Raw genomic sequence first — 56,592 nt, forward strand, 5'->3', positions numbered from 1 at the left:
TGCGGGTGGACGGGGCGTGGGGGGCTGCGGACCGGGACGTGTCCTTCACGGTGGGTGATGCGCATGTGTCCACCGCGGACACTGACACCCATGAGATGACGGTGCGGGTCAACGGGCAGGTGGCCAGGGTGATCCCGATCTCGGCGGGTCGGGAGGACTCCGATCCGGCGTTCGTGACGCGCTCGGGGGTGCACCTGGTGCTGGAGAAGCACGCGGACTACCTGATGGACGGTCGTACGGTGGGGCAGGACTACGCCACGCAGGTGAAGTGGGCCACGCGGATCGCGAACTCGGGGGAGTTCGTGCACGGGGCGCCGTGGTCGGTGGCCTCTCAGGGGGTGCGCAACGTCTCGCACGGGTGCTTGAACGTCTCGGATGCGAACGCGAAGTGGTTCTTCGACCTGGCTCAGCGCGGTGATGTGGTGGAGGTGACCGGGACGGATCGGGCGATGGAGCTGACGAACGGGTTGGGGGACTGGGTGCTGAGCTGGGAGCAGTGGACCGCGCCCCAGACCTGACCCCTCAGACCGGTCGTGCGCCGGGCCTCGCGTCCAGCTGCTCGCCGCGCCCCCCGCGGCGCGCGCAGTCGGCGCACTCGACGAAGCGCACCGTGGGCGTCGCCCGGGTGTCGACGTGCCGCAGGTGCCGCTGACCCGCCGGGATCGGCAGCTTGCAGCGCGCGCAGGTGAGGGGCACCACGCTGACGCGCACCTGCGAGTGGATGCCCCCGGTCACCCCTCCATCATCGGCCATCGCCGTGCGCGCCCACGGCGCGACGCGTCCACGCACAGCCCCGGCCGCGCGGCGACTCCTCCGGCGTCCTCTCCGCTGGCACTCGCGCACCCCAGTGCTCCTCCAGAGGGGCGCGCGACCGCACTGGGGTGCGTGAGTGCGGGAAGGGGAGGGGGCCTTCGGCGTGCGGAGCGGGCGGCGCTCAGCAGGATGGGACGGTGCGTGCCGTCGTCTACGAGCGGGCCGGTGGCCCGGAGGTGCTCCGGCTGGTCGAGCGCGAGGTCCCCGACCCCGGACCCGGCGAGGTCAGGCTCCGGGTCGCCTTCTCCGGCGTGAACCCGACCGACTGGAAGGTCCGCTCCACCACGGACCCGGCAGCGGGCTGGCAGGTGCCGGACCAGGACGGTTCCGGAGTGGTCGACGCGGTCGGCCAGGGGGTCGACGCGGCCCTCGTGGGACGCCGGGTCTGGGTGTGGGAGGCCGCCTTCGGCCGTCCCTGGGGGACGGCCGCGGAGCTGGTGCTCGTCCCCGCCGCCCAGGTGGTGCCCCTGCCCGACCACGCGTCCTTCGAGCTGGGGGCGGCGCTCGGCATCCCGTTCCTCACGGCGCACCGCTGCCTCACGCTCGGGGAGTCGGCGCCCGCGCGGGTGGCGCCCGGCGCGTTCGAGGGCCGCACCGTGCTCGTGCAGGGCGGAGCCGGGGCCGTCGGCAACGCCGCCGTCCAGCTGGCCGCGTGGGCCGGCGCCCGCGTGCTGGCCACGGTCTCCGGCCCGGAGAAGGCGCAGCTGGCCGCGGCCGCCGGCGCCCACGACGTCGTGGACTACCGCCGCGAGGACGTCGCCGCGCGCGTGCGCCAGGTGGCGCCGCACGGGGTCGACGTCGTCGTCGAGGTCTCCGGGGCCAACGCGGCCCTCGACGCCGCCGTCCTCGCGCAGCACGGGACCGTCGCGCTGTACGCGGGGGCGCCGGGGGAGGAGGTCACCGTGCCGCTGCGGGACCAGATGGCGCTCAACGCCCAGTGGCACTTCGTGCTCGTGTACACCGCACCGCGGGCCGCGAAGGCCGCCGCGGTGGAGGACGTGGGGGCCGCCGTCGAGGCCGGCGGCGTGCGCGTCGGCCGCGAGGCGGGACTGCCGCTCACCGTGCTGCCGCTGGCCGAGACCGCCCGGGCGCACCTCGCGGTCGAGCGCGGTGCCGTGGGCAAGGTCCTCGTCGACGCGACCGCGTGACGGTGGGGGACCCGGGTCGGCGCAGCGCGGTGTCCCTGCGCGACCGGGTGGTCGCCGTCCGGTCACGACCACCCGGCGGGCCCGATCAGCCGGTTTCACCGAGCGGACGAGGGGTACTCATCCCAGGGTCGGAGTCGAGACGAGGCCGAGACGAGAGGGCGGTCAGCGTGCCGGTCAGCATCGAAGTGCCTGCCAGCACCGTGCGGTGCGTCCGCGTGCGGCACGAGCCGCAGGAGGTGTCCTCCGTGCGGCGCGCCCTGCACGACGACCTCCTGCGCGACCCGCGCACCAGCCCGGTCGCCGACGACGTCGCCGTCGTCACGAGCGAGCTGGTCGGCAACGCGGTCCGGCACGGCAGCCCCCTGGACGGCGGCCTCATCGTGCGCTGGCGCCTGTCGGGGGACGAGGTCGCCGTGGAGGTGGTGGACGGCGGCGGGGGCGACGGTCCCCCGCGCGAGGTGGCCGCGCACGACGCCGACCCGATGGACACCTGCGGTCGGGGGCTGCACATCGTCGAGGAGATCTCACGCCGGTGGGGCACCTCGGTGGACACCGCGGGCCGCCGGACCGTCTGGGCCCTCGTGCCCTTCGCGCCCGGCTCCCGGCCGGCAGCTGCCGTCTAGCAGCCCGTGGGCGCCTGAGCAGGCTCGGTACCGTGCGGGGGTGACGTCCCTGCGCCTGCTCTACCTGGGCCCTCCCGGCACCTTCACCGAGGTGGCCGCGGGGCGCGCCCCCGGCGCTTCCGGGGCCGAGCGGGTGCCCGTCGCCAGCGTCGACGCCGCCCTGAACGGCGTGCGCGAGGGGGAGGCCGACCTCGCCGTCGTCCCCATCGAGAACTCCGTCGAGGGCGGTGTCACGTCCACCCTGGACGCGCTCGGAGCGGGCCGGCCGCTGTCCATCCGCGCCGAGGTGCTGGTGCCCGTGTCCTTCGTGCTGGCCGTCCGCCCGGGGACCGCCCTGGTGGACGTGCGGCGCGTGGGCAGCCACCCGCACGCCCTGGCGCAGTGCCGCGGCTGGCTGGCGCGGCAGCTCCCGCGGGCCGTCACCGTCCCCGCGCTGTCCACGGCCGCGTCGGCGCAGGTGCTGGCCGGCGCCTCCGGGGACGCCCCCTACGACGCCGCCCTGTGCGCCGAGCCCGCGGCGCTGGCCGCAGGCCTGGAGGTGCTCGAGCGCGACGTGGCCGACAACGCCGGGGCCGTCACCCGGTTCGTCGTGGTCGGGCGGCCGGCCGCTCCCCCGCCCCCCACGGGGTCGGACAAGACGACCGTGGTGGCCTCTCTCGCGCAGGACAGGTCGGGGGCGCTGCTGGAGCTGCTGGAGCAGTTCGCCACCCGCGGCATCAACCTCACCCGCATCGAGTCGCGCCCGCAGGGCACCGAGCTGGGCCGGTACACCTTCTCGATCGACTGCGAGGGCCACGTGGCGGACCCGCGCGTCTCGGAGGCGCTCATGGGCCTGCACCGGGTGTGCCCGCAGGTCCGCTACCTGGGCTCCTACCCGCGCGCCGACGGCCTGGCCCCGGTGCCCCCGGCCGGCACCGCCGACCGCGACTTCACCGCGGCCCGGGAGTGGCTGACGCAGCTGCTGGACAGCGGCGAGGCCAGCGCCTGAGGGCGCCTGACGGGGAACTGACGGTGAACTGACCGGGGACTGAGGGGCCGGCGACCGGCCGGTCAGCGGCTCCCCGGCCACGCCAGGCGCGCCCGGGCGCCGATCGGGCGGCGCGGTGCCCGGTTGGAGACCCGCACCACCAGGGCCTCCTCGTCGACGCGGATGCGCATGGCCTGGACCTCGCCGATCGGGTCCCCGTCGATCTGCGCCTCCTGGGGCTGCTCGGCCTCCAGGTCGATGCGCTGGCCCCGCCAGTGCGCCAGGCGCTGGTCGCCCCAGGTGCGGCGGGTGATGACCCGTCCCGCGACGTCGAGCCAGCCGACCACGCCGCGCGGGCCGATGGCGAGCACGTCCAGGTAGCCGTCATCCACCTCGGCGTCGGGCATGAGGGCGAGCCCGCCCTGCACGCGGCCCACGTTGCCGACCACGGCGGTCCGCACCCGGCGCCGGTGCGGGACGCCGTCCACGGTGATGTCCATGCGCACGCGGTCGCCGTTGAAGCGCTGCAGCCCGGAGACGAAGTACGCGGCCGGACCGACCTTGGCCTTGAGGGCCTCCGGGGCGTTCGCCATGATCTCGGCGTCGAAGCCCATCCCGGCCATCACGAGGAAGCACTCCTCGGTCTCCGGCTGGTCCGCCCCGGGCCGCTCCAGGGAGATCCACCCCACGTCGATGCGCCGGTCGATGCCGGAGAGCACCACCCGCATCGCGGCCTCGACGTCGTCCGGGGCGATCTCCGCGGCGCGCGAGGTGACGACGTCGAGGTTGCGGGCCAGCAGGTTCCCGGTGCCGGCGGGCACCAGCCCCAGCGGGGTCCCCGTGCCCGCCAGCACGGCGGCGACGCGGCGCACCGTGCCGTCACCCCCGAAGGCCACGACGACGTCGGCTCCGGCGGCCAGCGCACGGCGCGCCTGGCTGGTGCCCGGGTCCTCCGCGGTGGTCTCCAGCCACAGCGGCTCACGCCACTCGAGGTCGCGGCAGGCCCTGTCGAGGGCGGTGCGCACCCCGCCGACGTCACCCACCTTGGTGGGGTTGACGACCACGGCGGCCAGCGGGCGCCGGTCCGGCGCGGTGCGCTCGAGCGCGGCGGCGCGCTGGGCGATCCGCTCCGCGATGCTGCGGCGCAGCTGCACCGCGACCGTCGTCGCGACGACCGCGAGGACGAGGGCCACCACGGCGACGACCAGGGAGATCAGCTCGGTGGTCGTCACGCCGGGAACGTTATCGGCGCGAGGCGGACGGTGAGAGGTCGAGCCAGCGCGACTAGTCTTGACGGGGTGATCGACGTGCGCCTCCTGCGCGATGACCCGGAGGCGGTGCGCGCCAGCCAGCGCGCCCGCGGAGCTGACGAGGGCGTCGTGGACGCCGTGCTGGCGGCCGACACCGCCCGCCGGGCGGCGATGACGACCTCCGAGGGCCTGCGCGCCGAGCAGAAGGCGTTCGGCAAGCAGGTCGCGCAGGCGAAGGGCGAGGAGAAGGCGGCGCTGCTCGGGCGCGCCAAGGAGCTCGCGGAGCAGGCCAGGGCCGCGGCCGCCGAGGCCGACGCACAGGGCGCCGAGTTCGACCGGCTCATCCGCAGCCTCGCGAACGTCATCGAGGGTGCGCCTCCCGGCGGGGAGGACGACTACGTCGTCCTGCGCGAGGTGGGAACCCCGCCGGCGCTCGAGGCGCCGAAGGACCACCTCGAGCTGGGCGAGCTGCTGGGCGCGATCGACGTGGAGCGCGGCGCGAAGGTCTCGGGCTCGCGCTTCTACTTCCTCACCGGCGTGGGCGCCCGGCTGGAGCTGGCGCTGCTCAACCTCGCCGTGGACCGCGCCGTCGCCAACGGCTTCAGCCCGATGATCACGCCCACGCTGGTCAAGCCCGAGGTCATGGCCGGCACCGGCTTCCTCGGTGAGCACGCCGACGAGGTCTACCGCCTCGCCGCCGACGACCTCTACCTCGTGGGCACCTCGGAGGTGGCCCTGGCCGGCTACCACGCCGACGAGATCCTCGACCTGTCGGCGGGGCCGAAGCGGTACGCCGGCTGGTCGGCCTGCTACCGGCGCGAGGCCGGCAGCCACGGGCGCGACACCCGCGGCATCATCCGCGTCCACCAGTTCCACAAGGTGGAGATGTTCAGCTTCTGCCGCCTCGAGGACGCCGCCGCCGAGCACGAGCGGCTGCTGGGCTGGGAGGAGGAGGTGCTCCAGGCCGTCGAGGTGCCCTACCGCGTCATCGACGTGGCCGCCGGGGACCTCGGCACCAGCGCCGCCCGCAAGTTCGACTGCGAGGGCTGGGTGCCCTCCCAGGGCCGCTACCGGGAGCTCACCTCGACGTCGAACTGCACCACGTTCCAGGCGCGGCGCCTGTCGGTGCGCGAGCGCACCGACGGCGAGGGGGGAGCGACGCGTCCCGTGGCCACCCTCAACGGCACGCTCGCCACGACGCGCTGGCTGGTGGCGATCCTCGAGAACCACCAGCAGCCGGACGGCTCCGTGGTGGTCCCGGCGGCACTGCGCCCGTTCATGGGCGGCCTCGAGGTGCTCGAGCCCGTCCGCTGAGGGCACCCGCCCGGTCGTCACCGGGCGGGAGGGCGCTGCCTGGCTAGCCTGACGGGGGTGGACCGCACCCCGCTGGACGCCGACGCCGCAGCTGCCGCCCTGCAGCGCCTCCCCGACTGGCGGGCCCGGCTGGGCGCCCTGCGCACGGCCTTCCGCGCGCCGTCGCCGGCGGCCGCCCTGCAGCTGGTGGCCGCGGTCGGCGCGCTCGCCGAGGAGCTCGACCACCACCCCAGCCTCGACTGGCGCTACGACCTGGTCTTCGTCAGCTGGACCACGCACAGCGCCGGCTGGCGGGTGACGGCGTTCGACGCGGCCGCGGCCGAGCGCACCTCCGTGCTGGCAGCGGAGCTGGGGGCCGTCGCCGAGCCGGCGCTGCCGCGCACCCTCGAGCTGGCCCTCGACACCCCGGACCCGGACGTCGTCCGCGGGGTCTGGGCGGCGGCGCTGGGGTACGTGCAGCGCCCCGGGGACGACGACGGCCTCTACGACCCGCACGACCGCGGACCGGCCGTGTGGTTCCAGCGCACCGAGACGCCCGCGCCCAGCCGGTGGCACCTCGACGTCAGCGTGGCGGCGGAGGTGGCCGACGAGGTGGTGGCGGCCGCCGCCGCCGAGGGTGCCGAGGTCGACACCGCGGCGGCACCCTCGTTCACCGTGCTGACCGACCCCTGCGGTGACCGGGTGTGCATCTGCACGCCCCTGGGCCGGGACCACCCCACCTGGTGATCGACGCCGTGGCGGCCGGGTAGCGTCGGTCGGGTGTTCGGCTCAGCAGGCCCTGGAGACGACGTCGCCCCCATCAGCCACCGCACCCGCACCTGGGTGAGACCCGAGCACCTCAACGCCAACGGCACCACGTCCGCCGGCAGCATCCTGCGCTGGGTGGACGAGGAGGCCGCGATCTACGCGATCCTCCAGCTGGGCAGCCACCGCGTGGTCACCAAGCTCATCTCCTCGGCCGCCTTCCTGGCGCCCGCCCAGCTCGGCGACCTCGTGGAGCTGGGGCTGCGCGTGGTGCGCTTCGGGCGGACGTCGCTGACGATGCGCGCGGAGGTCCGCAACATGATCACGCGCGAGGAGATCGTCACCATCGACGAGATCGTCTTCGTGAACCTCGGTGAGGACGGGCGGCCCGCCCCGCACGGCTACACCGAGGTGACGTACGCGCGCGACAGGGTCCCGCGGCACCGCACGCCCGCAGCGGGCCTCCCGCAGCCCGACCAGGCCTCCTGACCGCCTCCTGACGACCAGCAGCCCGTGGACCGGCCTGCGTCGGGCGTCCGTGACGGGCGCGAGCACCCCGGGGGCGGTGGCGCTGCACGCGCGGGTCGCTGCAGCCCCGAGGAGGTCAGCGGGTGGCAGCGGCGACGGCGTCGAGAGCGCGCAGCGTGGCCAGCGACTGCGCGAGCGGCCGCACCGGGGTCTCGGTGAGCCCGCCGGCCACGCAGCGCGCCACCTCGGCCGCCTGCCAGAACAGACCGGCGTGCCCGGTCTCGGGCTCGCGGCGCACCACCGGCGCGGGGCGGGCTCCCGACCCGCCCGCCGGGACGACGACGACGTCGCCGGAGGCGTAGAAGGGACCGGGCAGCCGCAGCGTGGCGCGGTCACCGACCACGTGGGCGGCCGTCGGGGTGTCCCCCAGCAGCGTCGTGTGGACCGTCGACAGCGAGGGGCCGCCTTCGTCATGGCCAGCGTGCTGCAGCACGGCGCCCACCTGGCCCAGCACTCCGCTGGGGTGGGGGACGCCGACGGCGGAGGCGGCGGTCACCTCGCCGAGCACCCACGTGGCCAGCGCCAGGGGGTACGTGGCGAGGTCGAGCAGGGGCCCGCCGTGCTGCGCCGGGTCGAAGACGCGGTGGGTGGGGTCGAAGTGCTCTCCGAGGTCGGCGCCGACAGCGGTGACGCGGCCGAGGACGCCGTCGTCCAGGAGCTGGCGGACCACGTCCCAGCGCGGCAGGTACGCGCTCCACAGGGCCTCGGCGCAGAAGACGCCCGCGGCGCGGGCGGCGTCGGCGATCCGCTGGCCCTGGGCGGCGTCGAGGGCGAGCGGTTTCTCCACCAGCACGGGCCTGCCCGCCTCGACGGCGGCCAGCGCTCCGGCGAGGTGGTCGGCGTGGCCGGTGGCCACGTAGACGACGTCCACGCCCGGGTCGGCCACCAGCTCCGCCCAGCTGCCGTGCGCCCTCTCGACACCGAGTCGCCGCGCGGCGTCGCGGGCGCGGTCGCCGCTGCGGGAGCCGAGGGCGGCGACCTCCTGGCGGGTGGCGGTGCGCAGCGCTCCGACGAACCTCTCGACGATCCACCCCGTGCCCATGACGCCCCAGCGCAGCACCGGCGCGGCCATCGGGTCGGGCGTGCGCGGCTCGGGCAGCGCGCCGGGCAGCGCCGGCGAGCTCACCACGACACCTCCACCGAGGTCCACAGGCCCGCGCCGTCGACGGCTGCGCGCATCGAGCGGACCGCGGCGTCGCACACGGCCGCGGCCACGAGCCCGTCCCGCGCGGTGGCGAGGGCGGGTGCCTCCAGGCCGCGCACACCGTCCACCCACGCCTGCAGCTCGCGCCGGTAGGCCTCGGCGAAGCGCGGGCGCCAGTCGGCCGCGAAGGTGCTGGTCCGAGCCAGGTCCGCCGAGCGCGTGGTCAGCGAGGTGGTCTGGGAGGCCTCGGACAGCGCCAGGGCGCCGGTCCGGCCGACCACCTCGCAGCGGACGTCGTAGCCGTAGCGGGCGTTCAGCAGCACTTCCACGGTCGTGAGGACGCCGTCGGCGGTGCGCAGGAGCAGCAGCTGCGGGTCCTGCAGGTCGCCGGAGGCCGTGTCGGTCCCCGTGGAGCGCCCGGGCGCCTGCCAGCACACCGCGGTGACGGGCGAGCCGAGCAGCCACGGCACGGAGTCGGCCTCGTGGACGAAGGACCCAGTGACGAGGCCCTCGCTCGTGGCTCCCGAGCCGGCGGTGACTCCGCGGCTGGTGCCGTGGACGAGCAGGGGCTCCCCGACGGCGCCGCGGTGCAGCGCCTCGCGCAGCTCGACGTGCGCCGGGTCGACCCGGCGCATGAACCCCAGGGTCACCAGGTGGCCCGTGCCGTCCGCGTCGAGGGTGCGCACCACGCCGGCGGCCTCCTCCAGCGAGGGCGCCAGCGGCTTCTCGCACAGCACCGGCTTGCCGGCCGCTGCCGCGGCGAGCACCAGCGCGGCGTGGGTGGCGTCGGCAGAGGCGACGACCACGGCGTCGACGTCCTCCTCGGCGATGAGTGCCGGACCGTCCGGGCTGGTCAGCGCCCCCAGCTCCTCGGCGAGCGCCGCGGCCCGGCCGGGGTCGAGGTCGGTGACCCGGGTCAGCTCCGCACCCGACACCTGGCGCGCCAGCAGGCGCGCGTGGTCGGTGCCCATGACGCCGCAGCCGACCACCCCGACCCGCAGGGCCGGCTTCGTGGCGGCGCTCACGCGACCGGCTCCCAGCTGCCGCTGGCCACCGAGCGGCTCATGGCGTCGAGCGCCCGGGCGCTGGCCACGGCGTCGTCGAGGGTGGCGGGACCCTGCTCGGGGGAGGACGACGGGTCGGCGGCGGCGCGCAGGAAGCGGGCGGCCTCCACCACCTTGAGGTCGTCGTAGCCCATGGCGATGGCGGCGCCGGGCTGGAAGGCCGCGTAGTCGCCGTGACCGGGACCGACGTAGAGCGTCTGCGTCGGAGCGTCCTGGTAGAGCACCGACCCGTCGCCGCTGCGGCCCCCGCTCACGCTCAGCTCGCCCGTGCGGCGGAAGTCCCACCGCAGCACGCCGCGGGTGCCCGCCACCTCGAAGCCGTAGGTGTTCTGCTCGCCCACGGCCACGCGGCTGGCCTCCAGCACTCCGCGGGCTCCGGAGGTGAAGCGCAGCAGCGCCGTCACGGCGTCCTCGTTCTCCACCGCGCCCATCGCGGTGCCCTCGCCCAGCGCGACGCGCTGGTGGCCGGCCGTCGCCCCGGACGGCACGGCGCGCTGCGGGATGAAGACGGCGGTGTCGGCGACCACGGCGCTGATGTCGTCCACCAGGTACCGGGCCAGGTCGACCCCGTGGGAGGCCAGGTCTCCCAGCACCCCGGCGCCACCGCGCTCGCGGGAGTACCGCCAGCTGAGGGCGCCCGCCGGGTCGGCGGCGTAGTCGGACAGCAGCCGCACCCGCACGCTCTCGACGTCACCGACCTCGCCCGCGGCAATCCTCCGGCGCGCCTCCTGCACGGCGGGCGCCCAGCGGTAGTTGAAGCCGACGGCAGCGCGCACGCCGGCGGAGACCACGGCGTCTCGCACCGCAGCGGCGTCGGCGGCGGTCAGGCCCACGGGCTTCTCGATCCAGAGGTGCTTCCCGGCCTCGGCCACCGCAGCGCCGATCTCGCGGTGGAGGAAGTTCGGCGCGGTGACGCTGACCGCCTCCACACGCGGGTCGGTGAGGACCTCGCGCCAGTCGCGCACCGCCGAGGCGAAGCCGTACTGGGCCGCGGCGGCCTCGGCGCGGCCGGGGACCTCGTCGGCCACGGCCACCAGCTCGGGCCGCACGCCCAGGTCCGGGAAGTGGTGGGGCACCCTCGCGTAGGACTGGGCGTGCACCCGCCCCATCCACCCGAAGCCCACCACGGCCACGCCCAGCGGGCGCTGCGCTGCGCTCGTCACCAGCAACTCCTCAGCTCTCGACTTGGACCGGTCCAAGTGCTGGGTGATCGTGCCCCACGGCGGAGGGTGCCGTCAACGGCGGCGGTCGGGCCCTCAGCGGTGCGCTGGCGGGGCTCCTGTCGTCCGCCGCACCACCAGTGACACCGGGGCCAGCACGGTGCGGCGCTCTCGCGAGCGGTCGGCGGTGCGCTCCAGGAGCAGGTCGACGGCAGTGGTGCCCACGGCGGCGCTGCTCGCGTCGACCGTGGTGAGCGCGGTGCCGTCGACCCGTGCCGGTGCGACGTCGTCGAAGCCGACCACGGAGACGTCGTCGGGGACGCCGAGCCCGAGCTGCGCTGCCGCGCGCAGCACGCCGAGCGCCGCGACGTCGGCGGCGGCGAACACCGCTGTGGGACGCGCCCGAGCCGGCCGCCCGAGGAGCTCGAGCGCAGCGAGGTGGCCCGCCTCCTCGGTCATCGGGGTGCGCACCACCTCCCCGTCGGCGCCGGCGGCGGCCACCACCTGGGAGAACCCCTCCTCACGCAGGCGCATCACCGCGCCGGTGGTCCCGGCGAGGTGCGCCAGGCGCCGGTGGCCGAGCGCCAGCAGGTGCTCCGCGACGAGGCGGGCACCGGCGGTGTCGTCCTGCACGCTCACGTCGACGTCGGGCAGGTCGACGTCACGCGCGCCCGCGACGACGGTCGGCAGGCGCCGGGCCGCCTCCAGCACCGCTGGCGTGGGTTCCAGCGAGCCGACGAGCACCAGCCCGTCGAGCCGCAGGTCGACGAAGGTGTGCAGGACGCGTTCGTCGGCGGCGGCGTCCAGGCGGGCGTCGCCCAGCAGCATGGTGGCCCCGGCCTCGTGCAGCCGGGCGTGCACGGCCTCGAGGGCCTCGGCGTACCAGGGGTTGCGCAGGTCGTGGACGAGCACGCCCACCGCACCCGTGCGCCGCGAGCTCAGGTGGCGCGCGGTGGCGCTCGGGCGGAAGCCGAGCTCCTCGACGGCTGCCAGGACCGCGGCGCGCTTCTCCTCGCGCACCAGCGGCGACCCGTTGATCACCAGGGAGACCAGCGACTTCGAGACGCCGGCGCGAGCGGCGACGTCGCGGATCGTCGGCGGCCTGGGCACGACCAGGAAGTGTGCCCGAGGAACCGCCGACGATCCGCGTCCGGTCAGCGCGAGGTGGTCAGGAGCGGCTGCTCTGGACGGTGTCCTTCGCGTCCGCCGCGCGCTGCTGGGTGCTGCGTGCGGCGTCGGTCCCCTCGTCCTTGACGGTGGCCGCAGCGTCCGCCGCGGTCTCCTTGACGGACTGCGCCGCCTGCGCGGCGGGCTCCTTGAGGTTGCCGGCCACCTCCTGCGCGGCGTGCGCCAGCGGCTCGGTGACGGTGCTGGCGTGCTCCTTCACGGCGGCCGCCGCCTGGGCCTCCTTGGACGTGGCGGGCAGCAGCGAGCCGATGAGCCAGCCCGCCCCCAGGGCGATGAGGCCCGCGGCCAGCGGGTTGCCGCGGGTCTTCTGCGCCGCCGCCGCGGGCGCGCCGTGCACGGCGTCCCCCACGCTGGACGCCGCGGAGGAGACGGCCCCGCCCGCGGCCTCGCCGGTGTGGGACGCCGTCCCCATGACGCGGTCCTTCACGCCGCCCACGGCGCTGCTCACCGCGCCCTTGACCTTGTCGGCCTGGCGGTGCGCCACGTTGGAAGGGGCGGCGTAGTCGGTGAGGGCGTTGACGTCCTCGCTCATGCGGGCCCGGGTCGCGTCGATCTGGGCCCGGATGACGGCCGGGTCGTCCGAGGTCGTGACGCCGGTGCTCGGGTCGTAGGACGGGGTGCTCATCGGTGGTTCTCCTCCTCGTGCCCCTTCAGGGCGCTGGGCACCTTCTGCAGGGTGCTGGTGGTGTCGGGAAGGCCGCGCACGGAGCGCAGCTCGGAGCGGCCGCGCGCCGCGAGGACCGCGGCGACGACGGCCCAGACGAGCGCGACGACGAGCGCGGACCAGCCGCGTCCTATGACCTCGCCCAGCCCCCACCACGCCGCGATGGACAGGAACAGCAGGACGAAGTGGCCGGAGACGCCCGCGCCGGCCAGCAGGCCCGCGCCCTTGCCGGCGCGCTTGCCGGACTGGGTCGCCTCGGCCTTGGCCAGGGCGATCTCCTGGCGGACCAGGGTGGACAGGTCCTCGGTGACGGACGAGAACAGCTCGCCGAGGCCCTCGCGCCCACCGGCGCGGTCGTAGGAGGACGACGCCGACGACGACGACGACGCGGGAACGGCGCCCAGGCCCGCCGACGGCCCGAGGTCGGGGGCGTGGCTCATCGCAGGGGCTCGTCCCAGCCGGGGACGGCGCCCTGGGAGGCGCCGGTGCGGCCCCCGGTGGCGGGACGGCCGGTGAGGGGCTCCTCGGTGACGTCGAAGGCCTCCGTGGCCAGGTCCGGTGCGGGCCGCACCGGCGTGGTCGCCGGGAGGGGCGCTCCGGTGGTGGACGCGTAGGTGGTGCCGGACGCCGGGAGGGTCGTCGCGGCGCCGGACGACGCGCTGGGCGCGCCCTGCTCGTGGGCAGCTGCGCCGAGGCCGCGGGTGAGGCGGCCGGCCAGCAGGCCGACACCGGCCGCGATGGCGAGGAACGCGACGGGACGGCGCCGCGCGAAGCCCTCCACCTCGCGCAGCACGTCGGCGGGCTCGCGCTCCTCCAGCCAGGACCCCACGGCACCGACCCGCTGCGAGGCCTGGTGCACGAGGTCCGTGGCCACGCCGCTGCCGGCGCGCCCCTCGGCGAGGCCCTTGAGCTCGTCGGCCAGCGCTCCCAGCCCGGAGGCCGCCTGCCGCTGGCCCGCCGAGGTCTGCTCGGTGAGCTGGCTGCGCGTCTGGTGGAGCAGGTCCTTCGCCTGGCGGCCGGCCTCGGAGGCGACCTGAGAGGCCTGCTCCCCGGCCGTCGCGGCGACGTGCTTGCCCTGCTCGGCGGCCTCGGAGGCCACGCCGGCGGCCTCCGACTTCGCCGTGCCGGTGGTGCTGGACCCGCCAGCGCCCTCGGACGCGCCGCCGACGGCGACGGCGCCGGTGCGGGTGCCGGTGTAGGTGATGGGACCGGTGGTGAGCGGTTCGCGCAGCTCGTCGGCGCGAGGACGGTCGGAAGGAACGGACACGGAGACCTCCTGTGGTGATCAGCGGGGTGGGGACGACGACGCACCGCGCGGCTCCGGACGTGCTGCCCGGAGGGCGGGAGAGGGGCGGCCGGGGGCGGCAGGCGCTGCGCGCCCGTGCGAGGGTCGCGAGCTGCCGCGAGCCGTCAGGGCCGCTCGGGCCGCCTGACGGGCGGTGAGCCGTGGAGCTCGGGACTGGGCAGCGGTCCGGTGCGGAGCGCGTGCGACACGGGGGCCTCCCGGCGGGGTCGTCCACCGGACCGCCGGCGCTCAGTGCTGAACGCGGCCGGTGTGACGGCGGTCACGACCGTCCCACGCTGCCGCGCTGCCCGCCACACGACCTTGGAGCGGCCCCGGTGCCGAGGACCGGGTGGGCGGCCGCGCGAGCGGCGTCAGACGCGGACGGTCGTCCCGGCGCGCGCCGACTCCTCCGCCGCCACGGCCAGCCGCAGGGCGGCGACCCCGGCGCTCGGCGGCGTGAGGACGTCGACCTCGCCGCGCGCCTGGCGCAGCACCTGGTCGAGCTCGGCGCGGAACGCGGCCTCGAAGCGCTCGGTGAAGTCGGCGAGGCCCGTGGCCACCCCGGAGCCCGGTCCGAGGCTCGCGCTGGCGAGGCTGCCGGAGACCTCCAGCCGGACGTCCTGCCCGGCGCCGTTGCCGCGCGCCACCGCGACCGTCGAGACGGCTCCGGAGGCGTGCTCGAGCACGGCCGTGCCGGTGTCGTGGTCTCCCAGGCCCACCAGCTCGGGTTGGGCCAGCACGGCGGCGAAGGCCGTCACCGCGACCACCGGGTCGTCCAGGAGCCAGGGCAGGAGGTCGAGGTCGTGCACGGCCAGGTCGCGCCAGATCCCGCCCGACCCGGGCACGTAGGCGGGGTCCACCGGCGTGCGGTCGGCGTCCACGGCGCGCGCCGTCCTCACGGTGCCGAGCGCGCCGGAGACCACCAGCGCGCGCAGCCGCTGGCTCTCCGGGTCGTACCGGCGGTGGAACGCCACGGCCACGGGCGTCCCGGTGGCCTCGAGCTCGGCGGCGAGGGCCTCCAGCTCGCCGACGTCGAGGGCCAGCGGCTTCTCCACCAGCAGCGGCACCCCGGCGCAGGCGCCGCGGCGGGCCAGGTCGGGGTGGCTCGGGGTGCTGGTGGCGATGACGAGCAGGTCGAGTCCGGCGCGCCCGTCCAGGGCGGCTGCGAGGTCGGTCGAGGTCGCCAGGGCGGAGGGGGCGGCGCCGACGGCCACCACCGCATCTCGGCTCCGGGAGAGCCGCTGCTCGTCGCGCCCGAGCAGGAGCACCTGCTCGACGTCGGCGTGCTGCGCCGCGTTCCGGGCGTGCACGACCCCGACCCGGCCGAGCCCGACCACGCCGACGCGCACAGCCGCCCGCCTCGGTCGCGCCGGCTGTCAGGCCAGCTCGGCGGCCAGCTGGCGGAGGTGGTCGGCGCTCGCCGCCGCGTCGGCCACCGGGCCCTCGCCGTCCTCGGGGAGCAGCTGCAGCACGGTGTCCTGCTCGAGCACGAACCAGCCGTCGTACCCGGCGTCCAGCAGCGAGCGCAGCAGGGAGCGGACGTCCACGTCGCCCTGGCCGAGCGGCCGGTACAGCCCCTCCTGGACCGCCTGGTAGTAGGTCAGCTCGCCCCTCCGCACGCGCTGCGCGGTGGCGGCGTCGACGTCCTTGAGGTGCACGTGGCGGATCCGCTCGGGGTGGCTCTGCGCCAGCGCGACCGGGTCGGTGCCGCCGATGAGCAGGTGGCCGGAGTCGAGGCACAGCCCGACGTCGCAGCCGGCGAGGACGCGGTCGACGTCGCCGCTGGACTCCACGAGCGTGCCGACGTGGGGGTGCAGCACCGCCAGCACGCCCACCTGGGCGGCGGCGTCGCGCAGGCGCACGAGGTTGGTCAGCAGGGTGCTCCACCCGGTCTCGTCGAGCTCCACGCGCTCGTCGTAGCCGGTCAGCCCCGAGTCGGCTGACAGGACGACGACGCCGGCGCCGGCGGCCACGAACGCCTCCAGCTCGCCTCTTAGCCCCGGCAACGGGTCGTGCTGCGGGTCGTGCAGCACCACGGGCACGAAGCCGCCCACGGCCACCAGCCCGTTCTCCCGCAGGACGGCGGCGCGGTCGGCCGGGTCCACCGGGAGGAAGCCCTCCGGGCCGAACTCCGTCGCCGTCAGGCCCACGTGCCGCATCTCGCTCAGCACCCGCTCCACGGGCAGCTGCGCGCCCCAGCCGGGCACCTCGCACACGCCCCAGGTGATGGGGGCGCCAGCGATCTTCAGGTCGGTCACGGTGTCGTCTCCGGGTCTCGTGGGGTGTGCTCGTGGGGTCTGCAGGGAGGAGCCGCTGTCCCGCAGGACGGTGAGGGCGGCGTCACGGGCGCGCACCAGCGCGTCGTCGAGGGGGAGGGCGCGGTGCTCGGCGGACAGCGCCTCCACGCCCCACGGCCCTTCGAAGCCCGCGGCGCGCAGCACGCCCACGAGCCCGGGCAGGTCGAAGGCGCCCTCCCCGCAGTAGCGGCGGTGGTCGCGGGTGTCCTCGAAGAGGCTGCCGACGACGACGGGGTCGGCGTCGTCGAGCTCGACGGCGAAGACCACGGACCTCCCGCCGGCGGCGAGGGAGCAGGACAGCTCCTCCAGCGACGTCCCCGCCCGGAAGACGTGCCAGGCGTCCACCACCAGGCCGAACGCGGGGTGGCCGACCGCGCGGACGAGGTCGGCGCCGGCGGGGATGCTCGCCACCGCTGCCCACGGCACCGGCTCCAGCGCCAGGCGCGTGCCGGAGGCGGCCGCCTCCTCGGCGAGAGCGCGCAGGCGAGGCGCCACGTCGCCGGTGTGCCCGGCCGGTGGCGGCGTGGCCTTGACCAGCCGCGCGCCCAGCGCGCGGGCAGCGGTGAGCAGCAGGTCCCACCTCCGCCGCCAGGCGCCGTCGTCGTCCCACCAGCCGTCGAGCAGCTCCACCTCGACGTGGGCGAGCCCCTCCGAGCGCACGAGGTCCGCGAGGTCGGCCAGGCCGTCGGCGCCAAGCCCGTCGAGGTCGGCGTGCAGGAGCCCCAGCCCCACCCAGCCGGTGGCGGCGACGGCGCGGACGCGGTCGGCCAGGAGCAGGGGGCTGCGCTCGCGGTCTCCCGCCGGCAGCGCGTCACCGGCGGACGTCCAGCAGCTGGCGACCAGCGCCGGGGCGCTCACGGAGCCGTCAGCTGCTCAGGCGGAGAGGTCGACGCGGACGGTGCGGCCCTCGCGGGCCGAGGTGCCCGCGGCGTCGGCGAGCACGAGGGCGGCGCGGCCGTCCTCGAAGCCGGGGCCGGTCAGCTCGCCGCCGCGGACGGCCTCCAGGAAGGACTCCAGCTCGGCGGCGTACGCGCGGGCGTAGCGCTCCAGGAAGAAGTTCTGGAACGGGGCACCGGAGTCACCCGAGGTGCCGGTGGAGGAGCGGACCAGCGTGTCGGTGACGTTGCCGACGCTCAGGGTGCCCAGCGGGCCGGTGGCCTCGAGGCGCTGGTCGTAGCCGGCGGCGCAGTGGCGGGAGTTGGTGATGGTCACCGACTGACCTCGTGACCCGACCAGGGTGGTGACGGCGCCGTCGTAGTCGTCGTGCTTCGCGATGACGTCGGAGAACTGCCGCAGGCCCACGGCGGTGACCGCCACGACGTCGGGGACGAACCAGCGGGCGGTGTCGAAGTCGTGGATGGTCATGTCGCGGAAGATGCCGCCGGAGACCTTGATGTAGTCCTCCGGTGCCGGCGCCGGGTCGCGGCTGATGATCGTCAGCTGCTCCAGCGGGCCGACCTCACCGGCTTGCACGCGGCGGTGCAGCTCGGCGAAGTGCGGGTCGAAGCGGCGGTTGAAGCCGAGCGCCACCGGGACGGACGCGGCGGCGGCGCGCTCTCGCAGACCGTCGACGCGGGCGATGTCCAGGTCGATCGGCTTCTCGCACAGCACCGGCCTGCCGGCGTCGAGGCAGGCGGCGATGAGGTCGACGTGGGTGGAGGTGGGGGAGGCGACCACCACGGCGTCGACGTCCTCGGCGGTGATGGCCTCGAGGGCGTCGGTGGTGGCCCGGCCCGACGCACCGCAGTACCGGGCGACGACGGCTTCCGCCCCGGCGATGAACGGGTCGGCCACCACCTGCAGCACGGCGCCCTCGGAGCGGTGCACGGTGGCCGCGTGCACCTGGCCGATGCGGCCGCTGCCGACGAGGGCGATGCGCACGGGCGTGGCGGGGCTGGTCACCTGAGGGGCTCCTCGTCGTCGAGTCGGTGCGGGGGCGCCTCGGCGCCGGGGCGATGCTAGCGAGTTGTCAGGTCATACCGTCAAGACCCACCCGTTCACGTCCCAGGCGGGGGCGCGGGTCAGACGGCGGATCGGCGCCGCGCGGCCTGCGCGTCGAGGGCCTCCTCGAACCGCGCAGCTCCCCAGCCCTCCGACAGCGCCTGCCACACCAGCTCGGCCTGCGTCTGCGGGGCCAGGCCCCCGATCGGCTGGTCCCGGTCGAGGTTGGTGGGGAAGGCGTAGTCCTCCGCCGAGGCGGCCACGACGTTGCGCAGGGAGCGCTCGCCGACGCCGCCGGCCGCCTGGGCGCTCAGCACGCCGAACAGCGCCTTCGAGGCCGCTGCCCTGTCGACGTCCTCCATCGCCCGGCCGAAGCCCGAGGACACCTGCAGGAGGTTGGCCATGCGCCGCACGTCCGCGCTGCGGTTGGTGCCCGCCGCGTGGAAGAGGGCCGGGTTGAAGAAGGCGGCGTCTCCCTTGGCCAGCGGCAGCTGCACGAAGTGCTCGAGGAAGTACCCGGTGAACTCCGGCTGGTGGAAGGCGACGTAGCCCGCGGGGAACTTCTGCGAGTGCGGCAGGTACAGCGTCGGCCCGGTCTCCACGGGCATGTCCACGTGGGCCACCGCGCCCTGCAGCGTGAGCACGGGGGAGAGCGCGTGCACCTGCGCCGGGTGGGCCAGCGCCTGCGCCTGGTCCATGAACCCCAGGTGGTAGTCGCGGTGCGCGGTCTGCGCCTGGCCGCCCGGGTTGACCACGTTGACCTGCGAGGTCACCTGGTAGCCGCGGCCGAGCCAGGCCTCGCAGACCAGGGCCAGCAGGTCGTTGGCGTAGTACGCGGCGAAGACCTCCGGGGCGCGCACGGCCAGCTTGTCCAGCGCCCCCCACACCCTGTCGTTGGCGCCGGGCTTGGCGAAGTGGTCTCCCGAGGCCGTGCCCGCGGCCTTCTGCTCCTCGATCATCGCGCGGAAGGCGTCGGTGGCGGCCTCCACCACGTCGTGCGTGAAGGCGTCCTTGAACACGACGATGCCGGGCCCGTCCGCCAGAGCCCGGGCCAGCTCGGCCTGGACCTCGCGGCGGCCCTCGCGGGTGGTGGTGCGCTCGCGCAGCCGCGACCCGTAGACCAGCACACCCTGCTCGAGCGCGTCCGCGCACGGGTACTGCTCCAGGGTGGTCTCGGCGAGCCCCCCCTCGACGACCGCGCGGAAGTCCTCGAGGGAGCAGTCCTCGGCGGAGTACCAGCCGGTGGGCAGGTGCGTGCGCGACCGGGACGCCGAGGGGGTCGCGCGCAGCGGGGTGGCGGTCATCGGGGTGCCTCTCGTCGTCGAGCGGGGTGCTGCGCAGGACGCTAGGCGCGCGGTGGCAGGAGCGGAGCCGCGGAACCCCTCAGAAAGCCCTCAGCGGCCGGCATGCTGAGCGGGTGCGCCACCCCTTCCGCGTCCGCGAGATCGCCGCGCAGTCCGGTCTGTCCGAGGCCACGGTCGACAGGGCCCTGCACGGACGCTCGGGGGTGCGCGCCTCCACGGCCCGCCAGGTGGAGCGCGCCGTCGCCGACCTGCAGAGGCAGGCCGACCAGCTCCGCCTCGGCGGCCGCACCTGGGTGCTTGACGTGGTGGTCCAGGCGCCGCTGCGCTTCTCCGTGGAGGTGCGCGCCGCGCTCGAGGCCGAGCTGCCCGGGCTGCGGCCCGCCGTGGTGAGGGCCCGCTTCCACCTGCTCGACGGCGCCGACCCCGCACCCGTCGCGGCGGCGCTGCTGAAGGCTGCCTCCACCGGGTCCGACGGGGTGGTGCTCAAGGCACCGCAGCACCCCGACGTGGTGGCCGCCGTCGGCGGGCTCGCCGAGGCCGACGTGCCCGTGGTCACGCTGGTCACCGACCTGCTGGGCTCGCCCCGCACGGCGTACGTGGGCCTGGACAACCGGGGTGCGGGCCGGACCGCCGCGCACCTCGTCGACCAGTGGCTCGGGCCGCCCTGCACCACCGCGGCGCCGGCGGTGCTCGTGGTGCGCGGCAGCGGTGCTGACCTCGGCGAGGACGAGCGCGCCGCCGGCTTCGCCGAGGTGCTCGGCCCTCGCCGCGTGCTGGAGGTCCGTGACGACGCGACCCGCGCCCGCGCCGTGGTCGACGACCTGCGCGTGACCCTCGCCGACGACGAGTGCGGCGTCGGGGCCGTGTACGCCGTGTACGCCGGTGCCGGGGGCGTCACCGCCGTGCTCGACGCGCTCGCGCGGCACGGGCACGAGCCGCGCGTCGTCGTCGTGCACGACCTCGCCGCCGAGCACCTGGCGCTGCTGCGCTCCGGACGGGTCTCCGCGGTGCTGCACCACGAGCTGCGCACGCACCTGCGCCGGGCGGCGCGGGTGCTGCTGCAGTCCCGCGGCGGCCTGCCCGGCCCGGTGCGCTCCTGGGCGGCCCCGGTGCAGGTGGTGACGCGCTTCAACGTGCCGCTGCGCTGAGCCCTCGTGCGCAGCGGTCAGGCGGCCGGACGCTGCGCGCGGTGCTGCTCGCGCAGGCGCTGCACCTGCGAGATGCCGAGGCCCAGCGCCACCGCGCACACCACCGCCACCGCGACGCCGAGCAGCGGGTGCCCCGAGATGCGCCCGCCGAGGGCTCCGAGCGCCACGTAGATGCCGGCCCACGCGCCGCACGCGAGGGCGTCGGCGGCCATGAAGCGCCCCACCGGGTACCGGGCGATGCCCAGTGCGATGATCACGGGCGCGCGCCCGCCGGGGACGAGGCGTCCCGTCAGCACGGCCTGCGGGGCGTGCGACGCGATGCTCGCCCGGGCTCGGTGCACCGCGGGGGCCAGGCGCCGGGCGCCCAGCCAGGCGCGCTGGGCGGGCGTCACGAAGCGGGCGGCCGCCCCGGCGCCGAGGAGCATGGTGCTGTCACCGAGCACGGAGGCCACGAGGACGACGGCGAAGACGACCACCAGGTCGAGCCACGAGCCCGACGCGAGGGTGGCCGCGGCGCTCACCACCTCGCCGGTGGGGACGAACGGGACCGCCGAGCCGACCAGCACGCCGAGTCCGAGCAGCGCCGTCCGGCCGAGTCCCACGGTGCGGCCAACGCGGTGGGACCCGGCCTGCTTCCCGTTCCTGCCCCCGCCGGTCAGACGCCCGCGGCGGCGCGGGCGCGGGCCAGGGTGTCGGCGGCCACCCGCAGGCGCTCGATGCGGCCGAGCGCGGTGTCCTCGTGCTCGATGTCGACCTTCGTGTCCGGGTCGACCTCGTGCGGGGCGAGCAAGAGCTCCGCCCGGAGGTCGACGCCGTCCGCTCGGTCAGGGCACCGGTCCGCGGGAGGGTGAGGACCTCTCAGTGGTGGACTACGACGACATCACGCTCGCCCGCCTGGGGCATGTCCGGCTGACCTCCGTCAGCCAGGTCCCGGGCGCGCTCGCGGCGGCCGCGGTGAGGACCGCTGTCGAGAGGCTGGACGGCGACCGGGAAGATCCCGTCGACGTCGTAATCGCGCCCCGCCCGGTGGTGCGCGGCTCGACGGGTCGGCTCTGATCACGAGGGAGTGGTGGCGATGAGGCTCGCGGTGTGCGCGGAGATGGTGCTGCTCGACCTGCCCTTCGAGCGGCGCGTGCAGCGCCTGACCGAGCTCGGCTACGGCGTGGTGCTGTGGGACTGGCGCACGAAGGACGTCGACTCGCTGGCCGCCCTGCGCGAGAGCGGCACCTGGTACTCCTCGATGACGGGCTACGCCGAGGGCACCCTCGCCGACGACGCCGGCGCCGAGCGGCTCCTCACCACCGCGCGCGACGCCCTCGGCGTAGCCGAGCGGCTCGGCGTGGAGCGCCTCAACGTGCACGGCACGGGCCTGGACGGTGAGGGTCTTCCCGTCGTCGCCGTCGACGGCGCGGGGGCCACCCCGGCGATGTGGCTGCGCGCCGCGAGGACCCTGGAGGCGCTGGCCGCCCTGGGCGAGGCGCACCAGCAGGTCTTCGTGCTGGAGAACCTCAACACCGCCGTCGACCACCCGGGGGTGCCGTTCGCGAGGGCCGCCGAGACGCTCGCGCTGGTCGAGGCGGTCGCGTCGCCGTGGTTGAAGCTGAACCTCGACCTCTACCACGCGCAGATCGGCGAGGGGAACCTCGTGGACCTGGTGGAGAGGGCGCTGCCGTGGATCGGGGAGGTCCAGGTCGCCGACGTCCCGGGCCGCTGCCAGCCGGGCACCGGCGAGGTGCACTACCCCGCGGTCGCCGCGGCACTGGAACGCCTCGGCTACGAGGGCGTGGTGGCGCTGGAGGCCTTCGCCCGCGGCGACGACGAGGCGGCACTGGAGGACTTCCGCAGCGCCTTCACGCCCTGACGCCAGCCCGACGGGCCGGGGGAGTCCCGACCGCCGGAGACGGGGGCTGAGCGTCAGCGGCTGACGGCGCGCACGCCTCCGACAGGGGTGCGCAGGTGCTCCTCGAGGGACTCGAGGGTGTGTCCCCTGGTCTCAGGGGCGCACCGCAGGACGAAGAGGAGTGACACCACGTTGACGGCCGCGAACAGCAGGAACGTCGTCGTGGAGCCCAGGGCTTCCGTGGTCGGCTCGAAGGCGAAGGAGATCCCGCCGTTGACGACCCAGAGCACGAAGACGGACAGGCCCATCGCGAAGCCGCGGATGGCCAGCGGGAAGATTTCCGACAGCATGAGCCAGACGCCCGTGCCGACGAAGCACTGCACGAAGGCGACGAAGACGAGCATCGCGCCGAGGATCACGAAGCTGCGCCCGGTCGACTGGGGAAGCAGGAACACCAGTGCCAGCGCGACCTGGGAACCGACGACGCCGGCGAAGCCGGTGAGCAGCATCCGTCGACGGCTCACGAAGCCCAGCAGCCAGATGCCGAGCAGCGTCATCGTCACCGACGTGACGCCGATCGCGATGGTGGACACGAGCGCCACCTGGTCGCCGAGACCGGTGTTGGCCAGGATCTGCGTGCCGTAGTAGTTCACCGTGTTGATGCCGGTGGCCTGCTGGACGGCGGCGAGCCCGACGCCGATCCACACCAGACGGCGCATCCACGGGTTCTGGCACAGCACCGAGCGGATCGAGGTGCGGGCGGCGGCGCGGTCCTCCGTGGCGAGGTGGGAGATCTCGCCGAGCTCGCGCTCAGCCTCCGCGGCGCTGCGGCTGCGCAGGAGCACGGCGCGAGCGTCCTCCGTGCGACCGCGCAGGGCCAGCCAGCGCGGCGACTCGGGCAGGGCGGCCATGCCCAGGAGGAGGCCGACGGCAGGGACGGCGGCGACGCCCAGCATGACGCGCCAGTTGCCGGGGTGGTCGACGAGCGCGCCGATGCCCGCGTTGATGGCGAAGGCGAGGAGCTGTCCGGTGACGATCATGAGCTCGTTGATGGTGACGATGCGGGCGCGCTTCTCCGCGGGGGCCATCTCGGCCAGGTAGACCGGGCAGATCACCGCTGCGGCGCCGACGCCCAGGCCGACGACGAAGCGGGACGCGACCAGCACCGCGAACCCGGGGGCCAGAGCACACCCGAGCGCCCCCACGAGGAAGATGGCACCGCAGACCAGCAGGGTGGTGCGCCGACCGATCCGGTCCGCGACGCGACCGGCGGACAACGCACCGAGCGCGGCGCCCGGGAGCAGCAGCACGGTGACCACCGTCGCCGTCTGCACCGTGGTGAGGCCCAGGTCGTCCGGCATGGTCAGCAGCGCGCCGGCGATGACGCCGGTGTCGTAGCCGAACAGCAGACCACCCAGGGTGGCGATGGCGGTCAGGCGCACCAGGAAGGCGCCGTGGCTCGTCGCGGGTCCTCCGCTGGCCCCTCGGGCGGACGTCGTCGTCATGGCGCTCCCTCGCGCGTCGGCTCGGGTGCCTTGCGGGCACCCCGGCGCCACCGGGCCGGCGGACCAGCGGCTGGAGCGACCGTACGTCGACGTATTTGTCAGGTCAATCCATCAAACACCCTCGCATCAGGCGGTCTCAGGCTCGGCCTTCACCACGACCACCGGGCAGGTGGCGTGGAGCAGCACCTGCTGGGCGGTGCTGCCGAGCAGCAGCTTCGAGACCATGGAGCGGGGCCGCAGGCCGATGACGATGCACCGCGCCCTCACCTCCGCGGCCACGTCGAGGAGGGCCTCCGCCGGCTCCGCGCGCGGCTCCTGGCGCACCTCGGCGCGCACACCCGACTCGTCCAGCGTGCGGCGCAGCACCTCGAGGTGCGTGTCCTCGACGAGGGCCGGACCGTCGGTGGCCCCGGCTCCGCGCCCGCTGTCGGTGTTCACCACCACGAGCGGGACGTCGAAGGCCCTGGCCTGCTCGATGCCGGCCAGCACCGCCGCGCGGCCGCTGCTGCTGGGGACGTATCCGACGACGACGGTCATGCGGTGCTCCTCGGTGGGGGTGGTCGGCCTCAGCGGTCGACGAGGGTGGTCTCGAAGGCGTAGCGGGAGGCTCGGTAGACGTGGTCGCCCACTTCGATCACGGAGCCCGCGTCGTCGTAGGCGGTGCGGTGCATGGTCACCAGTGCCGCGCGAGGTCGTTCGTGCAGGAGGCGGGCCTCGGTGGCCGACGCCAGGCGGGCCCCGACGCTCTGGCGAGCCACGCGGAACTGCACGCCGCGGGCCCGCATGACCTCGTAGAGGCCCTCGGCCTCGAGCTGCTCGCGGGTCGGTGCGGTCGCGGCGGGGATGTGGTTGGTGAGGATGGCCAGCGGCTCGCCGTCGGCCGAGCGCAGCCGCCGCACCGTCACGACGTCCGTCCCGGGGGCGATGCCCAGGGCCTCTGCCAGCTCGTGGGTCGCAGGGGTGACGTCGTAGTCGAGCACCTCGGTGGTGGGGGTGCGTCCGCTGCGGGCGAGGTCGTCGTGCAGGCTCGTCAGAGCCATCGACCGGTTGACGTGTGGGTGCACCACCTGGGTGCCCACGCCGCGGCGCCTCACCAGCAGGCCCTTGTCGACCAGCTCCTGCAGCGCCTGCCGCATGGTCGGGCGGGACAGGCCCAGGCGCTCGGCCAGCGCGACCTCGTTCTCCAGGCGCGAGCCCGGGGCCAGCGTGCCGTCCGAGATGGCTCCACGGAGCAGCTCTGCGAGCTGGTGGTAGAGCGGCACGGGGCTCGACCTGTCGATGCCGCGCGCCAGCATCGCGGCGAGGTCCGGCGCGGCGGTGCTGCTCATCGCCGCATCATCGCAGGCCGAGCGCCGTGAGGGCCAGGACCGCGGAGGGTTTGCGCTCCGAAGGACCAGAGGACCGTATGTCAGGACAACACTTGACAGGTGACGGCTGGCGGGAGGAGGGTCGTCATCGGCGGTGCTGCCGGCCAGGAGCCGTTCCGCGCGCCGCCCGCCGCACCCGCCGCAACCCCAGCCGCACGACGACGTGGAGGTCTTGAGTGAGCACGCCCGCCGCCGCCCCCGAGGTGCTGGTCGTCGGACGCTGCGGCGTCGACGTCTACCCCCTCCAGACCGGGGTCGGCCTGGAGGACGTCGAGACGTTCGGCAAGTTCCTCGGTGGCAGCGCCGCCAACGTTGCGGTCGCTGCGGCCCGCCTCGGTCGCCGCCCCGCGCTCCTCTCCGGTGTCGGTGACGACCCCTTCGGCCGCTTCGTTCGCCGGGCGCTGCGCGAGCTGGGCGTCGACGACGCGCTCATCGCCACCGACCCCGCGCACCTGACCCCGGTGACGTTCTGCGAGATCTTCCCGCCGGACCACTTCCCGATCTGGTTCTACCGCCGCCCCACCGCTCCTGACCTCCAGCTCGAGGAGTCCGACCTCGACCTCGACGCCGTCACCGGAGCCGATCTGCTCTGGGTGACGCTGACGGGCCTGTCCGAGGAGCCCAGCCGCTCTGCGCACCACGCGGCGCTGGAGGCGCGCTCCGGCGCCGCGTCGGCGGCCGGTGGTGCCCACACCGTCCTCGACCTCGACTACCGGTCGGACTTCTGGCTCGGCGCTGGTGGTGTCGACGCCGCCCGAGAGCAGGCACAGCGCACTCTTCCGCAGGTCACGGTCGCCGTGGGCAACCGCGAAGAGTGCTGGGTGGCGACGGGCGAGGACGACGCCGACGCGGCCGCCGACGCCCTGCTGGACCTCGGGGTCCAGCTGGCCGTCGTGAAGCAGGGTCCGCGCGGGGTGCTCGGCGCCACCCGCGACGAGCGCGTCGTCGTCCCCGCCACCCCGGTCGACGTCGTCAACGGGCTGGGAGCGGGGGACGCCTTCGGCGGCTCGCTCATCCACGGTCTGCTCGCCCACCTGCCCCTCGCCGAGCTGCTGGCCCGCTGCAACGCCGCCGGAGCCATCGTGGCCTCACGCCTGGAGTGCTCGACGGCCATGCCCACCGCCGGCGAGATCGCCGCTCACGTGTCCGCCCACCGCACCCACCACGCCGAGGAGTCCTCCCGTGCCTGACACCCAGACCCCGGTGCTGCCGGCGCCCAGGGCCAGGACGTACGCCGAGGTCACCGAGCTGCGAGCGCGCCACCCCGAGGCCGTTGCAGCCGCGCTGGCCGACCGCGTGCGCCGGCCCTCCTTCGTGCCGGAGGACGGACGCCTCATGGTGGTCGCGGCGGACCACCCCGCTCGCGGCGCCCTCTCGGCGCGCGGACGCGCCGACGCCATGGCCAGCCGCACCGAGCTGCTCGACAGGCTCCGCACGGCGCTGGCGCGCCCGGGCGTCGACGGGCTGCTCGCCACCGCCGACATCGCTGAGGACCTCTTGCTGCTCGGCGCCCTGGAGGACAAGGTCGTCATCGCATCCATGAACCGCGGCGGGCTGGCCGGCTCGGTGTTCGAGATGGACGACCGCATGACCGCCTACGACGTGCCCGGGATCGTCGAGTCCGGTTTCGACGCCGGCAAGATGCTGCTCCGCATCGACCGCGACGACCCCAGCACGGTGGCCACGATGGAGACGTGCGCCAAGGCGGTCACCGACCTCAACCGCGCCGGCAAGGTCGCCATGGTCGAGCCCTTCGTCAGCTTCCGCGACGGCCGCAAGGTGGTCAACGACCTGTCGCCGGAGGGGGTCATCACCTCCATCCACGTCGGTCAGGGCATCGGTGCGTCCTCGGCCCGCACCTGGATGAAGCTGCCCGTGGTCGACGACATGGAGCGCGTCATGGAGGCCACCACGCTGCCCACCCTGATCCTGGGCGGCGACCCGGTCGCCGCCCCCGACGCGACCTACGAGACCTGGCGCCGCGCCCTGGCGCTGCCTGCGGTGCGGGGCCTCGTCGTCGGCCGCGCCCTGCTGTTCCCCCCCGACGACGACGTCGCCGCAGCCGTCGACACCGCCGTCTCCCTCGTCCGCTGACCCTTCCCAGGAGGACCGTCCCGTGACCACCACCGCACCCGCGCCCGCCGGCCAGAGCGCCGCCAGCGCCAACCCGCTGCCCAGCCTCGACCCGTCGCAGGCGCACCTGCCGACTGCCGTCGCTGCGGCCAGCACGCCCACGGCGCTGTGGAACGACTCCGCCGAGATCGGCGAGCTGAGCAGGTCCATCGCCTGGGGCGCCGTCGGCGCCACGTGCAACCCGGTCATCGCCCTGGCGGCCATCAACGCCGACAGGCCGCGCTGGACCGCCCGCCTGCGCGAGCTCGCCGCCGAGAACCCCACCGCCGGGGAGTCCGCGCTGGGCTGGATGGTCGTCGAGGAGCTCTCGGTCGAGGCCGCGAAGCTGCTCGAGCCCGCCTTCGAGGCGTCGGGGGGTCGCAACGGCCGCCTGTCGATGCAGACCGACCCGCGCCTCCACCGCGACGCCGCCGCCCTGGCCGACCAGGCCGAGCGCTTCTCGGGGCTCGCGAAGAACATCATCGTGAAGATCCCCGCCACCAAGACCGGCATCCAGGCCATGGAGGAGGCCGCCTACCGCGGCGTCTCCCTCAACGCCACCGTCTCGTTCACCGTGCCCCAGGCCATCGCCGTGGCCGAGGCCATCGAGCGGGGCATGGCCCGCCGCGAGGCCGAGGGCCTTCCGATGCCGGAGTTCGGCCACGTCTGCACGATCATGGGCGGCCGACTCGACGACTGGCTGAAGGCGTACGTCGCCAAGCAGCGCATCCTCGTCGACCCGGGCCACCTCGAGTGGGCCGGCGTCGCCGCGCTGAAGAAGGCCCACCACCTCTTCGTGGAGCGGGGCTACCGGGTGCGCATCCTCTCGGCCGCCTTCCGCAACTCCATGCAGTGGAGCGAGCTGCAGGGCGGTGACCTCGTGGTCTCCCCGCCGTTCGACTGGCAGGCGCGCTTCAACGAGAACGACCTCCCGGTGAACCCCCGCGCCATCGACGAGCCGGTCGCCGAGGAGCACCTCGCGGCGCTGCGCACCATCTCGGAGTTCACCAAGGCCTACGAGGTCGACGGCATGACCGTGGAGGAGTTCGAGGAGTACGGCGCCACCCGCAAGACGCTGCGCCAGTTCCTCGAGGCCGACGCCCAGCTGGACGCCATCGTGCGGGACGTGCTGGTAGCCCCGTGACCTCACAGAACGACGACCTGCACCTGCCCGCCGGCGCCTCCGCCGACGGCGTCTGGGACGTCAGCGTCACCCCCGAGGCGGCTGGGTGGGGGTGGACCTCGCTGCGCGCCGCCGACCTGGCCCCCGGCCAGGAGGTCCACCTCGACACCGGTGACGACGAGGTGGTGCTCGTCCCGCTGCGCGGAGGCCTGACCGTCTCCGTCGGGGGCCCGGCGGGACAGGACGACCGGTACGAGCTCGCCGGACGCGCCTCCGTGTTCTCGGGGCCGACGGACGTCCTCTACCTGCCCGCCGGCTCCCAGGCCAGGCTGAGCACCTCACCGGACGGCGACGGCGCCCGCGTCGGTGTGCCCGGCGCCAAGACAGGCGTGCTCCCGGACGGCGTCCGCAAGCCCGTCCGCCACATCGCCGCCGACGAGGTGGCCGTGGAGCTCCGCGGCGCCGGCACGTGCACCCGCGAGGTGCGCAACTTCGCCTCCGCCGACGTCGACGTGGCCAGCAAGCTCGTCGCTGTCGAGGTCATCACCCCGGGCGGCAACTGGTCGAGCTACCCGCCGCACAAGCACGACGAGACCACCGAGCACGAGAGCGAGCTCGAGGAGGTCTACTACTTCGAGGTGGCTCCTGGGCCGTCGGGCGAGCCCGGCGTCGGCTACCACCGGACGTACTCGACGCCTGAGGTCGAGGACCGCCAGGGCAGGGCCATCGACGTGCTGGTCGAGGTCCGCGACCGCGACACGGTGCTCGTGCCCCACGGCTGGCACGGCCCGTGCATGGCCTCCCCGGGCAACCACCTGTACTACCTGAACGCGATGGCGGGACCCGCCGACGGCCGCGCCTGGCGCATCGTCGACGATCCGGACCACGCCTGGGTGCGCTCCACCTGGGCCGACCAGCCCACCGATCCCCGGCTGCCCCTCGGAGACCCCCGATGACCACGACCCGCCTCACGGTCGCCCAGGCGACCGTCAGGTTCCTCGCCCACCAGTTCGTCGAGCGCGACGGCGTGCGCACCAAGCTCTTCGCCGGTGCCCTCGGCATCTTCGGCCACGGCAACGTCGCCGGCCTCGGCCAGGCGCTGCTGCAGGACGAGCTCGAGGCCCTCGAGGCCGGACGGGAGCCCGGACTGCCCTACGTCCTCGGGCGCAACGAGCAGGCGATGGTGCACACCGCCGTCGCCTACGCCCGCGCCAAGGACCGCTTGCAGGCCTGGGCGGTCACCGCCTCGGTGGGCCCCGGGTCCACCAACATGCTCACCGGCGCCGCGCTGGCCACCATCAACCGCCTGCCGGTGCTGCTGCTGCCCGCCGACACCTTCGCCACCCGCTCCGCCGGGCCGCTGCTGCAGGAGCTCGAGCTCCCCGCCTCGGGCGACGTGACCGTCAACGACGCCTTCCGCCCGCTGTCGCGCTACTTCGACAGGGTCTGGCGCCCCGAGCAGCTGCCCGGCGCGCTGCTCGGCGCGATGCGCGTCCTCACCGACCCGGCCGAGACCGGCGCCGTCACGGTCTGCTTCCCGCAGGACGTGCAGGCCGAGGCCCACGACTGGGACGACGACCTCTTCGCCGAGCGCACCTGGCACGTGGGGCGCCCGCTGCCCGAGAAGGCCGCGCTCGCCCGCGCCGTCGAGGTCATCCGGTCGGCCAGGAACCCGCTGCTGGTCGCTGGGGGTGGCGTCCACTACTCCGGCGCCCAGGCAGCCCTGGCCGCCCTCGCCGAGGCCACGGGCATCCCCGTGGGGCAGAGCCAGGCCGGCAAGGGCGCGCTGCCCTTCGACCACCCGCAGTCGGTGGGTGCCATCGGCTCGACCGGGACGACGGCGGCCAACGCGCTGGCCCGCGAGGCCGACGTCGTCATCGGCGTGGGCACCCGCTTCCAGGACTTCACCACCGCCTCGCGCACGGCGTTCCAGAACCCGGACGTGCGGTTCGTGACCCTGAACGTCGCCTCGCTCGACGCCGCGAAGCACTCCGCGGTGTCCGTCGTGGCCGACGCCAGGGAGGGGCTGGAGGCCCTGGCCTCCGGGCTCGACGGGTACGACGTCGGTGACGCCCACCGCGCCCGCACCGCGGAGCTCAAGGCCGCGTGGGACGCGACCGTCGCGTCGGTCTACGCGCGGGACTCCGCAGGGTCGACTGGTGACCTCGACGTCCAGCCCGATCAGAACCAGGTGCTGGGGACCGTCAACGAGCTGTCCGACCCGCGCGACGTCGTGGTGTGCGCCGCCGGCTCCATGCCCGGTGACCTCCACAAGCTGTGGCAGGTGCGCGACGCGAAGGGGTACCACGTCGAGTACGGCTACTCCTGCATGGGCTACGAGGTGGCCGGCGGCATCGGCGTCGCGATGGCGGCGGAGGACGACGCGCGCCACGGCGCCGCACCCCGCGACGTCTTCGTGATGGTCGGTGACGGCTCCTACCTCATGATGGCCACCGAGCTGGTGACCGCCGTCCAGGAGGGCGTCAAGATCATCGTCGTGCTCGTCCAGAACCACGGGTACGCCTCGATCGGCTCCCTGTCGGAGCAGCTAGGCAGCCAGCGGTTCGGCACCCGGTACCGGGCCCGCACGTCCTCCGGCCGCCTCGACGGAGACTTCCTCCCCGTCGACCTGGCCGCCAACGCCGCCAGCCTCGGCATCCACGTGGTGCGCACCAGCACCCGCAAAGAGCTGGAGGCCGCAGTCCTGGACGCCAAGGCGTCCACCGAGTCGACGGTCATCCACGTCGACACCGACCCGTTCGTCGACGCGCCCTCCAGCGAGAGCTGGTGGGACGTGCCGGTCAGCGAGATCTCCGCGCTCGAGAGCACCCAGCGCGCCCGCGGGGTCTACGAGCAGCACAAGGCGCGGCAGCGCCCGTTCCTGAGGCCGTCGGGCCTGAAGCCCTCCGAGAAGAACTGAGGCGAGAGAGAGCCATGAGCGAGACCGTCCAGCACTGGATCGACGGAGCTGCCACCTCCGGCGCCTCCACCCGCACCGCCGACGTGTTCGACCCCGCCACCGGCGAGGTCTCCCGCCAGGTGGTGCTCGCCGAGCCTTCCGACGTCGAGGCCGCGGTCGCCTCGGCCAAGAAGGCGTTCCCGGCCTGGCGTGACACGTCCCTGGCCAAGCGCACCCAGGTGCTCTTCAAGTTCCGGGAGCTGCTCAACGATCGCGCCCCCGAGCTGGCCGCGATCATCACCGCCGAGCACGGCAAGGTCGTCTCCGACGCCGCCGGGGAGGTCGCCCGCGGCCAGGAGGTGGTGGAGTTCGCCTGCGGGATCCCCCACCTGCTCAAGGGCGGCTTCACCGAGAACGCCTCCACCAACGTCGACGTGCACTCGGTCCGCCAGCCCCTGGGCGTGACGGCGGTCATCAGCCCGTTCAACTTCCCCGCGATGGTCCCGATGTGGTTCTTCCCCGTCGCGATCGCCACCGGCAACACCGTGGTCCTCAAGCCCAGCGAGAAGGACCCCAGCGCCTCGCTGTTCATCGCGCAGCTGTGGAAGGAGGCCGGCCTGCCCGACGGCGTCTTCACCGTGCTGCAGGGCGACAAGGTCGCCGTGGACGGGCTGCTGGACCACCCCGACGTCGCCTCGGTCTCCTTCGTGGGATCCACCCCGATCGCCAAGTACGTCTACGAGCGCGGCACCGCGGCCGGCAAGCGCGTGCAGGCGCTGGGCGGGGCCAAGAACCACATGGTGGTGCTGCCCGACGCCGACCTCGACCTTGCCGCCGACCAGGCCGTCAACGCAGGCTTCGGCTCTGCCGGGGAGCGGTGCATGGCCATCTCGGCGCTGGTCGCGGTCGGCGGGATCGCCGACGAGCTCGTCGCCAAGATCGCAGACCGCGCCGGGAAGATCCGCACGGGTGACGGGCGCCGCAGCTGCGACATGGGCCCGCTGGTGACGAAGGTGCACCGCGACAAGGTGGCCTCCTACATCGACGTCGCCGCCGCCGACGGCGCCGACGTCGTCGTCGACGGGCGCACGATCACCCCGGACGCGGACGGCTCGGGGTTCTTCCTGGGTCCCACCCTGCTGGACCGGGTGCCGACGACGTCGCGGGCCTACACCGAGGAGATCTTCGGTCCGGTGCTGTCGGTGCTGCGCGTGGAGTCCTACACCGACGCCGTCGACATGATCAACGCCAACCCGTACGGCAACGGGGTGGCCATCTTCACCAACGACGGTGGTGCCGCGCGGCGCTTCGCCAACGAGGTGACCGTCGGCATGATCGGGATCAACGTGCCTGTGCCGGTGCCGATGGCCTACTACTCCTTCGGCGGCTGGAAGAACTCCCTGTTCGGTGACACCCACGCCCACGGCGCCGAGGGTGTGCACTTCTTCACGCGCGGCAAGGTCGTCACGACGCGCTGGCTGGACCCGTCCCACGCGGGCCTGAACCTGGGCTTCCCCACCAACGCCTGACCCGTCCCGCCCGACCCCCTGCCGGGGCAGCCCGACGCCCATGATCACGGTGATCATGGGCGTTCGGCCGCCTCGGCCCGTGATCTGAGGAGCACCAGAGCATGACCGAGGAGCTGTCCGACTTGCGCGTCGCCGTCGTGGGTGTCGGGATGATGGGCGCTGACCACGTCCGCCGCCTGCAGACCCGCACCGCCGGGGCCCGCGCCGTGGTGGTGGCCGACGCCTTCCCCGCCACCGCCGAGAAGGTCGCTGCCGCCTGGCCGGGCGTGAGGGTCGCCTCCGACCCGCTGGCCGCCATCACCGACGACGAGGTCGACGCCGTCGTCATCGCCACGCCGGGGAACACCCACGAGGAGCTGGTCCTGGCCTGTCTCGAGCGCGGCACGCCGGTGCTGTGCGAGAAGCCCCTGACCACCGACGTCGAGAGCTCGCTGCGCCTGGTGGAGGCCGAGCGCGCGACGGGGCGCCGCCTCGTCCAGGTCGGGTTCATGCGCCGGTTCGACCCGGAGTACGCGGCGCTGCGGCGCCTGGTGGAGTCCGACGAGCTCGGCCGCCCGCTGATGCTCCACTGCGCCCACCGCAACGCGTCGGTGCCGCCGCACTTCACCTCGGAGATGGTGGTGCTCGACAGCCTCGTCCACGAGGTCGACTGCACCCGCTTCCTCCTCGGCGAGGAGATCACGGCCATCACCGTGATCCACCCCCGCTCGCGCCGAGACGTCCCGGACGGTCTGTCCGACCCGACGTTCGCCCTGCTGGAGACCGAGAGCGGCGCTGTGGTCGATGTCGAGGTCAACGTGGCCACCGGCCTCGGGTACGAGGTTCGCACCGAGCTCGTCGCCGAGCGCGGGACCGCGATGATCGGCCTGGAGGGCGGCCCGGTCGTCGCCCGCGGTGGTACCGGCAGCGCCTCGCGCGGCCGCTCCGTGCCCCCGTCGTTCAAGGAGCGCTTCGAGGCCGCCTACGACCTCGAGTTCCAGGCCTGGGCGGACGCCGCCCGCCGCGGCACGGTCACCGGCCCGACCGCGTGGGACGGCTACGCGGCCACGGCGGTCACGACCGCCGGCGTCGAGGCGCTGCGCTCGGGCCAGCGCACCGAGGTCAGGCTCGCGCAGCGGCCCTGAGCCGGCAGCCCGCGCAGGACGGTCGACGAAGGGGGTGGGTGCGNNCGCACCCACCCCCTTCGTCGTCCTCCGGGACCTCCGGCGGCCCGCCCGCTCCGCGGCGGAGCGAGCGGCTCAGGCGCCTTCGCGGAACGGGTCCCGTCCTCGCTCCACCTCTTCGGCGAGCTCGGCCACGGCGCGGACGTCCGGCGCGGCACCCGCAGCCCTGACCGCCCTTCCAGGGCTGGCGCGACCTCAGCGGCAGGCCGGCCGGTCATCGCCCTGGCCACCTGTGACAGGCCCGGTCTCGCCCGCTCGCTCGGGAGCGCTGCCCGACGGCGGTCGAACGGTTTCAGGAGGTCGATGAGCCTGGTCGCGTCGGTCACGGGTGGCCCTCCTCGGCCTCTGCACCAGCCTCCGGAGTGGACCGGTCCAAGAGCACCCTTGACGCTCTCCGGAGGCTGTGTCAAAGTCTGCCTTGTGCGCATGTAAGGACATGAGCATGAAGTCCCCCCAACGGTCTCCGGACCGCTGCACCGCACCCAGCACCACGGCGACGTCGCCGAGGAACTGACGACGTGATCACCGCGATGCAGCTGCGCACCAGCGCCCGGAACGAACGACGACGCTCGCCCGCGCGGACACCGGTGCCCTGCGCAGCCGACGGAAGGACCCCCCATGAGGATCTCGAAGACCCTGCGCCTCGCCGCTCTCGGTGTGGTCGGCGCGCTGGCGCTCGCCGCCTGCAGCAGCTCGGGCGGCGCCCAGCAGGACCAGGCCGACGACGGCGGCAGCGCTGCCCCGGCGGCGGGCGGCACGTCCTACACGATCGCCATGGTCACCCACGAGCAGGCCGGCGACTCCTTCTGGGACAAGATCCGCGCCGGCGCCGAGGCCGCGGCGACCGCCCACGGCATCGACCTCAAGTACTCGAACGACCCCGACGGCGCGAAGCAGGCGACGCTGATCCAGAACGCCGTGGACAGCGAGGTCGACGGCATCGCCACCACGATGGCCACCCCGGACAGCGTCGGCCCGGCCGCGCAGGCGGCGATCGGAGCGGGCATCCCCGTGGTCGCCTTCAACTCGGGCATCAGTGACTACAGCAAGTACGGCGTCACCATGTACTTCGGCTCCGACGAGGATCTCGCGGGCCAGACCGTCGGTCAGAAGATCAAGGCCGATGGCGGCACCAAGACCCTCTGCGTCATCCAGGCCCAGGGCTCGGTGGCCCTGGACGCCCGCTGCAACGGCGTCACCAAGACCGCCGGCAACACCGAGGTCCTCTACGTCAACGGCGAGGACCTCACCGCGGTGCAGTCCACATTGCAGGCCAAGCTCCAGCAGGACACCGCCATCACCGACATCGTGACGCTGGGTGCGCCGATCGCCATGACCGCGCTCCAGGCGAAGGCGGACGCGGGCAGCCAGGCGAAGATCATCACCTTCGACCTCAATGCCGACGCCGCCCAGGCCATCCAGGACGGCAGCATCGAGTTCTCAGTCGACCAGCAGCCCTACGTGCAGGGCTACATGGCGGTGACCGCTCTGTGGCTGAACCTCTCGAACGGCAACGACATCGGCGGTGGCAAGCCCACGCTGACCGGCCCGTCGATCGTCGACTCGACGAACATCGGCCCGATCGTCGAGTACGCCAAGAACAACACCCGCTGAGCGCGGACGGGGGGACGGCGCCGCCGTCCCCCCGTCCTGCTGCGGAGGCCGGGCGGCAGCCCCCTCCCCTCGCGAGCACTTCCCCGCGCCGAAGGAGGCGCGAAGACTCGCTCCACCCGTCCCGCCCCACCGACCACGACCGACTTGGAGATGAACGGCCATGTCCACCACCGTGGCGACCAAGAACCCGTCACCGGCTCCTGCGTCTCCTCAGCGCGCTCGCCGGTCCCTCCTCGGTCAGGTCCTCGCCCGACCCGAGATCGGCGCCGCTGCAGCGGCCATCGTCATCGCCATCTTCTTCCTCGGCGCTGCGCCGGCCTTCCGCAGCCTCGCAGCGCTCTCCACCGTGCTGTACGCCAGCTCGACCATCGGCATCGTCGCCGTGGGGGTCGCGCTGCTCATGATCGGTGGTGAGTTCGACCTGTCCTCGGGCGTCGCCGTGACGACCTCCGCCCTGACGGCGGCCATCACCAGCTACCAGCTCTCGCTCAACGTCTGGGTGGGAGTGCTGGTGTCCCTCGTCGTCGCCCTCGCCATCGGCTTCGTCAACGGGTGGCTGGTGATGCGGACCGGCATCCCGAGCTTCCTCGTGACCCTGAGCAGCTTCTTCGTGCTCCAGGGCGTCAACCTCGGCGTCACCAAGCTGCTCACCGGCACCGTGGCCACCGCCAACATCAGCGACATGGACGGCTTCGCGTCGGCCAGGGCCGTCTTCGCCGGCACGCTGTCGCTGGGCCCCCTCAACCTCAAGATCACCGTGCTCTGGTGGGTCGTCTTCACCCTCGTCGCCACCTGGGTGCTGCTCCGCACCCGCGTGGGCAACTGGATCACCGCGGTCGGCGGCAACCAGGCGAGCGCTCGCGCCGTCGGCGTCCCCGTCCGGAAGGTGAAGATCGGCCTCTTCATGGGCGTGGCCTTCCTGGCCTGGTTCCTCGGCATGCACCTGCTCTTCGCCTTCAGCACCGTCCAGTCCGGTGTCGGCGTGGGCAACGAGTTCGTCTACATCATCGCCGCGGTGGTCGGTGGCGCCCTCCTCACCGGGGGCTACGGCTCGGCGGTCGGGTCGGCGATCGGCGCGATCATCTTCGGGATGACCACCCAGGGCATCGTCTACGCCGGCTGGGACCCGAACTGGTTCAAGACCTTCCTCGGCGTGATGCTCCTGCTCGCCGTGCTGGTCAACCTGTACATCAAGAACGTCGCAGCGCGGAGGGTCTGAGATGACTGACACGATCGCCGAGCACGCAGACAAGGACCTGACGGCCGGCGCGCCCCTCATCCAGATGAGCGGCGTGGGCAAGGTCTACGGGGCCATCCGCGCGCTCGAGGGGATCGACCTGCGCGTCAACGCAGGTGAGGTCACCTGCGTGCTGGGGGACAACGGCGCCGGCAAGTCGACCCTCATCAAGATCATGTCCGGGTTGCACTCGCACTCCGAGGGGACGTTCGTGGTCGACGGCGAGGAGGTGACGTTCGGCTCGCCGCGCGAGTCGCTCGCGAAGGGCATCGCCACCGTTTACCAGGACCTCGCCGTGGTCGGTCTCATGGAGGTGTGGCGCAACTTCTTCCTCGGGTCGGAGATCCGCAAGGGGAACTACCCGCTGGCGCCCCTCGACATCAAGGCGATGAAGCGCATCGCCGACGAGGAGCTGCAGAAGATGGGGATCCACGTGAAGGACATCGACCAGCCGATCGGCACGCTGTCCGGCGGCCAGCGCCAGTGCGTGGCCATCGCCCGCGCCGTCTACTTCGGCGCCCGGGTGCTCATCCTCGACGAGCCCACCGCCGCACTGGGCGTCAAGCAGTCGGGCGTGGTGCTGAAGTACACCGCCGCGGCCCGCGACGCCGGTCTGGGCGTCGTCTTCATCACCCACAACCCGCACCACGCCTACCTGGTGGGCAACCACTTCATCATCCTCAAGCTGGGCCGCCGCGTGCTCGACAGGAAGCGCTCGGAGGTCTCCCTCGAGGAGCTCACCGCCGAGATGGCCGGCGGCCAGGAGCTCGCGGAGCTCGCCCACGAGCTCAAGCGCTGACCCGGCACCACCCGCCACCTCCACCTGACCGCCGCTGACCAGATCCCGTCTGCGAGGAACCCCGACGATGAGCACCACCCCCGGCACCCCCGGACTCCGCATCGGCACCGCCCCCGACTCCTGGGGTGTGTGGTTCCCCGACGACCCGCGGCAGGTGCCGTGGGAGCGCTTCCTCGACGAGGTGGCGGCCGCCGGGTACCACCTCATCGAGCTGGGCCCCTACGGCTACCTCCCCACCGACCCCGAGCGCCTGCGCGACGAGCTCGGCAAGCGGGACCTGGAGCTGGTCGGCGGCACGGTCTTCACCGGCTTCCACAAGGAGGGCGACCAGTGGTCGGCCGCGTGGGAGCAGGCGCTGCGCGTGGCGGAGCTGACCACCGCGCTGGGCGCGGAGCACCTCGTCGTCATCCCCGACCTCTGGCGCTCCGACGCCACGGCGGAGGCCCTCGAGGCCCGCACGCTCGACGACGACCAGTGGAAGCGCCTCGCGGCCGGTCACGACGAGCTCGGCAAGGCCCTGCTGGAGCAGTTCGGGCTGCACCAGCAGTTCCACTCCCACGCCGACAGCCACGTGGGCACCCACGCCGAGGTGGAGCGCTTCCTCGACGAGACCGACCCCCGGTACACCAACCTCTGCCTCGACACGGGTCACTTCGCCTACTACCTGGGCGACACCACGAAGATCATCCGCGATCGTCCGGACCGCATCGGGTACCTGCACCTCAAGCAGGTCGACCCGACGCTGCGCGCCGCGGCGCTCAAGAACGACACCCCCTTCGCCATCGCGGTGCAGCAGGGCGTCATGTGCGAGCCGACCGACGGGGGAGCTGGCGACCCCCCGCTGCCGCCCGTGGTCGACCTGGTGTCCGAGCTGGTGGGGCCCGACGTCTTCGCCGTCGTCGAGCAGGACATGTACCCGGTCAGGTCCCTGGACGACCCGCTGCCCATCGCCACCCGCACCCTGCAGCACCTGCTCGCCGGCAGCCCCGCTGCACGCACCCGCTGACCGGCCAGCTGAGGAGGCCCGCTGTGAAGATCGCCCTCGACCCCACGCCGTTCCACCACAGCCACTCCCTGCTCGAGTTGCCGCGCCTGGCCGCCGAGCTCGGGTTCGAGCACCTGCAGCTCACGCCGCACCGCGACGTCATCCCGTTCTTCCGCCACCCCCGCGCCGACGACGCCCTCGTCAAGCGGTTCAAGGCCGAGTGCGACGCCGCCGGCGTGGGCATCGCCTCGGTGCTGCCCGTGCTGCGCTGGTCCGGGCCGGACGAGGTCGACCGCGAGGCCGCGGTGCGCGCGTGGAAGCGCGTCATCCAGATCACGGTCGACCTGGGTGTCGACGTCATCGGCACGGAGTTCTCCGGGCGCCCCGAGCAGTCCGAGCGCTCCGACGCGGCGTTCTACCGCTCCATGGAGGAGCTGCTCCCGATCATCGAGCGCGAGGGCGTCCGTGTGCTCATCGACCCGCACCCCGACGACTTCGTCGAGGACGGCCTGGAGGCGCTGCGGGTCATCCGGGGGCTGAACAGCCCGAACGTCGGCTTCGTCTACGTGGCGAGCCACACCTTCCACCACGGCCACCCCGCCGAGGTGGTCATGGAGGCCGCTGGCGACCTGCTGCAGCTGGTCCACGTCTCCGACACCTTCGACCACACCCGCTCCCACGGGCTGCGCTACATCACCAACCCGCCCGGCAACGCCGTGCGCGTGCACAGCCACCTCAAGGTGGGCGACGGCGACGTCGACTTCGACGCCTTCTTCGACGGCCTCGTGCGCCTGGGCTTCGACCAGCGCGACGACACGGTCATGTGCTCCAGCGTCTTCGCCGAGGACGAGGACGCCGAGGCGGTCTCGCGCTACCAGCTCGCCGCGATGCGCGATGGGCTCGCCACCGCTCGTGCCCGCGCCGCGTCCGCCTGACCGGCCCAGTGGCACCCTGACGGCGTGCGCCCCGCCCGGTCCTCCGAGGCGGGGCGCACGCCGTCATCCCTGGCGGTCGCGAGGCACTCGGTCGCGCGTCTGCGTGGCCTCGGTGAACCCGTGAGGGGCCGGGCGTCCGTCGGTGCCCATGTTCACGAACACGACCTCGTCGACGGTGACGATCGGCGCGTGGGTCACCATGTTCCGCACCTCGACGCGCATGGTCAGCGACGTCCGCCCGAAGCGCGTGGCCGTGAGCCCCAGCTCGACGAGGTCGCCGAGGCGGGCCGAGGAGACGAACTCCACGGACGACATGTACTTCGTGACCACGCGGTGGTTGCCCAGCTGCAGGATCGCGTAGATCGCCGCCTCCTCGTCGACCCAGCGCAGCACGCTGCCGCCGAAGAGCGTGTCGTTGGCGTTGAGGTCCTCGGGGCGCACCCATTTGCGCGTGCGGAAGCTCGTCTCCGCCATAGCGTCCGCACTTTGTCCTGACATATGGGAATAGTAGGCGATGAGGCGGTGCTGGGGAAGGCGCATCAGGCCCGGGTGTCGATGAGCAGGCCCTCCTCCAGCTTCGAGGAGAGCTGGTCGAGGGTGACGCCCTTCGCCGAGAGCAGGTCGGTGAGGTCCGTCCCGGACTGGAGCTGACCGAGCAGCCAGCCCGCGTCGGTGCCGAGCAGGTCGCTGAGGGCGACCAGCGTGCTCTGCTGCGTGCTCGTCAACGACCCGCTGAGGACCCCGGTGGTCCCGCCGGACGGAGGCGGGGGGCCCTGGTGCCCCCCAGGGCCCTGGCCTCCACCAGCGGCGTNNACGCCGCTGGTGGAGGCCAGCGCCTCGATCATCGCGTCGGCGTCGGCGCTCTCCTGCAGCTCCTGCGGGGCACCGGCCTTGAGCGCGGCGACGAGGTCGCTGCGCGAGACGCCCTGGTCGTCGGCGAGGTCGAACAGGCTCTTGCCGCTCTCCAGGGAGCTCACGAGGTCGCTGACGTCCATGCCGAGGGCCCCTGCGGCGGTCCTGACGTGACCGGGCACGCGCTCCTGGCGGCTGCTCGAGGACGTGGCGGCGGCGGTGGCCGCCCGGGCAGCGGTGGCTGCGGCGCTCGCCCAGGTGGTGCTGGTGGTGGTCGACAGACTCATCGGGCTCTCCTCCGGGGTGGTCGGACTGGGTCGCCCCACCCATCGGCGACAGCCTCCGCCGCCGCGAGGAGTCCGCGGCGATCCTTAGGAGGTTGATACCCGGCGCACAGGTCGCGGCGCCGCTAGGTCCCACAGGCGATGAACAGCAGCTGCCCAGACCGGCACCACCGGGGGCCCCGACCGTCGGGGGAGCCGCGGGAGTGCGGCTCACCACCAGAGGCGGATGGGAGTGGTCACCGTGATCGGCGCGCGCGAGGAGAGCAGGAGACGGGCGGGGGTCGTCGTGGCGGTGGCCACGGGCGCCGCACTGGTGGGCGCGGTCACCGTGGCGGGTGTGGCCGCGGCCGAGGCCTCCACCACGGAGGCCGCCGCCTCCACGACCGGCGCGACCGCGGACAGCGGCACCGGCGGCACGAGCGGGACCACCTCCACCACCGCCCGGGGCTGGGTCTCCGGCGGCAGCTCCCGCTCCTCGGCCGACGCCGGATCGAGCGGGTCATGAGCAGCGCCGTCCTCGACCGCCCCCGCCGCTCCCGGAGGACGTCCCGGCGGCCCAGCGGCGCCAGGACCGCGGCCGCCGAGTGGTCGGTGTGGACGACGACGGCACGGCTGGTGGTCACCGACCCGGCCGCCCTCCCCGCCGCTCAGGCCCTGGTGGAGGGCCGGCTGGCCGCCGTCGACGCCGCTGCCAGCCGCTTCCGCCCCGACTCCGAGATCGTCCGGGCAGCGTCGGCCGCTGGGGCTCCCGTGCGCGTCAGCGCGGTGCTCGCCGACCTCGTCGAGGTGGCCCTGGACGCCGCGGAGCGCACCGGCGGCGCCGTCGACCCGACCCTGGGCCAGCACCTGGTCGCCCTCGGCTACGACGACGACCTCGACGCCGTCCGGGCCCGACCCGCAGCTGGTGCCGGGTCCCCGGCTCCCGGTGGGCCCGCGCCCTTCCGGGCGGTGCGCGCCACCGCCAGCGCCGACCCGTCGGCGCTGCCGCGCCCGGCGGCCGCGTGGCGCGACGTCGTCGTCCTCCCCGGCGCGACGCCCAGCCAGCGGGCGCTGCTCTGGCTGCCGGCGGGGGTGCTGCTCGACCTGGGCGCCACCGCCAAGGCGCGCACGGCCGACCTGTGCGCACGCGCGGTCGTCGAGCGCTTCGGCGGGGGTGCCCTGGTCAGTCTCGGTGGCGACGTGGCCACGGCCGGCCAGGAGCCCGACGGGGGCTGGCAGGTGGACGTGCAGGACGGGGACGGCGAGCCGCTCAGCCGCCTCGCGCTCGGTGGTGCGCGCGGCGTGGCCACCTCCTCCACGCTCCACCGCCGCTGGGCCACCCCGCACGGGCCGGCGCACCACGTGCTCGATCCCGCCACGGGGCTGCCCGCGGAGCCCGTGTGGCGCACCGCGACGGTGGTCGCCGCCTCGTGCGCGGAGGCCAACGCGCTCAGCACCGCGGCGGTCGTGCTCGGCACCCTCGCCCCGGCGTGGCTGGAGCAGCAGCACGCGACCGCCCGCCTCGTCGGGGCCGACGGCGTGGTGCACCTGGTCGGTGCGTGGCCGCGCGAGGGGGTCCGGCGGTGAGCGAGACCCTCGTCGACGCCCTCTGGTACCTCGGGCGCGGCACCGGTGTCGCGGCGCTGCTGCTGTTCACCGCGGTCGTCGTGGCCGGGGTGCTCGTGCGACGCGGTGACGGCGCCCCCGGCCTGCCGCGCGCGGGCGTGGCGGCGGTCCACCGCTGGCTGAGCCTCTCGGCGCTCGCCTTCCTCGTGATGCACGTGGTGACCATGCTGGTCGACCCGTACGTCCAGCTCCGGGTGGTCGACCTGGTCGTGCCGTTCCTGGGCGCGTGGAACCCGTTCTGGCTCGGGCTCGGCACGCTCTCCCTCGACCTGGTCCTCGCGCTCGTGGCCACGAGCCTGCTGCGCCACCGGCTGGGGCACCGCGCCTGGCGGGCCGTGCACTGGGCCGCCTACCTGTGCGGGCCGAGCGCGGTGCTCCACGCCCTGGGCACGGGCACGGACGCGGGCACCCCGTGGATGACCGTGTTGGTCGTCACCTGCACCGCTGCCGCAGGAGGCGCGGTGGTGCTGCGCCTCCTGCCGCGACGAGTGCTGCCGCCGCGTGCCGCTGCCGCGCGGTCCTTCGGCTCGAGGGCGGCTGACCTCCCACCGCACCTGTCCGGGCTCCACCGCGACCCGGTCGACCGGCCCACCCGCCAGTCCATCCGCCAGCCCGTCGGCGCGGGCGGACGGCGATGAGCGCGCCGGCCGAGACGGCCCCCTCGCTGTCGACGCCGCCGGAAGGGAGCGCTCGCCTCGTGGCGTGCGCGACCCGCGACCTGGCGGGACACCTCGCGCTCGTCGGCCCGCTGCCCGGCGCGGCCGAGCTCCCGGCCCAGCGGGTGGTGGAGCTGGCGCTCGAGGCCGGCCTCACCGGACGCGGAGGCGCCGCCTTCCCCGCCGGCCGCAAGCTCGCAGCCCTGCTCGGCGCACGGGCGCGGGGGGCCTCACCCGTCGTCGTCGCCAACGGTGCCGAGGGGGAGCCCGCCAGCAGCAAGGACCACGCCCTGCTCGCCCACGCACCGCACCTCGTGCTGGACGGTCTGGCTCTGGCGGTCCGCGCCGTCGGGGGAGCCGCCGGTGGTACCGGAGCCCACCTGTACGCCCCTGTGGAGGTGCTGCGCTGCCTCGCGCCGGTCCTCGCCGAGCGCGCGGCGGTCGACGAGGTGTCGGCCGAGCCGGCGGTGGCCCCGGACCGGTTCGTGGCCGGGCAGTCCTCGGCGGTGGCGGCCGCCGTGGCCGGTGGTCCCGCCCTTCCGCGCACGCCCTGGCCGCCGCCGCGGCTCGTCGGGTCCGGGACCGCTCGGCGCCCCGGCCGCCCCACGCTCGTGATGAACGTCGAGACGCTGGCGCACCTGGCGCTGCTCGCCCGCCACGGTGCCGCGTGGTTCCGGTCGGCGGGCACCGCGGACGAGCCGGGGACGCGCCTCGTCACCGTCAGCGGCGCCGTGCGCTCACCGCAGGTCACCGAGGTGCCCGGTGGTGCGCCGCTGCGCGACGTCCTGGCGCGTGCCGGAGGGCCGACCGAGCCCCTGACCGCGCTGCTCGTGGGCGGGTACCACGGAGGCTGGGTGCCGTACGGCGAGCGGGCACCGCACACCGAGGACCTGCCGCACTCGCGCGCGGCGCTCGCCCCCTGGGGCGCCGACCCCGGGGCGGGCGTGGTCATCGCCCTGCCGGCGCACGCCTGCGGGCTGCGGGCGGGTGCCGACGTGGTGCGCTACCTGGCAGGGCAGACCGCCGGCCAGTGCGGGCCGTGCGTCAACGGCCTCCCCACCCTGGCCGAGCACCTGGCGGCGCTGGCCGACGCCGGTGCCAGGGAGCCATCGCGGCCGCACAGCCGCGAGGGCCTGCAGCGCCGGGTCTCCGAGCTGCACCGCGTGGCGGGCCTGGTCGAGGGGCGCGGCGCCTGCCACCACCCCAGCGGGTCGGTCCGCCTGGTGCGCAGCACCCTCATGACCTTCGCGGACGACGTCCAGGCCCACCTCGCCGGGGGCTGCCTGGCGGAGGTGGGGCGGTGAGCCGGACGGCGCGAGAGATCCCCGTGCACCTCACCCCGCGAGCCGTCACCGGGCCCGACCCGGACTCCGGCGGGACCTCCGACGCGGGCGCCGTCGCGGAGAGGGTGCACGTCGACTGGACCCGCTGCGACGGCCGGGGCCTGTGCACCGAGCTGCTGGGGGAGCTGCTGGCCGAGGACGACTGGGGCTACCCCGTCTCGACCACCGGGGAGGTCGCCCCCGCCGTCCCCCGGCGCCTGCAGCGCGCCGCGCGCCTGGCCGTCGCCGAGTGCCCGCGGATGGCGCTGTCACTGCGGGGCGGCGACGCGCTCCCGCAGTCCGCGGGATGAGGGAGGGGCGCTCGCTCGCACAGGTCCGCCACAGCGGCCTCCCAGAGGCGGGCGGGCGCGCCCACCCACGATCGTCCCGAGCAGCCCCCCGTCCCCAGCGCCGCCCCCAGGAGACCCCGTGACCGCCACCACCTCGAGCCCGCCGCGCCGTCGCGTCGACGGCGGGGCCGAGCCGGCGGCACCGGGGCCGGCCTCATCGCCGGCGCCCCGCCGCGACCTGCGGGACCTGGTCGCGCTGGTGAGGTTCGTCCTGGCCGGGTGCGCGGGCAACGTCGTCTACTCGCTGGTCTACCTCGCGCTGGCGCAGAGCGGTGATGCCGTCGCCGTCCCGAGCCTGGCCGCCAGCGCCGCCTCCACCCTGGTGGTCAACGAGGCGCACCGGTTGTGGACCTTCCGCGGCACCGGACGGCCCTCCGTGCTGCAGGCGCACCTGTCGGGGGCGGCCTCGGCCCTGGTCGGCACGGCGCTGACCGCGGCGGTGCTGCTCGGGCGGACCTGGCTGCTCCCGGACGGGGCCGGGCTGCTCGACGTCGCCCTCGCCTGGGCCGTCACCGCGCTGGTGGGGGCCGCGAGCTTCCTGCACCTGCGACGGGTGGGCCGCCGCGCGCGGGATCGTCAGGCGCCGGCCTCGTCGTCGGGCCAGGTGATGCCGACCTTGCCGCCGGTGGCGGCGTCGGCGACCCGGTAGGCCTCGGCGGCCTCGGCGATGGGGAAGGTGTCGGACACCAGCACCTGCGGGTGCAGGTCCCAGCGGGCGAGGTTGGCCAGCAGCTCACTCATGCGTCCGGTGGAGGTCACCCACGAGCCGTGCACCGTGAGCTGGCGGTGGATGAGCACCTCGGAGACGTCCACGCTGAGCTGCCCGCCCTCGCCGACCAGGGCTGCGCGGCCCCAGCGGCGGGTGTGGCGCAGCGCGGTCAGCTGCCCGCGGCCGTTGCCGGAGGCGTCCACGGCCACCTCCGCGCCCCCGCCGGGCCCGTCCAGCAGGGCGTCGAGCTCCTCGTCGGTGCCGGAGACCGTGTGGTCCACCGCGCCGAGCTGCAGGGCCAGGGCGCGGCGCGCGGGGCTCGGGTCGGTGCCCACCACCAGGGGTGAGCCCATCGCCTTGGCCAGCAGCCCGATCGCGCAGCCCACTGGGCCCAGGCCGGTGACCAAGACGCGGTCGCGCCCGGAGACCCCCACTCGGCACAGGGCCTCGTAGGCGGTGCCGAAGCCGCAGGCCACGACCGCGCCGTCCAGGAAGGTCAGCTCGTCGGGCAGCACCAGCAGGTCGCGCTCCTCGGCCAGCAGCAGGTCGGCGTGCCCGCCGTCGCGCTGCCAGCCGTAGGCGGCCCGGCCGGCGCCGGTGCAGGAGATCTGGTAGCCGCGGCGGCACTCGTCGCACTGCCCGCACCCGGAGATGTGGTACACGACCACGCGGTCCCCGACGGCGGTGCGCTCCACCCCGGTGCCGACGGCGATGACGCGGCCGGCGGGCTCGTGGCCGCCGACCACGCCCTGGTAGGCCTCGGGGCCTTCCCCGAGGTGCTCGCGGTAGATGGCCCGCAGGTCCGAGCCGCAGATGGTGGAGGCGCGGGTGGCCAGGAGCACCTGGCCGTGGCCGGGGGCGGGGTCGGGGACCTCTCGCAGCTCGACCCGGCTGCCTCCTGGCAGGAACGCTGCACGCACCTCTGGCTCCTTCGCTCGCGGTGGTTCCGGTCGTCGTCGACGACCCCATGGGAGCACACCCCAGGGGTCGCCCGAGGGGCGGCACCCCGTGACTCCTTCGTTACTGATCGTCTGTTGACAACGTTTGCAGACTGTCGGCAGACTCTCAGCCACCACGACGACGACGTCCGAGGAACGGGCCCTCAGCAGCCCGTACCGACACCGGGACGCGGCTCCCGCCGCTCCCCAGCGCGCTGCCCCGCAGGGCCCGCGCAGAAGGACCACCCGACCCCGGCACCGCCGGTGCCCGGTCACCTCCGAGGAAGAAGGTCTCCCCATGGCAGCACGACGACGTGTCCTCGCCTCCATCGCCGCCGCCGCAGGTGTCGCTGTGCTCGCCTCGGGCTGCGCCGGCGCCGGCGGCGGAGGTGGCAGCGGCAGCGGTGGCAGCGCCGGAGGCGGCGACGCCGACTCCATCAACGTGGTGATGGTCAACAACCCGCAGATGGTCGACCTGCAGAAGCTGACGGCGGACAACTTCACCAAGGAGACCGGCATCACGGTCAACTACAAGGTGCTGCCCGAGAACGACGCCCGCGACACCATCCAGACCGACTTCAGCCAGCAGTCGGGCCAGTACGACGTCGCGACGATCTCCAACTACGAGGTGCCGTTCTTCTCGGCCAACAAGTGGATCGCCAACCTCGACGAGAACATCGCGGCCGACTCCGCCTACGACCAGGACGACATCCTCAAGCCCATCGCCGACGGCCTGAAGGGCGCGGACGGCTCGCAGTACGCCGAGCCGTTCTACGGCGAGAGCTCGTTCCTCATGTACCGCAAGGACGTCTTCGAGGCCAAGGGCCTGACCATGCCGGAGAAGCCGACCTGGGACCAGGTCGCCCAGCTCGCGGCGCAGGCCGACGAGGGCCAGGGGAAGATGCGCGGCATCTGCCTGCGCGGCCAGGCCGGCTGGGGCCAGGTCTTCGCGCCGCTGACCACGGTGGTCAACACCTTCGGCGGCACGTGGTTCGACGAGGACTGGAACGCGCAGGTCAACGCCCCGCCGTTCGTCGAGGCGACCAACTTCTACGTCAACCTCGTGCAGCAGCACGGTGAGCCCGACGCCGCCAACGCCGGCTTCACCGAGTGCCTCAACGCCATGACCCAGGGCGGCGTCGCCATGTGGTACGACGCGACCTCCGCCGCCGGCTCGCTGGAGGCCGACGACTCCCCGGTCAAGGGCAAGATGGGCTACGTCGCCGCCCCGGTGAAGGAGACCGCGTCCTCCGGCTGGCTCTACAGCTGGGCGTTCGCCACGCAGGAGGCCTCCACCAAGAAGGACGCCGCCTGGAAGTTCATCTCCTGGGCCACCAGCAAGGAGTACGAGGAGCTGGTCGGCCAGCAGATCGGCTGGTCCAACGTCCCGGCCGGCAAGCGCTCCTCCACCTACCAGAACACCGACTACCAGGCGTCGGCGCAGGCCTTCTACCAGGCCACCGAGGCGGCCATCAACGCCGCCGACCCCAACAACCCGGGCGTGCAGCCCCGTCCGGCGCCGGGCATCCAGTTCGTCGCCATCCCCGAGTTCGCCGGCATGGCCACGCAGGTCTCCCAGGGCGTGAGCGCGGCGATCGCCGGCCAGCAGACCGTGCAGCAGGCCCTCGACGCCGGGCAGCCGCTCGCGCAGGCCGCGGCCGACGCCAACAAGTAAGGCCCACCCATCCGGTGGTGAGCGCACCTCCCGTCCGTCGACCGGCCGCCCTCCGGGGCGAGGTCGGCGGGCGGGGGGCCCGCCCACCCGGCGGAAGAAGGACTCCCGTGACCACAGCCACACCTGCGGCGTCGGAGCTGACGCCGGAACAGCGCACCACCTACCAGGCCCCCCAGGGGCAGGCCGCCCGCGACCGGCGCGAGGCCCGGCGCCGCCGGATCCCGCTGCTGCCCGCCCTGGTCTTCACGATCGCCGCGACCCAGCTGCCGTTCCTCGCGACCATCGTCATCTCGTTCATGGACTACCGGGCCCTGAGGCCCGACCAGCGCGGCTTCACCGGCTTCGACAACTACGTCCAGGTCTTCACCAACCCGGCGATCCGCCAGGCCGTGCTCACGACCATCCTGCTGACGGCCACCGTCGTCATCGTCAGCCTCGTGCTCGGCACCGCCATCGCGCTCCTGCTCGACAGGAAGTTCATCGGCCGCGGCGCGGTGCGTACGATGATGATCGCGCCGTTCCTCGTGGTCCCCGTGGCCGCGGCCCTGCTGTGGAAGCACGGCATCCTCAACTCCGGCTACGGCCTCATCAACGGCGTGCTCACCTGGGTCTGGGGGATCTTCGGCTCCGACAGCCCCCCGCAGCCCGCGTGGCTGACCGACTACCCCCTGCTGTCCATCGAGCTCTCGCTCATCTGGCAGTGGACGCCCTTCATGATGCTGATCCTGCTGGCGGGCCTGCAGTCCAAGCCCGGTGACGTGGTCGAGGCCGCCCGCATGGACGGCGCCGGGAGCTGGCAGATCTTCCGCTACATCACGTTCCCGCACCTGCGCCGCTACCTCGAGCTGGGCGGCCTGCTCGGGTCGATCTACATCGTCCAGGCCTTCGACGCCGTCTTCATCATCAGCGCCGGCGCCCTCGGCACCGCCAACCTGCCCTACACGATCTACGCGACCTTCTTCCAGCAGCAGAACTACGGCCTGGCCTCGGCGCAGGGCGTGGTCGTGGTGATCGGCACGATCATCATCGCGACCTTCGCGCTGCGCACCGTGTCCAGCCTGTTCGACGAGGAGACCGGCCGATGAGCACGCACACGAACGCCGCCGTCGCCGCCACCTCCTTCAAGGGCACGGGAGCGCGCAGGAAGCGGCGCACGCCCGACCAGGGCGGCCACCCCGCGTGGGGGATCGCCGCCTGGGCGGTCGGGCTGCTCTTCGCGGCGCCCGTGCTCTTCATGCTGCTGACGTCGTTCCACTCCGAGACGGACGCCGCCACCAACCCGCCGTCGGTGCTCGCCCCCCTGACCCTGGACGGCTACCGGTCCTTCTTCGCCGGGCAGCCGTGGCCGCCGCTCATCAACTCCCTCACGGCGTCGGTGGTCTCCACGCTGCTGGTGCTCGTGCTGGCGGTCCCCGCGGCCTACGCCCTGAGCATCAAGCCGGTCGAGAAGTGGACCGACGTCCTGTTCTTCTTCCTCTCCACCAAGTTCCTGCCGATCGTGGCCGGGCTGCTGCCGCTGTACCTGTTCGCCAACTCCGTCGGCGTGCTCGACAACATCAGCTTCCTGGTGCTGCTCTACACCTCGATGAACCTGCCGATCGCGGTGTGGATGATGCGCAGCTTCCTGGCCGAGGTGCCGGTGGAGATGATGGAGGCGGCCCAGCTCGACGGCGCCGGCCTCATCACCATGCTGCGCTCGGTGGTGGCGCCGGTCGCGCTGCCCGGCATCGCGGCCACCTCGCTGATCTGCTTCATCTTCAGCTGGAACGAGCTGCTGCTCGCCCGGACGCTGACCTCGACGGTGGCGAGCACCTCCCCGGTGTTCCTCACCAGCTTCGCCACCAGCCAGGGCCTCTTCCTGGCGCAGGTGTGCGCGGCCGCCGTCGTCATCTCCCTGCCCGTGCTCGCCGCGGGCTTCGCCGCCCAGGACAAGCTGGTGCAGGGCCTCTCGCTCGGCGCCGTCAAGTGAGCACCGCCGCCACCGCCGCCCGGCAGCCCGAGCGCTCCGCCGTCGTCACCGGCGCGGCGGGGGGCATCGGGCAGGCGGTGGCGGCACGGCTGAGCGCCGACGGCTTCGCCGTCACCCTGCTCGACCTCGAGCGCAGCGCCCCCGCGCTGGCCGGGGTCGAGCGACGCCTGCAGGAGGCGAGCGGCGCGGCGGTGCGCAGCGACCACGTGGACGTCACCGACGAGCACTCGGTGGACCGGGCGCTGCAGGCCCACGCCGAGGCGTTCGGGGGTCTCGACGTGGTCGTCGCCAACGCCGGGATCGCCGTCACCGCGCCGCTGCTGGAGACCACCACGGAGCAGTGGGACACCACGATGGCCGTCAACGTGCGGGGCGTGGCGAACTGCTACCGCTCCGGCGCCCGGATCATGGTCGACCAGGGGCGCGGCGGCCGGCTCATCGGCGCGGCGTCCGTCGCCGCCCACCGGGCCGGGCGCTGGCAGAGCGCCTACTCCGCCTCGAAGTTCGCCGTGCGCGGGCTCACCCAGGCCGTGGCCCTGGAGCTCGCCGAGCACCAGGTCACCGCCAACTGCTACAGCCCCGGCGTGGTGCAGACCCCGATGTGGGACACCATCGACGCCGCGCTGGGGGAGCGCACCGGCGCCGAGCCGGGCGCGCCGATGGCCGCGATGACCGGCCAGATCGCCCTCGGACGCCTGCAGACGCCGGGCGACGTGGCCGGTGTGGTCTCCTTCCTGGCGTCGCCCGACGCGGCGTACATCACCGGCCAGTCCGTCGTCGTCGACGGCGGCATGTGGTTCTCCTGACCGCACCACCCGACCACCAGGACCGTGGAGGACCCGTGGAGCTCTACCTCGACACCGCGGACCGCGAGGCCGCCGCGCCCCTGCTGGCCACGGGCGTCTTCCGGGGGATCACCACCAACCCGGTGATCCTGCAGCGCGCGGGCCTGGGCAGCGACGACGTCCCCGCCGTCCACGACTGGGCCGTCGGCCACGGCGCGCAGGTGGTGTTCCTGCAGACCTGGGGCGCCACCGCCGAGGAGATGGCCGGGCGCGGGCGCCGGCTCGCGGGCCTGTCCGAGCGCGTGGTGGTCAAGCTGCCCGCGACGCTCGACGGCACCACGGCCTGCGCCCAGCTGGCGGCGGAGGGCGTGCCGACGCTCCTCACCGCGGCCCACACCACCGCCCACGCCGTGCTGGCCGGCGCCGCCGGCGCCCGCTGGGTGGCGCCCTACGTCAGCAAGGTCGACGACGACGAGGGCCGCGCCGTCGACGTCGTGGTGGCCATGCACCGCGCGCTCGCGGGCAGCGGCACCGCCGTGCTCGCCGCGAGCCTGCGCAGCCTGGACGCGGTGGGCGCCCTCGCCGCGGCGGGCGTGCCCGCCGCCACGATCGGCACCGCCCTCGCCGAGGAGCTGTTCACCCACCCGCTGACCCTGGACGCCGACCGGCGCTTCCACGAGGCCGCCGGCTGAGGCGCCGGCGCAGCCCAGCCACCCACCGCACCGCCCTGCACCGACACGGAGGCACCGATGCCCGACCAGGCCACCGCGCTGAACGCCCAGAACCTCCCCGAGATCGGCACGCGCGTCCCGGTGCCCGGCTACGACAGGTCGGCCGTCACCGCGGGCGTCGTCCACTTCGGGGTCGGCGGGTTCCACCGCGCGCACCAGGCGATGTACCTCGACCGGCTCCTCGCCGACGACTTCGACGCCGCCCGGCACTACGGCATCTGCGGCGTGGGGGTGCTCCCCGGCGACGCGCGCATGCGCGACGCCATGGCCGCCCAGGACCGCCTGTACACGCTGGTGCTGAAGCACCCCGACGGGTCGCTCGAGCCGCGCGTCATCGGCTCGGTGGTGGAGTACCTGTTCGCCCCCGACGACCCCGAGGCGGTGGTGGAGAAGCTGGCCGCCCCGACCACGCGGATCGTCTCGCTGACGGTCACCGAGGGCGGCTACAACCTCGACGACAGCACCGGCGCGTTCGTCACCGACACCCCTGCCGTGGCCGCCGACGCCGCGGCCGGGTCCGCCGCCGAGAAGCTCACCACGGTGTTCGGCCTCGTGGTGGAGGCCCTGGTGCGCCGCCGTGAGCGCGGCCTGGAGCCGTTCACGGTGATGAGCTGCGACAACCTGCAGGGCAACGGCCACCTCGCCCAGACGGCCTTCTCCGCGTTCGCGTCCCTGCGCGAGGAGGGGCTGGGGGAGTGGGTTCGCGAGCACGTGCGCTTCCCGAACTCCATGGTGGACCGGATCACCCCGGCGACCACCCCCGACGACGTCGCGCTGGTGGAGCGCGAGTTCGGCATCGCCGACGCGTGGCCGGTGGTGTGCGAGCCGTTCACCCAGTGGGCCCTGGAGGACGCCTTCGGCGCCGGCCGGCCCCCGCTGGAGGAGGTCGGGGTGCAGGTGGTGCCCGACGTCGAGCCGTACGAGCTCATGAAGCTGCGGCTGCTCAACGCCAGCCACCAGGCGCTGGCCTACTTCGGGCGCCTGCTCGACCACGAGCTCGTCGACGGCGCCGCGACGGACCCCGACCTGCGCCCCTTCGTGCGGGCGTACATGGACGCCGAGGCCACGCCCACGCTCGCCCCCGTGCCCGGGGTGGACCTCGAGGAGTACAAGGACACCCTCGAGGAGCGCTTCGGCAACCCCCACGTGCGCGACACCACCGCGCGGCTCGCCGCGGAGAGCTCCGACCGCATCCCCAAGTGGCTGGTCCCGGTCGTGCGCGCGAACCTGGCCGCGGGCCGCGACGTCCACCGCGCTGCCGCCGTCATCGCCAGCTGGGCGCGCTACGCCGAGGGCGTCGACGAGCACGGCGAGCCCATCACCGTGGTCGACCGCCGCCGGGAGCGGGTCCTCGAGGCGGCGCAGCGCCAGCTCGGCGACGACCCGCTGGCCTTCGTCCGGGACCGCGAGCTCTTCGGCGACCTCGCCGACGACGAGCGCTTCACCGCCGCCTACCTCGACGCGCTGCGCGGCCTGCACGACGACGGCACCCGTGCGACCCTGCGGAGGGTCCTGCGACAGTGACCCCCATGGCCGACCCGGTGGTCCGCAGCGCGCCTGCCGCGCCGTCGTCCGGATCGTCGCGGGCGGGGCGCGCCACGCTCGTCGACGTCGCCGCGGCGGCGGGCACGAGCGCCTCCACCGTCTCGCGCGTCCTGCACGGCGGCGCCGGGGTCACCGACGAGCTCGCCGAGCGGGTGCGCAGGGCCGCGCGCGAGCTCGGCTACTCCGTCAACCGGCAGGCGCGCACCCTGCGCCGCGGCAAGGACACCGCCATCGGCGTCGCCCTGGAGGACTTCACCATCCCCTTCTTCGGGCGCATCGTGGCCCAGGTCGAGCAGGCCGCTCACGAGCGCGGCTACGGCGTCGTCATCACCTGCGCCGGCTCCGGGCGCTCGGAGGAGGAGGCCGTCGAGCCGCTGCTGTCCCGCAGCGTCGCGGGACTCGTGGTGGCCACCGGCACCGCCGGCGCGCCGGAGGGCTACCTGGCCGAGCTGGCCGCGGAGCTGCCGGTGGTGCAGGTCGACGCCGTCGCCGCGAGCGCCCACTCCGACACGGTCGGCATCGACAACGAGGCGGCGGGCCGGCTGCTCACCGAGCACCTCATCGCCCACGGGCACCGCCGGATCCTCTTCGTCGGCTCCGGTCCGGCGGCGACCACGGTGCAGCTGCGCCGGCGCGGCTACGAGGCGGCCATGCGCGAGGCCGGCCTCGAGCCCCTCTCGACGTGGCTCGGGTACCTGCCGAGCGAGACCACCGAGCGCGCCGTGGACGTGCTGCGCGAGCACGCGGGCAGCAGCGCCCCGGACGGCGGGATCACCGCCGTGCTGTCCGGCGTCGCCCGGGTCACCATGGGCCTGGCCTCCGCCATGGCCCGCCTCGGGCTGCGCGACCTCGCCTACGCCGCCGTCGACGACCTGGCCGGCGCCGACGCCTTCAGCCCGCCCCTGACGGTGCTCGAGCAGGACGTCGAGGCCATCGGGGCCCGCGCCGCCCAGCTGCTGTTCGCCCGCATCGACGGTGACCGGCGCCCCCCGGTCCACGAGCAGGTCCCGCTCCGGCTCATCGTCAGGGGCTCCGGGGAGCTGCCCCCGCGCGCGCCGCGCTGAGGCGGGGTGCGGACGCACTCGTAGGGTGGGGGTGTGCTCGTGGCCCTCGACGTCGACGGGACGATCGTCGACCACGACCTCGGCCTGTCCGACCGCGTCCGCGACGCCGTCCGCGACGTCGCCGCCGCGGGCCACCACGTGGTGGTCGCCACCGGGCGCTCCCTGGCCTCGACCCAGCCGGTGCTGGACGCCCTCGGCCTCGACTCCGGCTACGTGGTGTGCAGCAACGGCGCCGTCACCGCCCGCCTGGACCCGGCGCTGCCCGGGGGCCACGAGCTGGTGGACGTCGTCACCTTCGACCCGGCCGAGGCGCTGGAGCTGCTGCACTCCGAGCTGCCCGACGCCGCCTTCGCCGTGGAGGTCTCCGACGGGGGCGTGCTCGTGGCCGGTGCCTTCCCCGACGGGGAGCTCGACGGCGCGCTGCGGGCTGTGGAGTTCGCCCAGCTGGCGGGGCAGCGCGCCACCCGCGTGGTGGTCCGCAGCCCCGAGCACACCACCGCCGACTTCGTCGAGCTGGTCGGCCGCGTCGGCCTGCACGGCGTGAACTACGCCGTCGGCTGGACCGCCTGGCTCGACCTGGCGCCGCTCGGCGTCACCAAGGCCAGCGCCCTGGAGCCCGTCCGCGCGCGGCTCGGCGTGCCGCGTGCCGCCACCCTCGCCGTCGGTGACGGCCGCAACGACGTCGAGATGCTGCGCTGGGCCGCGCGCGGCGTGGCCATGGGGCAGGGCCCGGTGGAGGTCCGGCAGGCCGCCGACGAGGTGACCGCCGGGGTCGCCGAGGACGGCCTGGCCGACGTCCTCGAGGGCCTGCTGGTGCGGGCCGCCTCGTGAGCCCCGTCGTGAGCGCCCGGTGACCGCGACCGAGCGCGTGCGCCTGGTCGCCACCGACCTCGACGGCACCGTGGTCCGTCGGGACGGGAGCATCTCGCCGCGCACCCGTGCCGCCTTCGACGCCTGCCGCGCGGCGGGGGTGCACGTCGTGGCCGTCACCGGCCGGCCGCCGCGCTGGGTGGTCGACCTCGCCGACCTGTTCGGTCCCGTGGTGGTGGTCTGCGCCAACGGCGCCATCACGTTCGACCTGGGCACGCGCACGGTCCTCGGCTCGCACACCGTGCCTCCGGCCGCGGTGCTCGAGGCGGTGCCCGCGGTGCGCCGGGAGCTGCCCGGCGTGTCCGCCGCCCTGGAGACCCTGGAGGGCTTCCGCCACGAGCCCGCCTACGTGCCCCGCTACGACGCCCGCCGCACCGCCGTGGTCGGTGAGCTGCCCGAGCTGCTCGCCGACGACCCGGGCGTGGTGAAGCTCCTGCTGCGCGAGGAGAGCACACCGTCGGACCGCCTCCTCGACGTCGTCAGGCGCGCCGCCGGGCACCTCGTCGAGCCCACGCACTCCGGCATGGACGGGCTCGTGGAGGTCTCCGCCCGCGGCGTGAGCAAGGCCAGCGCGCTCGCGGAGCTGGCGGCCGGGCTCGGCGTCGACGCCTCCGAGGTCGCCGCCTTCGGCGACATGCCCAACGACCTGCCGATGCTGCGCTGGGCCGGCCACTCCTACGGCATCGGCGGCGGGCACCCCGACGTGCTGTCCGCCGCGGGCGGTGTGACGGCCCCCTGCGAGGAGGACGGCGTGGCGCAGGTGCTCGAGCGCCTGCTCGCCTCCACCTGACCTGCCCCGCCTGACCCGCTGCCGAGCGCCCGGTCGCGGTTCCGCGGGGGGCGACGCTCGGTCAGGCCCTGACGAGGGCCTCCACCTGGGCCACCGCTCGGTCGGCGGCCGCGGCGCCGGTGGGGTCGGACAGCACGGACGGGTCGGTGCGCGCGCGCACCCTCGCCATGGTCACCGCCTCCGCGGCCTGGGCCGCGAGCGTCGCCGCCCGGGACAGGCGCGCGTGGTGCTCACCCGCGGCGCCGCCGGGGACCTCCAGGCCCGCGCTCGGCGCCGCCGCCTGCTCGGCCGCGCAGGCGGCGCGCACCTCGTCCAGGCAGACGGCCAGCCGCGCGCCGCACAGCTCGAGCGCGTCGCGCAGCGGGCCGCCGGGCACCCCCTCCAGCAGCTGGTGGTACCGGTCCACGGCGCGGCGGAACCTGTCGTGCAGGCGCCGCCACACCCCGCCCTCACCCAGCTCGAGGTCGTCGGGGGAGCGGCGCGCGAGCACATCGCGCAGTCGCCTCCTGGGGGGCATGCGCCGGTCAGCCGCTCAGAGGTACTGGCCGGTGGACCCCTGCCCCGGCTGGCCGGGCCCGCCGGGCCCGCCCGGACCCGGCGGCAGCGCCCGGCGCATCTGCTCCAGCTGCGAGCGCGCCGCCACCTGCTGCGCGACGAGCGCCGTCTGGATGCCGTGGAAGAGCCCCTCCAGCCAGCCGACCAGCTGGGCCTGCGCGATCCGCAGCTCGGCGTCCGAGGGCGTCTCGCCCTCCCCGAA

At 74.6% G+C, this 56,592-nt stretch carries 59 protein-coding genes and 1 pseudogene (1 of these 60 only partly in view); 37 read left to right on the forward strand and 23 right to left on the reverse strand.

The genetic code is table 11. From position 1 onward, the window contains the following. The coding region (locus FHN55_RS02950) for a L,D-transpeptidase (protein ID WP_139710672.1) at positions 1–518 on the forward strand (518 nt) is incomplete at its 5' end. A 4-nt stretch (positions 519–522) separates the two neighbouring features. On the opposite strand, the gene FHN55_RS02955 is transcribed toward FHN55_RS02950, so the two are convergent. Then, entirely contained in the window at positions 523–735 is a 213-nt protein-coding gene (locus FHN55_RS02955) for a hypothetical protein (RefSeq protein WP_139710674.1), read from the reverse strand. A 215-nt stretch (positions 736–950) separates the two neighbouring features. Here FHN55_RS02955 and FHN55_RS02960 point away from each other — a divergent pair, with 215 nt between their 5' ends. The 3 genes from FHN55_RS02960 to pheA all read left to right on the forward strand — a co-directional run bounded on the left by FHN55_RS02960 (position 951) and on the right by pheA (position 3,572). Next, positions 951–1,961 carry an NADPH:quinone reductase gene (locus FHN55_RS02960; protein WP_139710676.1) on the forward strand — a complete coding sequence of 337 codons (1,011 nt, stop codon included), beginning with the start codon at positions 951–953 and terminating at the stop codon, positions 1,959–1,961. Positions 1,962–2,146: 185 nt separating this feature from the next. Then, complete coding sequence (locus FHN55_RS02965; RefSeq protein ID WP_180357606.1) at positions 2,147–2,584, forward strand: ATP-binding protein; 438 nt, start codon at positions 2,147–2,149, stop codon at positions 2,582–2,584. A gap of 40 nt (positions 2,585–2,624) precedes the next feature. Then, positions 2,625–3,572, forward strand: a complete 948-nt coding sequence (pheA, locus tag FHN55_RS02970) for a prephenate dehydratase (protein ID WP_218974299.1) — start codon at positions 2,625–2,627, stop codon at positions 3,570–3,572. 62 nt (positions 3,573–3,634) lie between these two features. On the opposite strand, the gene FHN55_RS02975 is transcribed toward pheA, so the two are convergent. Next, positions 3,635–4,783: a diacylglycerol kinase family protein gene (locus FHN55_RS02975; RefSeq protein ID WP_218974300.1), complete on the reverse strand. Its 1,149-nt coding sequence runs from the start codon at positions 4,781–4,783 to the stop codon at positions 3,635–3,637. Between the two features lie 66 nt (positions 4,784–4,849). On the opposite strand from FHN55_RS02975, the gene serS reads away from it, so the two are divergent. Genes serS through FHN55_RS02990 form a run of 3 tightly spaced genes read left to right on the forward strand, consistent with a single transcriptional unit; the run spans position 4,850 to position 7,348 of the window. Then, positions 4,850–6,115, forward strand: a complete 1,266-nt coding sequence (serS, locus tag FHN55_RS02980) for a serine--tRNA ligase (RefSeq protein ID WP_139710680.1) — start codon at positions 4,850–4,852, stop codon at positions 6,113–6,115. A 57-nt stretch (positions 6,116–6,172) separates the two neighbouring features. After that, complete coding sequence (locus tag FHN55_RS02985; RefSeq protein WP_218974301.1) at positions 6,173–6,841, forward strand: 4a-hydroxytetrahydrobiopterin dehydratase; 669 nt, start codon at positions 6,173–6,175, stop codon at positions 6,839–6,841. A gap of 33 nt (positions 6,842–6,874) precedes the next feature. Then, a complete protein-coding gene (locus FHN55_RS02990) occupies positions 6,875–7,348 on the forward strand; it encodes an acyl-CoA thioesterase (RefSeq protein WP_139710681.1) in 474 nt (157 codons plus the stop codon). A gap of 115 nt (positions 7,349–7,463) precedes the next feature. On the opposite strand, the gene FHN55_RS02995 is transcribed toward FHN55_RS02990, so the two are convergent. The 11 genes from FHN55_RS02995 to FHN55_RS03045 all read right to left on the reverse strand — a co-directional run bounded on the left by FHN55_RS02995 (position 7,464) and on the right by FHN55_RS03045 (position 19,434). Continuing rightward, positions 7,464–8,513, reverse strand: coding sequence for a Gfo/Idh/MocA family protein (locus FHN55_RS02995; protein ID WP_218974302.1), 1,050 nt, complete (start codon positions 8,511–8,513; stop codon positions 7,464–7,466). Continuing rightward, on the reverse strand, positions 8,510–9,556 hold the full coding sequence (locus FHN55_RS03000; protein ID WP_257570657.1) for a Gfo/Idh/MocA family oxidoreductase: 1,047 nt from the start codon (positions 9,554–9,556) through the stop codon (positions 8,510–8,512). Before FHN55_RS03000 ends, FHN55_RS02995 begins: the two co-directional genes overlap by 4 nt. After that, positions 9,553–10,758, reverse strand: coding sequence for a Gfo/Idh/MocA family protein (locus FHN55_RS03005; protein WP_257570658.1), 1,206 nt, complete (start codon positions 10,756–10,758; stop codon positions 9,553–9,555). The genes FHN55_RS03000 and FHN55_RS03005 overlap by 4 nt, the downstream gene beginning before the upstream one ends. Positions 10,759–10,851: 93 nt before the next feature. Beyond that, positions 10,852–11,865, reverse strand: coding sequence for a LacI family DNA-binding transcriptional regulator (locus FHN55_RS03010; RefSeq protein WP_139710683.1), 1,014 nt, complete (start codon positions 11,863–11,865; stop codon positions 10,852–10,854). Positions 11,866–11,923: 58 nt separating this feature from the next. Next, a complete protein-coding gene (locus tag FHN55_RS03015) occupies positions 11,924–12,568 on the reverse strand; it encodes a DUF3618 domain-containing protein (protein ID WP_139710685.1) in 645 nt (214 codons plus the stop codon). Next, positions 12,565–13,047: a phage holin family protein gene (locus tag FHN55_RS03020; protein WP_139710687.1), complete on the reverse strand. Its 483-nt coding sequence runs from the start codon at positions 13,045–13,047 to the stop codon at positions 12,565–12,567. Before FHN55_RS03020 ends, FHN55_RS03015 begins: the two co-directional genes overlap by 4 nt. Next, complete coding sequence (locus FHN55_RS03025) at positions 13,044–13,874, reverse strand: hypothetical protein (RefSeq protein ID WP_139710689.1); 831 nt, start codon at positions 13,872–13,874, stop codon at positions 13,044–13,046. The genes FHN55_RS03020 and FHN55_RS03025 overlap by 4 nt, the downstream gene beginning before the upstream one ends. A 389-nt stretch (positions 13,875–14,263) precedes the next feature. Beyond that, positions 14,264–15,241 carry a Gfo/Idh/MocA family oxidoreductase gene (locus tag FHN55_RS03030; protein WP_139710691.1) on the reverse strand — a complete coding sequence of 326 codons (978 nt, stop codon included), beginning with the start codon at positions 15,239–15,241 and terminating at the stop codon, positions 14,264–14,266. Positions 15,242–15,268: 27 nt separating this feature from the next. Further along, positions 15,269–17,047: a sugar phosphate isomerase/epimerase gene (locus FHN55_RS03035; protein ID WP_139710694.1), complete on the reverse strand. Its 1,779-nt coding sequence runs from the start codon at positions 17,045–17,047 to the stop codon at positions 15,269–15,271. 15 nt (positions 17,048–17,062) lie between these two features. Beyond that, complete coding sequence (locus FHN55_RS03040) at positions 17,063–18,091, reverse strand: Gfo/Idh/MocA family oxidoreductase (protein WP_139710695.1); 1,029 nt, start codon at positions 18,089–18,091, stop codon at positions 17,063–17,065. Between the two features lie 119 nt (positions 18,092–18,210). Beyond that, a complete protein-coding gene (locus FHN55_RS03045) occupies positions 18,211–19,434 on the reverse strand; it encodes a phytanoyl-CoA dioxygenase family protein (protein ID WP_139710697.1) in 1,224 nt (407 codons plus the stop codon). Positions 19,435–19,547: 113 nt separating this feature from the next. Here FHN55_RS03045 and FHN55_RS03050 point away from each other — a divergent pair, with 113 nt between their 5' ends. After that, a complete protein-coding gene (locus FHN55_RS03050; RefSeq protein ID WP_139710699.1) occupies positions 19,548–20,582 on the forward strand; it encodes a LacI family DNA-binding transcriptional regulator in 1,035 nt (344 codons plus the stop codon). Between the two features lie 17 nt (positions 20,583–20,599). Here FHN55_RS03050 and FHN55_RS03055 read toward each other — a convergent pair whose 3' ends face one another. Further along, positions 20,600–21,184: a DedA family protein gene (locus FHN55_RS03055; protein ID WP_180357607.1), complete on the reverse strand. Its 585-nt coding sequence runs from the start codon at positions 21,182–21,184 to the stop codon at positions 20,600–20,602. A 53-nt stretch (positions 21,185–21,237) separates the two neighbouring features. Further along, on the reverse strand, positions 21,238–21,372 hold the full coding sequence (locus FHN55_RS23530) for a hypothetical protein (RefSeq protein WP_257570659.1): 135 nt from the start codon (positions 21,370–21,372) through the stop codon (positions 21,238–21,240). A 68-nt stretch (positions 21,373–21,440) separates the two neighbouring features. Here FHN55_RS23530 and FHN55_RS03065 point away from each other — a divergent pair. Continuing rightward, positions 21,441–21,638 (forward strand): annotated as a pseudogene (locus tag FHN55_RS03065) (substrate-binding domain-containing protein); the annotation flags it as partial. Between the two features lie 19 nt (positions 21,639–21,657). After that, the gene (locus tag FHN55_RS03070) at positions 21,658–22,443 is read left to right on the forward strand and encodes a TIM barrel protein (RefSeq protein WP_139710961.1); all 786 of its coding nucleotides are present in this window, start codon (positions 21,658–21,660) and stop codon (positions 22,441–22,443) included. A gap of 53 nt (positions 22,444–22,496) precedes the next feature. Here the strand turns inward: FHN55_RS03070 and FHN55_RS03075 are convergent, their stop codons facing one another. The 3 genes from FHN55_RS03075 to FHN55_RS03085 all read right to left on the reverse strand — a co-directional run bounded on the left by FHN55_RS03075 (position 22,497) and on the right by FHN55_RS03085 (position 25,255). Further along, positions 22,497–23,927, reverse strand: a complete 1,431-nt coding sequence (locus tag FHN55_RS03075; protein WP_139710704.1) for a sugar porter family MFS transporter — start codon at positions 23,925–23,927, stop codon at positions 22,497–22,499. A 126-nt stretch (positions 23,928–24,053) separates the two neighbouring features. Beyond that, positions 24,054–24,464, reverse strand: coding sequence for a universal stress protein (locus tag FHN55_RS03080; RefSeq protein ID WP_139710706.1), 411 nt, complete (start codon positions 24,462–24,464; stop codon positions 24,054–24,056). Positions 24,465–24,493: 29 nt separating this feature from the next. Beyond that, positions 24,494–25,255, reverse strand: coding sequence for a GntR family transcriptional regulator (locus FHN55_RS03085; protein ID WP_257570660.1), 762 nt, complete (start codon positions 25,253–25,255; stop codon positions 24,494–24,496). 215 nt (positions 25,256–25,470) lie between these two features. On the opposite strand from FHN55_RS03085, the gene iolC reads away from it, so the two are divergent. The 12 genes from iolC (at position 25,471) to FHN55_RS03145 (ending at position 39,690) form a co-directional block, all read left to right on the forward strand. Beyond that, positions 25,471–26,484 carry a 5-dehydro-2-deoxygluconokinase gene (gene iolC, locus FHN55_RS03090; protein WP_139710708.1) on the forward strand — a complete coding sequence of 338 codons (1,014 nt, stop codon included), beginning with the start codon at positions 25,471–25,473 and terminating at the stop codon, positions 26,482–26,484. Beyond that, positions 26,477–27,388 (forward strand): deoxyribose-phosphate aldolase, encoded by a 912-nt coding sequence (locus FHN55_RS03095; protein ID WP_257570661.1) that lies wholly within the window; start codon positions 26,477–26,479, stop codon positions 27,386–27,388. The genes iolC and FHN55_RS03095 overlap by 8 nt, the downstream gene beginning before the upstream one ends. Before the next feature lie 22 nt (positions 27,389–27,410). Beyond that, positions 27,411–28,550, forward strand: a complete 1,140-nt coding sequence (locus FHN55_RS03100; RefSeq protein ID WP_218974303.1) for a transaldolase family protein — start codon at positions 27,411–27,413, stop codon at positions 28,548–28,550. Next, a complete protein-coding gene (gene iolB / locus FHN55_RS03105) occupies positions 28,547–29,485 on the forward strand; it encodes a 5-deoxy-glucuronate isomerase (RefSeq protein ID WP_139710710.1) in 939 nt (312 codons plus the stop codon). The genes FHN55_RS03100 and iolB overlap by 4 nt, the downstream gene beginning before the upstream one ends. Then, entirely contained in the window at positions 29,482–31,449 is a 1,968-nt protein-coding gene (gene iolD, locus FHN55_RS03110) for a 3D-(3,5/4)-trihydroxycyclohexane-1,2-dione acylhydrolase (decyclizing) (RefSeq protein WP_139710712.1), read from the forward strand. The genes iolB and iolD overlap by 4 nt, the downstream gene beginning before the upstream one ends. A gap of 14 nt (positions 31,450–31,463) precedes the next feature. Beyond that, complete coding sequence (locus FHN55_RS03115) at positions 31,464–32,957, forward strand: CoA-acylating methylmalonate-semialdehyde dehydrogenase (RefSeq protein ID WP_139710714.1); 1,494 nt, start codon at positions 31,464–31,466, stop codon at positions 32,955–32,957. A gap of 101 nt (positions 32,958–33,058) precedes the next feature. Continuing rightward, positions 33,059–34,081, forward strand: coding sequence for a Gfo/Idh/MocA family protein (locus FHN55_RS03120; RefSeq protein WP_139710716.1), 1,023 nt, complete (start codon positions 33,059–33,061; stop codon positions 34,079–34,081). 657 nt (positions 34,082–34,738) lie between these two features. Further along, positions 34,739–35,734, forward strand: a complete 996-nt coding sequence (locus FHN55_RS03125; RefSeq protein ID WP_139710718.1) for a substrate-binding domain-containing protein — start codon at positions 34,739–34,741, stop codon at positions 35,732–35,734. A 160-nt stretch (positions 35,735–35,894) separates the two neighbouring features. After that, the gene (locus FHN55_RS03130; RefSeq protein ID WP_139710720.1) at positions 35,895–36,953 is read left to right on the forward strand and encodes an ABC transporter permease; all 1,059 of its coding nucleotides are present in this window, start codon (positions 35,895–35,897) and stop codon (positions 36,951–36,953) included. Position 36,954: 1 nt separating this feature from the next. After that, a complete protein-coding gene (locus tag FHN55_RS03135; protein ID WP_139710722.1) occupies positions 36,955–37,770 on the forward strand; it encodes an ATP-binding cassette domain-containing protein in 816 nt (271 codons plus the stop codon). Positions 37,771–37,837: 67 nt separating this feature from the next. Beyond that, positions 37,838–38,776, forward strand: coding sequence for a sugar phosphate isomerase/epimerase (locus FHN55_RS03140; RefSeq protein WP_139710724.1), 939 nt, complete (start codon positions 37,838–37,840; stop codon positions 38,774–38,776). 23 nt (positions 38,777–38,799) lie between these two features. After that, entirely contained in the window at positions 38,800–39,690 is an 891-nt protein-coding gene (locus tag FHN55_RS03145; RefSeq protein WP_139710727.1) for a sugar phosphate isomerase/epimerase family protein, read from the forward strand. Between the two features lie 63 nt (positions 39,691–39,753). Here the strand turns inward: FHN55_RS03145 and FHN55_RS03150 are convergent, their stop codons facing one another. After that, positions 39,754–40,164, reverse strand: a complete 411-nt coding sequence (locus FHN55_RS03150) for an acyl-CoA thioesterase (RefSeq protein WP_139710728.1) — start codon at positions 40,162–40,164, stop codon at positions 39,754–39,756. Between the two features lie 65 nt (positions 40,165–40,229). Continuing rightward, positions 40,230–40,501: hypothetical protein (locus FHN55_RS23185; RefSeq protein ID WP_218974304.1), on the reverse strand; the 272-nt coding region annotated here is incomplete at its 5' end. A gap of 551 nt (positions 40,502–41,052) precedes the next feature. Between FHN55_RS23185 and FHN55_RS03160 the strand changes: the two genes are divergently transcribed. The 6 genes from FHN55_RS03160 to FHN55_RS03185 all read left to right on the forward strand — a co-directional run bounded on the left by FHN55_RS03160 (position 41,053) and on the right by FHN55_RS03185 (position 45,408). Further along, positions 41,053–41,331, forward strand: a complete 279-nt coding sequence (locus FHN55_RS03160) for a hypothetical protein (protein ID WP_139710732.1) — start codon at positions 41,053–41,055, stop codon at positions 41,329–41,331. After that, positions 41,328–42,392 (forward strand): FAD:protein FMN transferase, encoded by a 1,065-nt coding sequence (locus FHN55_RS03165; protein ID WP_139710734.1) that lies wholly within the window; start codon positions 41,328–41,330, stop codon positions 42,390–42,392. The genes FHN55_RS03160 and FHN55_RS03165 overlap by 4 nt, the downstream gene beginning before the upstream one ends. Then, positions 42,389–43,069, forward strand: coding sequence for a ferric reductase-like transmembrane domain-containing protein (locus tag FHN55_RS03170; protein ID WP_180357609.1), 681 nt, complete (start codon positions 42,389–42,391; stop codon positions 43,067–43,069). Before FHN55_RS03165 ends, FHN55_RS03170 begins: the two co-directional genes overlap by 4 nt. Then, the gene (locus FHN55_RS03175) at positions 43,066–44,391 is read left to right on the forward strand and encodes an NADH-ubiquinone oxidoreductase-F iron-sulfur binding region domain-containing protein (RefSeq protein WP_139710735.1); all 1,326 of its coding nucleotides are present in this window, start codon (positions 43,066–43,068) and stop codon (positions 44,389–44,391) included. Before FHN55_RS03170 ends, FHN55_RS03175 begins: the two co-directional genes overlap by 4 nt. Further along, on the forward strand, positions 44,388–44,720 hold the full coding sequence (locus FHN55_RS03180) for a ferredoxin (protein WP_257570662.1): 333 nt from the start codon (positions 44,388–44,390) through the stop codon (positions 44,718–44,720). The genes FHN55_RS03175 and FHN55_RS03180 overlap by 4 nt, the downstream gene beginning before the upstream one ends. Positions 44,721–44,838: 118 nt before the next feature. Further along, positions 44,839–45,408, forward strand: a complete 570-nt coding sequence (locus FHN55_RS03185; protein WP_139710737.1) for a GtrA family protein — start codon at positions 44,839–44,841, stop codon at positions 45,406–45,408. Here FHN55_RS03185 and FHN55_RS03190 read toward each other — a convergent pair. Further along, positions 45,336–46,388 carry a zinc-binding dehydrogenase gene (locus FHN55_RS03190; RefSeq protein WP_257570663.1) on the reverse strand — a complete coding sequence of 351 codons (1,053 nt, stop codon included), beginning with the start codon at positions 46,386–46,388 and terminating at the stop codon, positions 45,336–45,338. The genes FHN55_RS03185 and FHN55_RS03190 overlap by 73 nt on opposite strands. A gap of 316 nt (positions 46,389–46,704) precedes the next feature. Here FHN55_RS03190 and FHN55_RS03195 point away from each other — a divergent pair, with 316 nt between their 5' ends. The 9 genes from FHN55_RS03195 (at position 46,705) to FHN55_RS03235 (ending at position 55,835) form a co-directional block, all read left to right on the forward strand. Then, positions 46,705–48,081, forward strand: a complete 1,377-nt coding sequence (locus FHN55_RS03195) for a sugar ABC transporter substrate-binding protein (RefSeq protein WP_139710740.1) — start codon at positions 46,705–46,707, stop codon at positions 48,079–48,081. A gap of 107 nt (positions 48,082–48,188) precedes the next feature. Then, positions 48,189–49,166, forward strand: coding sequence for a carbohydrate ABC transporter permease (locus FHN55_RS03200; RefSeq protein ID WP_373995693.1), 978 nt, complete (start codon positions 48,189–48,191; stop codon positions 49,164–49,166). Continuing rightward, positions 49,163–50,050 carry a carbohydrate ABC transporter permease gene (locus tag FHN55_RS03205; protein WP_139710742.1) on the forward strand — a complete coding sequence of 296 codons (888 nt, stop codon included), beginning with the start codon at positions 49,163–49,165 and terminating at the stop codon, positions 50,048–50,050. The genes FHN55_RS03200 and FHN55_RS03205 overlap by 4 nt, the downstream gene beginning before the upstream one ends. Then, positions 50,047–50,856 (forward strand): SDR family oxidoreductase, encoded by an 810-nt coding sequence (locus tag FHN55_RS03210; protein WP_139710744.1) that lies wholly within the window; start codon positions 50,047–50,049, stop codon positions 50,854–50,856. The genes FHN55_RS03205 and FHN55_RS03210 overlap by 4 nt, the downstream gene beginning before the upstream one ends. Before the next feature lie 35 nt (positions 50,857–50,891). Then, positions 50,892–51,527 carry a transaldolase family protein gene (locus tag FHN55_RS03215; RefSeq protein ID WP_180357610.1) on the forward strand — a complete coding sequence of 212 codons (636 nt, stop codon included), beginning with the start codon at positions 50,892–50,894 and terminating at the stop codon, positions 51,525–51,527. Positions 51,528–51,584: 57 nt separating this feature from the next. Continuing rightward, positions 51,585–53,090 (forward strand): mannitol dehydrogenase family protein, encoded by a 1,506-nt coding sequence (locus FHN55_RS03220; protein ID WP_139710748.1) that lies wholly within the window; start codon positions 51,585–51,587, stop codon positions 53,088–53,090. Between the two features lie 5 nt (positions 53,091–53,095). Beyond that, the gene (locus tag FHN55_RS03225; RefSeq protein WP_139710750.1) at positions 53,096–54,175 is read left to right on the forward strand and encodes a LacI family DNA-binding transcriptional regulator; all 1,080 of its coding nucleotides are present in this window, start codon (positions 53,096–53,098) and stop codon (positions 54,173–54,175) included. 33 nt (positions 54,176–54,208) lie between these two features. After that, positions 54,209–55,006 carry an HAD family hydrolase gene (locus tag FHN55_RS03230; protein WP_139710751.1) on the forward strand — a complete coding sequence of 266 codons (798 nt, stop codon included), beginning with the start codon at positions 54,209–54,211 and terminating at the stop codon, positions 55,004–55,006. Between the two features lie 19 nt (positions 55,007–55,025). Beyond that, entirely contained in the window at positions 55,026–55,835 is an 810-nt protein-coding gene (locus FHN55_RS03235) for an HAD family hydrolase (RefSeq protein ID WP_139710753.1), read from the forward strand. Positions 55,836–55,896: 61 nt separating this feature from the next. Here the strand turns inward: FHN55_RS03235 and FHN55_RS03240 are convergent, their stop codons facing one another. Then, entirely contained in the window at positions 55,897–56,352 is a 456-nt protein-coding gene (locus tag FHN55_RS03240; protein ID WP_139710756.1) for a hypothetical protein, read from the reverse strand. 15 nt (positions 56,353–56,367) lie between these two features. Next, positions 56,368–56,592, reverse strand: partial view of a bacterial proteasome activator family protein gene (locus FHN55_RS03245; RefSeq protein ID WP_139710758.1) — the 3' end only. The gene runs 303 nt beyond the window's last position; 225 of the gene's 528 nt are visible here — the last part of the coding sequence; its start codon lies beyond the right edge, outside the window; it ends in the stop codon at positions 56,368–56,370.

The organism is Streptomyces sp. NP160, assembly GCF_006335115.1.
In the GTDB taxonomy this organism is placed as follows: domain Bacteria; phylum Actinomycetota; class Actinomycetes; order Actinomycetales; family Quadrisphaeraceae; genus Quadrisphaera.

Bases quoted from the DNA above. Each gene is read 5' to 3' on its own strand.
- FHN55_RS03020 (WP_139710687.1), bottom strand. From the start codon at position 13,047: ATGAGCCACGCCCCCGACCTCGGGCCGTCGGCGGGCCTGGGCGCCGTT.
- FHN55_RS03220 (WP_139710748.1), top strand. From the start codon at position 51,585: ATGCCCGACCAGGCCACCGCGCTGAACGCCCAGAACCTCCCCGAGATC.
- FHN55_RS03115 (WP_139710714.1), top strand. From the start codon at position 31,464: ATGAGCGAGACCGTCCAGCACTGGATCGACGGAGCTGCCACCTCCGGC.
- FHN55_RS03085 (WP_257570660.1), bottom strand. From the start codon at position 25,255: ATGAGCAGCACCGCCGCGCCGGACCTCGCCGCGATGCTGGCGCGCGGC.
- FHN55_RS03195 (WP_139710740.1), top strand. From the start codon at position 46,705: ATGGCAGCACGACGACGTGTCCTCGCCTCCATCGCCGCCGCCGCAGGT.
- FHN55_RS03075 (WP_139710704.1), bottom strand. From the start codon at position 23,927: ATGACGACGACGTCCGCCCGAGGGGCCAGCGGAGGACCCGCGACGAGC.
- FHN55_RS03240 (WP_139710756.1), bottom strand. From the start codon at position 56,352: ATGCCCCCCAGGAGGCGACTGCGCGATGTGCTCGCGCGCCGCTCCCCC.
- FHN55_RS03175 (WP_139710735.1), top strand. From the start codon at position 43,066: ATGAGCGCGCCGGCCGAGACGGCCCCCTCGCTGTCGACGCCGCCGGAA.
- FHN55_RS03225 (WP_139710750.1), top strand. From the start codon at position 53,096: ATGGCCGACCCGGTGGTCCGCAGCGCGCCTGCCGCGCCGTCGTCCGGA.
- FHN55_RS03150 (WP_139710728.1), bottom strand. From the start codon at position 40,164: ATGGCGGAGACGAGCTTCCGCACGCGCAAATGGGTGCGCCCCGAGGAC.
- FHN55_RS03045 (WP_139710697.1), bottom strand. From the start codon at position 19,434: ATGACCGCCACCCCGCTGCGCGCGACCCCCTCGGCGTCCCGGTCGCGC.
- FHN55_RS03140 (WP_139710724.1), top strand. From the start codon at position 37,838: ATGAGCACCACCCCCGGCACCCCCGGACTCCGCATCGGCACCGCCCCC.
- FHN55_RS03080 (WP_139710706.1), bottom strand. From the start codon at position 24,464: ATGACCGTCGTCGTCGGATACGTCCCCAGCAGCAGCGGCCGCGCGGCG.
- FHN55_RS03165 (WP_139710734.1), top strand. From the start codon at position 41,328: ATGAGCAGCGCCGTCCTCGACCGCCCCCGCCGCTCCCGGAGGACGTCC.
- FHN55_RS03130 (WP_139710720.1), top strand. From the start codon at position 35,895: ATGTCCACCACCGTGGCGACCAAGAACCCGTCACCGGCTCCTGCGTCT.
- FHN55_RS03120 (WP_139710716.1), top strand. From the start codon at position 33,059: ATGACCGAGGAGCTGTCCGACTTGCGCGTCGCCGTCGTGGGTGTCGGG.
- FHN55_RS03135 (WP_139710722.1), top strand. From the start codon at position 36,955: ATGACTGACACGATCGCCGAGCACGCAGACAAGGACCTGACGGCCGGC.
- FHN55_RS03205 (WP_139710742.1), top strand. From the start codon at position 49,163: ATGAGCACGCACACGAACGCCGCCGTCGCCGCCACCTCCTTCAAGGGC.
- FHN55_RS03125 (WP_139710718.1), top strand. From the start codon at position 34,739: ATGAGGATCTCGAAGACCCTGCGCCTCGCCGCTCTCGGTGTGGTCGGC.
- iolD (WP_139710712.1), top strand. From the start codon at position 29,482: ATGACCACGACCCGCCTCACGGTCGCCCAGGCGACCGTCAGGTTCCTC.
- FHN55_RS03160 (WP_139710732.1), top strand. From the start codon at position 41,053: ATGGGAGTGGTCACCGTGATCGGCGCGCGCGAGGAGAGCAGGAGACGG.
- FHN55_RS03070 (WP_139710961.1), top strand. From the start codon at position 21,658: ATGAGGCTCGCGGTGTGCGCGGAGATGGTGCTGCTCGACCTGCCCTTC.
- FHN55_RS03015 (WP_139710685.1), bottom strand. From the start codon at position 12,568: ATGAGCACCCCGTCCTACGACCCGAGCACCGGCGTCACGACCTCGGAC.